41 protein-coding genes and 2 pseudogenes (2 of these 43 running past the window's edge) are annotated in these 57671 nt (G+C 58.6%); 15 read left to right on the top strand and 28 right to left on the bottom strand.

Annotation, left to right across the window (positions count from 1 at the left end):
* The 7 genes from QRN38_RS17860 to QRN38_RS17830 all read right to left on the bottom strand — a co-directional run.
* Nucleotides 1-495: the 5' end (the start) of a DUF1513 domain-containing protein gene (locus QRN38_RS17860; RefSeq protein WP_011104988.1), read on the bottom strand. It extends 603 nt beyond the left edge of the window; the window shows 495 of its 1098 coding nt (coding positions 1-495); the start codon lies at nucleotides 493-495; its stop codon lies off the left edge, out of view.
* Between the two features lie 16 nt (nucleotides 496-511).
* Nucleotides 512-1576: an imelysin family protein gene (locus QRN38_RS17855; RefSeq protein ID WP_057418245.1), complete on the bottom strand. Its 1065-nt coding sequence runs from the start codon at nucleotides 1574-1576 to the stop codon at nucleotides 512-514.
* 60 nt (nucleotides 1577-1636) lie between these two features.
* On the bottom strand, nucleotides 1637-3064 hold the full coding sequence (locus tag QRN38_RS17850) for a di-heme oxidoreductase family protein (RefSeq protein ID WP_057418246.1): 1428 nt from the start codon (nucleotides 3062-3064) through the stop codon (nucleotides 1637-1639).
* 296 nt (nucleotides 3065-3360) lie between these two features.
* On the bottom strand, nucleotides 3361-4719 hold the full coding sequence (locus tag QRN38_RS17845) for an imelysin family protein (RefSeq protein WP_005768605.1): 1359 nt from the start codon (nucleotides 4717-4719) through the stop codon (nucleotides 3361-3363).
* Nucleotides 4720-4894: 175 nt separating this feature from the next.
* The gene (locus QRN38_RS17840) at nucleotides 4895-6946 is read right to left on the bottom strand and encodes a putative bifunctional diguanylate cyclase/phosphodiesterase (protein ID WP_007246222.1); all 2052 of its coding nucleotides are present in this window, start codon (nucleotides 6944-6946) and stop codon (nucleotides 4895-4897) included.
* A gap of 386 nt (nucleotides 6947-7332) precedes the next feature.
* Entirely contained in the window at nucleotides 7333-7914 is a 582-nt protein-coding gene (sodB, locus tag QRN38_RS17835; RefSeq protein WP_003380941.1) for a superoxide dismutase [Fe], read from the bottom strand.
* A 192-nt stretch (nucleotides 7915-8106) separates the two neighbouring features.
* Nucleotides 8107-8709, bottom strand: a complete 603-nt coding sequence (locus tag QRN38_RS17830) for a LysE/ArgO family amino acid transporter (RefSeq protein ID WP_005768608.1) — start codon at nucleotides 8707-8709, stop codon at nucleotides 8107-8109.
* 95 nt (nucleotides 8710-8804) lie between these two features.
* Here QRN38_RS17830 and QRN38_RS17825 point away from each other — a divergent pair, with 95 nt between their 5' ends.
* The 3 genes from QRN38_RS17825 (at nucleotide 8805) to QRN38_RS17815 (ending at nucleotide 11703) form a co-directional block, all read left to right on the top strand.
* Complete coding sequence (locus QRN38_RS17825; protein WP_057418247.1) at nucleotides 8805-9704, top strand: LysR family transcriptional regulator ArgP; 900 nt, start codon at nucleotides 8805-8807, stop codon at nucleotides 9702-9704.
* Nucleotides 9705-9775: 71 nt separating this feature from the next.
* Entirely contained in the window at nucleotides 9776-10768 is a 993-nt protein-coding gene (locus QRN38_RS17820; RefSeq protein ID WP_003380938.1) for an NAD-dependent epimerase/dehydratase family protein, read from the top strand.
* A gap of 83 nt (nucleotides 10769-10851) precedes the next feature.
* Nucleotides 10852-11703 carry an ATPase gene (locus QRN38_RS17815; protein ID WP_007246220.1) on the top strand — a complete coding sequence of 284 codons (852 nt, stop codon included), beginning with the start codon at nucleotides 10852-10854 and terminating at the stop codon, nucleotides 11701-11703.
* Between the two features lie 90 nt (nucleotides 11704-11793).
* On the opposite strand, the gene QRN38_RS17810 is transcribed toward QRN38_RS17815, so the two are convergent.
* The 3 genes from QRN38_RS17810 to QRN38_RS17800 are packed head-to-tail and all read right to left on the bottom strand — an operon-like array spanning nucleotide 11794 to nucleotide 14378.
* On the bottom strand, nucleotides 11794-12843 hold the full coding sequence (locus QRN38_RS17810) for an alkene reductase (RefSeq protein WP_057418248.1): 1050 nt from the start codon (nucleotides 12841-12843) through the stop codon (nucleotides 11794-11796).
* A 21-nt stretch (nucleotides 12844-12864) separates the two neighbouring features.
* Nucleotides 12865-14031 (bottom strand): MFS transporter, encoded by a 1167-nt coding sequence (locus QRN38_RS17805; protein WP_010208225.1) that lies wholly within the window; start codon nucleotides 14029-14031, stop codon nucleotides 12865-12867.
* Nucleotides 14032-14063: 32 nt separating this feature from the next.
* Entirely contained in the window at nucleotides 14064-14378 is a 315-nt protein-coding gene (locus QRN38_RS17800; protein ID WP_003380932.1) for an ArsR/SmtB family transcription factor, read from the bottom strand.
* A gap of 164 nt (nucleotides 14379-14542) precedes the next feature.
* On the opposite strand from QRN38_RS17800, the gene QRN38_RS17795 reads away from it, so the two are divergent.
* Nucleotides 14543-15142, top strand: coding sequence for an acyl carrier protein phosphodiesterase (locus tag QRN38_RS17795; protein WP_005768620.1), 600 nt, complete (start codon nucleotides 14543-14545; stop codon nucleotides 15140-15142).
* Here QRN38_RS17795 and QRN38_RS17790 read toward each other — a convergent pair.
* Together QRN38_RS17790 and olsB are read right to left on the bottom strand one after the other, a co-directional pair.
* A complete protein-coding gene (locus QRN38_RS17790) occupies nucleotides 15100-15906 on the bottom strand; it encodes a lysophospholipid acyltransferase family protein (RefSeq protein WP_005768622.1) in 807 nt (268 codons plus the stop codon). The two genes, QRN38_RS17795 and QRN38_RS17790, sit on opposite strands and share 43 nt — an antisense overlap.
* Nucleotides 15906-16661 (bottom strand): L-ornithine N(alpha)-acyltransferase, encoded by a 756-nt coding sequence (olsB, locus tag QRN38_RS17785; protein ID WP_005768625.1) that lies wholly within the window; start codon nucleotides 16659-16661, stop codon nucleotides 15906-15908. Before olsB ends, QRN38_RS17790 begins: the two co-directional genes overlap by 1 nt.
* Nucleotides 16662-17434: 773 nt before the next feature.
* On the opposite strand from olsB, the gene QRN38_RS17780 reads away from it, so the two are divergent.
* The 5 genes from QRN38_RS17780 to QRN38_RS17760 all read left to right on the top strand — a co-directional run bounded on the left by QRN38_RS17780 (nucleotide 17435) and on the right by QRN38_RS17760 (nucleotide 21287).
* The gene (locus QRN38_RS17780) at nucleotides 17435-18541 is read left to right on the top strand and encodes a serine hydrolase domain-containing protein (RefSeq protein WP_057418249.1); all 1107 of its coding nucleotides are present in this window, start codon (nucleotides 17435-17437) and stop codon (nucleotides 18539-18541) included.
* Nucleotides 18538-18876 carry a hypothetical protein gene (locus QRN38_RS17775; protein ID WP_005620243.1) on the top strand — a complete coding sequence of 113 codons (339 nt, stop codon included), beginning with the start codon at nucleotides 18538-18540 and terminating at the stop codon, nucleotides 18874-18876. The genes QRN38_RS17780 and QRN38_RS17775 overlap by 4 nt, the downstream gene beginning before the upstream one ends.
* 80 nt (nucleotides 18877-18956) lie before the next feature.
* Nucleotides 18957-19538: a YceI family protein gene (locus tag QRN38_RS17770; RefSeq protein WP_005768627.1), complete on the top strand. Its 582-nt coding sequence runs from the start codon at nucleotides 18957-18959 to the stop codon at nucleotides 19536-19538.
* 1 nt (nucleotide 19539) lies between these two features.
* Nucleotides 19540-20697, top strand: coding sequence for a phospholipase D-like domain-containing protein (locus QRN38_RS17765; protein WP_007246215.1), 1158 nt, complete (start codon nucleotides 19540-19542; stop codon nucleotides 20695-20697).
* Nucleotides 20698-20801: 104 nt separating this feature from the next.
* Nucleotides 20802-21287: a hypothetical protein gene (locus QRN38_RS17760; protein WP_005768631.1), complete on the top strand. Its 486-nt coding sequence runs from the start codon at nucleotides 20802-20804 to the stop codon at nucleotides 21285-21287.
* A 131-nt stretch (nucleotides 21288-21418) separates the two neighbouring features.
* On the opposite strand, the gene QRN38_RS17755 is transcribed toward QRN38_RS17760, so the two are convergent.
* From QRN38_RS17755 to QRN38_RS17725, 7 genes and pseudogenes are all read right to left on the bottom strand, one after another.
* Nucleotides 21419-21853, bottom strand: a complete 435-nt coding sequence (locus tag QRN38_RS17755; RefSeq protein ID WP_057418250.1) for a type VI secretion system amidase immunity protein Tai4 — start codon at nucleotides 21851-21853, stop codon at nucleotides 21419-21421.
* A gap of 22 nt (nucleotides 21854-21875) precedes the next feature.
* A complete protein-coding gene (locus tag QRN38_RS17750) occupies nucleotides 21876-22316 on the bottom strand; it encodes a type VI secretion system amidase immunity protein Tai4 (RefSeq protein WP_032710803.1) in 441 nt (146 codons plus the stop codon).
* A 14-nt stretch (nucleotides 22317-22330) separates the two neighbouring features.
* Nucleotides 22331-22531, bottom strand: a pseudogene (locus QRN38_RS17745) (type VI secretion system tube protein Hcp); the annotation flags it as partial.
* A 265-nt stretch (nucleotides 22532-22796) separates the two neighbouring features.
* Nucleotides 22797-25457: an RHS repeat-associated core domain-containing protein gene (locus QRN38_RS17740; RefSeq protein WP_057418251.1), complete on the bottom strand. Its 2661-nt coding sequence runs from the start codon at nucleotides 25455-25457 to the stop codon at nucleotides 22797-22799.
* A complete protein-coding gene (locus tag QRN38_RS17735; protein WP_057418252.1) occupies nucleotides 25450-29784 on the bottom strand; it encodes a SpvB/TcaC N-terminal domain-containing protein in 4335 nt (1444 codons plus the stop codon). Before QRN38_RS17735 ends, QRN38_RS17740 begins: the two co-directional genes overlap by 8 nt.
* 19 nt (nucleotides 29785-29803) lie before the next feature.
* On the bottom strand, nucleotides 29804-34657 hold the full coding sequence (locus QRN38_RS17730) for a Tc toxin subunit A-related protein (protein WP_054090426.1): 4854 nt from the start codon (nucleotides 34655-34657) through the stop codon (nucleotides 29804-29806).
* A gap of 41 nt (nucleotides 34658-34698) precedes the next feature.
* Nucleotides 34699-37644: a Tc toxin subunit A gene (locus tag QRN38_RS17725; RefSeq protein WP_235814671.1), complete on the bottom strand. Its 2946-nt coding sequence runs from the start codon at nucleotides 37642-37644 to the stop codon at nucleotides 34699-34701.
* A gap of 237 nt (nucleotides 37645-37881) precedes the next feature.
* On the opposite strand from QRN38_RS17725, the pseudogene QRN38_RS17720 reads away from it, so the two are divergent.
* Together QRN38_RS17720 and QRN38_RS17715 are read left to right on the top strand one after the other, a co-directional pair.
* Nucleotides 37882-40698: pseudogene (locus QRN38_RS17720) on the top strand (RHS repeat domain-containing protein).
* 111 nt (nucleotides 40699-40809) lie between these two features.
* Nucleotides 40810-43614 carry an RHS repeat domain-containing protein gene (locus QRN38_RS17715; RefSeq protein ID WP_057419004.1) on the top strand — a complete coding sequence of 935 codons (2805 nt, stop codon included), beginning with the start codon at nucleotides 40810-40812 and terminating at the stop codon, nucleotides 43612-43614.
* An 88-nt stretch (nucleotides 43615-43702) separates the two neighbouring features.
* Here QRN38_RS17715 and QRN38_RS17710 read toward each other — a convergent pair whose 3' ends face one another.
* Entirely contained in the window at nucleotides 43703-45226 is a 1524-nt protein-coding gene (locus QRN38_RS17710) for a fumarate hydratase (protein ID WP_003395253.1), read from the bottom strand.
* A 179-nt stretch (nucleotides 45227-45405) separates the two neighbouring features.
* Between QRN38_RS17710 and QRN38_RS17705 the strand changes: the two genes are divergently transcribed.
* The gene (locus tag QRN38_RS17705) at nucleotides 45406-46344 is read left to right on the top strand and encodes an iron-sulfur-binding ferredoxin reductase (protein WP_007246206.1); all 939 of its coding nucleotides are present in this window, start codon (nucleotides 45406-45408) and stop codon (nucleotides 46342-46344) included.
* 81 nt (nucleotides 46345-46425) lie between these two features.
* On the opposite strand, the gene pyk is transcribed toward QRN38_RS17705, so the two are convergent.
* Complete coding sequence (pyk, locus tag QRN38_RS17700; RefSeq protein ID WP_003380907.1) at nucleotides 46426-47877, bottom strand: pyruvate kinase; 1452 nt, start codon at nucleotides 47875-47877, stop codon at nucleotides 46426-46428.
* Nucleotides 47878-48053: 176 nt separating this feature from the next.
* Here pyk and QRN38_RS17695 point away from each other — a divergent pair, with 176 nt between their 5' ends.
* Both QRN38_RS17695 and QRN38_RS17690 read left to right on the top strand, forming a co-directional pair.
* Nucleotides 48054-48455: a tetratricopeptide repeat protein gene (locus QRN38_RS17695; RefSeq protein WP_005620234.1), complete on the top strand. Its 402-nt coding sequence runs from the start codon at nucleotides 48054-48056 to the stop codon at nucleotides 48453-48455.
* A gap of 189 nt (nucleotides 48456-48644) precedes the next feature.
* Nucleotides 48645-49004 carry a PilZ domain-containing protein gene (locus QRN38_RS17690; RefSeq protein WP_005768657.1) on the top strand — a complete coding sequence of 120 codons (360 nt, stop codon included), beginning with the start codon at nucleotides 48645-48647 and terminating at the stop codon, nucleotides 49002-49004.
* A 40-nt stretch (nucleotides 49005-49044) separates the two neighbouring features.
* Here QRN38_RS17690 and QRN38_RS17685 read toward each other — a convergent pair whose 3' ends face one another.
* The 6 genes from QRN38_RS17685 to QRN38_RS17660 are packed head-to-tail and all read right to left on the bottom strand — an operon-like array spanning nucleotide 49045 to nucleotide 55887.
* Complete coding sequence (locus QRN38_RS17685; RefSeq protein WP_057419005.1) at nucleotides 49045-50388, bottom strand: DUF58 domain-containing protein; 1344 nt, start codon at nucleotides 50386-50388, stop codon at nucleotides 49045-49047.
* The gene (locus tag QRN38_RS17680; RefSeq protein ID WP_010219554.1) at nucleotides 50385-51434 is read right to left on the bottom strand and encodes an AAA family ATPase; all 1050 of its coding nucleotides are present in this window, start codon (nucleotides 51432-51434) and stop codon (nucleotides 50385-50387) included. The genes QRN38_RS17685 and QRN38_RS17680 overlap by 4 nt, the downstream gene beginning before the upstream one ends.
* Entirely contained in the window at nucleotides 51431-52651 is a 1221-nt protein-coding gene (locus tag QRN38_RS17675; RefSeq protein ID WP_024667645.1) for a DUF4350 domain-containing protein, read from the bottom strand. The genes QRN38_RS17680 and QRN38_RS17675 overlap by 4 nt, the downstream gene beginning before the upstream one ends.
* Nucleotides 52648-54240, bottom strand: coding sequence for a DUF4129 domain-containing protein (locus QRN38_RS17670; protein ID WP_057419006.1), 1593 nt, complete (start codon nucleotides 54238-54240; stop codon nucleotides 52648-52650). The genes QRN38_RS17675 and QRN38_RS17670 overlap by 4 nt, the downstream gene beginning before the upstream one ends.
* Nucleotides 54227-55207 (bottom strand): stage II sporulation protein M, encoded by a 981-nt coding sequence (locus QRN38_RS17665; RefSeq protein ID WP_057419007.1) that lies wholly within the window; start codon nucleotides 55205-55207, stop codon nucleotides 54227-54229. The genes QRN38_RS17670 and QRN38_RS17665 overlap by 14 nt, the downstream gene beginning before the upstream one ends.
* Nucleotides 55204-55887 carry an RDD family protein gene (locus QRN38_RS17660; protein ID WP_057419008.1) on the bottom strand — a complete coding sequence of 228 codons (684 nt, stop codon included), beginning with the start codon at nucleotides 55885-55887 and terminating at the stop codon, nucleotides 55204-55206. Before QRN38_RS17660 ends, QRN38_RS17665 begins: the two co-directional genes overlap by 4 nt.
* 230 nt (nucleotides 55888-56117) lie before the next feature.
* Here QRN38_RS17660 and sbcB point away from each other — a divergent pair, with 230 nt between their 5' ends.
* On the top strand, nucleotides 56118-57548 hold the full coding sequence (gene sbcB / locus QRN38_RS17655; protein WP_005768674.1) for an exodeoxyribonuclease I: 1431 nt from the start codon (nucleotides 56118-56120) through the stop codon (nucleotides 57546-57548).
* Between the two features lie 72 nt (nucleotides 57549-57620).
* Here the strand turns inward: sbcB and mvaT are convergent, their stop codons facing one another.
* Nucleotides 57621-57671, bottom strand: the 3' portion of a protein-coding gene (gene mvaT / locus QRN38_RS17650) for a histone-like nucleoid-structuring protein MvaT (RefSeq protein ID WP_002554971.1). It continues 330 nt past the right edge of the window; only the last 51 of its 381 coding nucleotides appear in the window; its start codon lies off the right edge, out of view; the stop codon is at nucleotides 57621-57623.

Below are 57671 nucleotides of genomic sequence, written 5' to 3'. Positions count from 1 at the left end.
GACCTGATGCGGACCGATGCCGTGCGTGGATACCTCTGCCGAGTGCACCAGCCGCTCATCGACGAACCGATAAACGCCCAGCAATCCTCGACCTGGGTCGCGGGTGTCGTTTTCGGTTGCATACAGCCACTCGCCATCACGATGAATCACCGCATGGCCGTAAAAGTGCCGGTCCGGCTGCGAAACAATGGTTTGTAGCAAGCTGCCGTCGCGCAGGTCGATCAGATAGCTCTCAGTGCCTGGACGACGTGCGATGAACACGGCAAGCGGCAGGCTGGGGTGATTGATGATGTCATGGCAGCGTTGGCCCACCTGAGTGGCAAACACCTGCGTCCCGTCGAGCCGGAAACCCACTGCATAGTGCTTGCCTTCGCCATCGTCGCGCGCAGATAGCAGCAGAGGGCCGGTGTCTTTCTGTCTGAACAGGGTCCATCCACCCAATGTGCAGGCACTGAGCAACAGACTGCCGAGGGCCATCGCTTGGCGTCGCAACATCGTTCGCACCTCTCGATCAATCACCGTCGTTGGCGTTGAAACCCAACTGAATGCCCAGTGCCTTGGCCAGCTCGCCTTCATGAAGGCGATGCACCGCATTCAGGCTGTCATAGAACGCATTGAGCTGCTCGCGTCCTGCGTCGGTGGCCAACAGGTCAACCAGAGGCGGTTTGAGTTCCGACAGCAGTTTGCGGCTGGTAGCGTAGGCCGCATCGATTTTGTCGGCCAGCGGTTTCTGTTCAGCGGGTAGCAAGCTGCGCAAGCCTTTGTTGTCGACACCGGTCCAGACCGTCTGGGCGCTGATCAGACTGGCTTCCAGGCTGCTGAGCGATGACTTGCTGCGCCATGCATCAGCCTGAAATGGCTGCGGCTGCCCTTTGCTTTGACGGCCCAGTGGCGTGCCCAGTTTTTTCTTCAGGCTGTCGAGCGCTGTCACTTGAACCCGCAGCAGTTCTGCGATGGCTTCGTGCGAGTCGGCGTAACGCTGGTTGGGGAATTTGCTCAGTTGCGCAAGCATGCCGTCGGTGCTGTTCCAACTGCTCAGAATTTCTTCGGCAAGCAACTTCTGCCGTTCGCCGATGGCCATCAGCAGCGGGCAGTAGCGCGCTTTCTGCTCAGCGTTGGCCATGTCGATTTCGGCGTCGAACAGAATGTATTCGTAGGCGGACAAGCCTTGAACCACGACGCTGGCCTTGGCCAGTTCCTGGGCATTGATCTGCGGCTGTGCCGTCACCAGTTGCTCGACCTGACGGCCGACCAGGTTCTTCTTGTCCGGCCAGAACTGCACTTGCCAGGCGCGATTGCCTTCAGCCAGCGGGCCGATCAACAGCGGTTGCAACTCTGCCCAGGTCTTTTGTGCCTTAAGGAAGTCGGCACGTGCAGTCGCCAGGTCGGTCTTGCTCTGGCAAAACGCAAGTGCGCTGGTTGCCAGTTGACGATCAGCATCGACCCAACGGCTGTAGGTCGGCAGGATCACCTGCTTGGCAATGGCCGCAGACGTGACCGCCTGAGGATCGGACGGTGAGCAGGCACCCAATGCAAGCGCCGCGAGGCTGGTCAGCAACAACTTGGGTCGGAACATGTCCGGCTCCTTATTTTTTGAAAAGATGGTTTTGAACGAGAAGACTTTGCAATGAGAGCATCATAACGAATTCAGAAACGCCAACAGCGCTTCACGCTGTTCGGCGTCAAATGCCAATACTCGTCGTTGTGCTGCCTGGGCTTCGCCACCGTGCCACAGTATCGCCTCAAGCATGTTGCGCGCGCGACCGTCATGCAGCAGTTGGGTATGCCCGCTTACCGTTTCGGTCAGGCCCAACCCCCACAGCGGCGGCGTGCGCCACTCGCGGCCGGTGGCCTGGAACTCGGTACGGTTATCGGCCAGCCCTTCGCCCATGTCGTGCAGCAACAGGTCGCTGTAGGGGCGAATGTCCTGGTTGGCCAGTTCGGGTTGCGCTGCGTCGCTCCGGGTTTTGAACGATGGCGTGTGGCACTGTTGGCAACCCGCCTCGAAAAACAGATTCTTGCCGGCCAGTACTTGCGGATCATCTACCTTTCGGCGAGCCGGAACGCCCAGGTTTCGGGTGTAAAACTCGACCAGACGCAGGATGTTGTCACTGACCTCTGGTTCGCCGTCCGGGCCATTGCCATTGGGCGCTGCCAGGCAATCGGTCTGCGCCGCTGTGCAGTCATCGAAGTGGCGCAGGCGGGTTGTCAGGCCCATGTCGCCAGAAAAGGCGTGCACGTTCTGTTGGTTGAGGTTGGGCTGTCCGGCTTTCCAGCCGAACCTGCCCATGACGACTTTTTGCTGCACATCGTCCCAGACCCAGTTGGGGCGGCCCGAGATGCCATCGGCGTTCTTGTCATCGGGATCGGCGTTGGCGAGGATGGCGTCATCCGCAATGGCTTCGAGCAACCCAAGACCGATCATTGGCGGGGCAATGCGCGCCGAGATATGTGTTTCGGGGTGCATCGGGCCGTAGCCCAATTGGGTGATCCTCAGCGTTGGCTGACGCAATTCGACGGCAGTGCCGTCGCGGAAATTGACCGTCAACGCGTCGTACTCGACCCGCACCTTGCCTTCCGGTGCAACGCCGGGATTCGACATGTCCTGCAACTGTCCGCCATAGGTCGGCTCGGGCAACACACCATTACGCTGGATCAGGTCTGCGTAGGCCGGGTCATCAGGAATCGACAGCCTGACCAGCATCGACACCGCATTGCTGTCGCCAGCCTCCGGCGGATGACCGCGACCGTCCTTGATGTGGCAGTTCTGACAGGCATTGGTGTTGAACAGCGGCCCGAGCCCATCGCGGGCCGTGGTGGTCGACGGCGCAATCACCCACGGGCTGCGAAAGAAACTGTTGCCGACACTGAAATCCAGCCGACGCACCGGCGACAGATTGGCCGAGGGCATTGAGAACGCGTTCTGATCGCTCTTCCTGACCGTCGCGCTGCCGCCAGACAAGGCTTCGCCCGGCTCGGGATGAGTGAAGCGCGGGGCGTCATCGCACGCGCTCAAGACCAGCGTCGTGAGCAGAGCAAGGGACAGGCGGAACCGCGTACTCATACACATCCTGCAACGAGGCGCAAATCGGGGCGTGCAAGCTTATCAGCCTCTTGCGGTTTGAATAAGAGGGATTATCGTTTGCTGTGCCTGAGGTAATGCGTTGTTACGAATTCACGGCCTCAGTGATCTGCATGATCTTTCTGTCGGGGCAAGAGGCGCGAAAGCGATTCTAGGAAATGCTCTACGCAGCTTGCTGACATATCGCAGGCCAAGCCTCAAATTCACAACGGTCAGGCATAAAAAATGCCGGTCAGCGAACTGACCGGCATTCATTGTTACAGCGCAAACAGGTTCTATCAGAACTCGTGATCAGCGTTGTCCGGGTTCAGGTCGGTGATGCCGAGCTTGCCAGCGGCCTGCTCGATAGCGCCGGTCTGTTTGACCAGTGCAGCGATGGCGTCACGTACCACTTGATTGCCGGCAGTGTTACCTGCGCCGATCAACTGGTCAAAGTGCTCACCCTTGTTGGCGTGATCGACAATGGCCTGCAACTTGGCCTGGGTGTCGTCCAGATCGGCGCGCAGTGTGGCGTCGGTGGCCGGGTCTACTTTGGCGACCAGGGACGAGAGGCTTGGGCCGCTGACTTTGCTGCCGTCAGTGCGGGTGTATTCGCCCAGGTAAACGTTGCGGATGCCTTTGCCGTTGTAGAAGTGCGAGTTGTGCGTGTTGTCGCTGAAGCAGTCGTGCTCGTCTTCGCTGGAGTTGGCTTCCAGTGCGACTTTCATGCGCTCGCCTGCCAGTTCACCCAGCGACAGGCTGCCCATGCCGAAGAGCATCTTGCGCAGGCCGCTTTCGCCGGACTCGGCTTCCAGGGTTGCACGGTAGTTATCGGCCACACCGGCTTTCCAGTTGCCGGCCATTTCTTCCAGATCGCTGACCAGCAGGTCCGTGACGGCCTTGAGGTAGGCGCGGCGGCGATCGTTATGGCCGCCGGTTGCGCCGGCACCTTCGAGGTAGTCGCTGGCCGGACGAGCGCCGGCGCCAGGGCCGGTGCCATTCAGGTCCTGGCCCCAGAGCAGGAATTCGATGGCGTGGTAGCCGGTGGCAACGTTGGCTTCCGAACCGCCCAGTTCGTTCAGGCTGGCGAGTTTCTCGGAGGTGATTTCCTTGACGTCGACCTTGTCTTCACCCACCTGAATCTCGGTGTTGGCGATGATGTTGGCGGTAGCGCCCGGATTGCCCAGCGCGTGCTGGTAGTCCTTGGCTACATAGTCGATCAGGCCTTCGTCCAGGGGCCAGGCGTTAACCTGTCCTTCCCAGTCGTCGATGATGGTGTTGCCGAAGCGGAAGACTTCGCTCTGCATGTAAGGCACGCGCGCAGCGACCCACGCATCACGAGCAGCTTTCAGGGTTTCGTCATTGGGCTTGGCCAGAAACGCGTCGACGGCAGTGCTCAGTTTTTTCGCAGCGCCTTGGGCATCGTCGAATACCGCCGACACCATGTTGGCGTAGTTGGCGACGACAGCCTTGGCAGCCGCGTCGTCGGTCTGGGCAGCAGCGGCCGGGGCCGGAGCGGGTGCCGCAGGCGCCGCAGCAGGAGCGGCCGGGGCAGCAGCAGGTGCTGGCGCGGCAGCCTTGTCCTTGCCTTCGCCGCAACCGGCGAGAGAGATAGCGATGGCCAACAGACTAGCGGTTGCCAGAGGCATACGAATCATGACGGAATCCTGCATCAATAAAGGTGATGGCGGTGTGCGCCCATAAAATCTGCGACATGATGCGAAAGATTTGCATTCGATGTAAAGGCAAAACGCCTTTGTCGTCGCGATCAGGCATCCAGCAGGTGTAACAGTCGGTTTCAAGACGGCTTGAAAGACGAGCCCCGCCGGGTGTTCAGAGACTCGCCGTGTTGCTTTGTCGGACTTGCTTCAGATACGTCAGCAGTTCCCGGCCCGGCAGCGGCTTGCTGTACAGATAGCCCTGGCCTTCATGGCAGCCCTCGGCCACAACGTAGGCTTCCTGCTCGACCGTTTCCACGCCCTCGGCAATGACTTGCATGCCCAGGCTTTTACCCAACTGGATGATTGCCCGCACAATGGTGGCGTCATCGTCGTCGTCAATCAGGTCCTGAACGAAGCTCTTGTCGATCTTGATCTTGTCCAGCGGCAGGCTTTTCAGGTAGCTCAGCGAGGAATAGCCGGTGCCGAAGTCATCGATGGCGATCAATGCGCCGGAGCGCCGCAGGCTCAGCAGGTGTTGGGCGGCGGTATTAATGTCTTCCATAAGGCCGGTTTCGGTCACTTCCAGTTCCAGGCTGCGGGGCGGCAGGCGATAGATCTGTAGCAGGTTGTTCACCACGCGCGGCAGTTCTGCATGGTGCAGTTGCACGGTCGACAGGTTGACCGCCATGCGCAAGTCGGTGAAGCCCTGATCGAGCCATTCCCGCAACTGGCGACAGGCCTGATCAAGCACCCATTCGCCGATGGCAATGATGCTGCCGTTTTGCTCGGCCAGCGGGATGAACACGTCTGGCGGCACCAGGCCATGCTCTGGATGCTGCCAGCGTATCAATGCCTCAACGCCCACCACGCGATGATCGCGGTAACTGATTTGCGGCTGATAGACCAGGTACAACTGATTGCGCGGCAGGGCTTCGCGCAGGTCTTTTTCAAGCTCACGGCGGCGGCGCATTTCGCTGTCGACGCTGGCGATGTAGAACTGATACCGGTTGCGCGAGCGGGCTTTGGCCAGCGTCATGGTCTGTTCGGCTTTCTGCAGCAGCTTTTCAGTGCTATCGCCGTCTTCGGGGAACAGGGTGATACCGATGGTCGCGCGCAGACGGATCTGCTGATCGCCCACAGAAAACGGGGCTTCCAGCTCGTCGAGGATTTTCTGCGCCAGTTCGGCCGCCTCATACGGCTGCTCGATGCTGGCCTGCACCAATGCAAACTGATCACCACCCAATCGCGCCAGGGCACCGAGGCGCCCGCTGTGAGCGCGCAGCCGGTCTGCCAGTGCAAGCAGCAGTTGGTCGCCAGCCTGGTAGCTGAACTGCTCGTTGATGCCCTTGAAGTCGTCCAGGCCCACGCAAAGAATCGCGACCCTGTGTTGCTGACGTCCGGCGTTCTCCAGAATCCTGTCCAGCCCGGTCTGCAATTGCAGCCGGTTGGGCAGGCCGGTCAGAAAGTCGTACTGCGCCATGCGCTGTAGATTATTTTCGGCTTCGTGGCGCAGGTATGTGTGGCGTTCGATAGAGGCCAGCAGCTGATTGGCGGTGTTGACCCAGATGCCCAGTTCGTTTTTCTCATGGCCCTTGAGCAGCGGCAACTGGTGTTCGCTGGGGCGGTCCGGATTGATCGCAATAAGGTGTTCGATGATTTTTGACAGCGGCTTGGTCAACAGCCAGTGATAGACCAGGTACAGCACCAGCCCCATCGCCAGTGCGCGCAGCACGCCGGCAATGAAAATGATGCCGGCGTTGACCAGAAAACCTTCGCCGTAGTTGGCGGTGTCCAGCGTGATGCGCAGGTCGCCGTAATACTCGCTGTAAGGGCTGCGGCCCACCAGTTGAGTGGTGAAGCTGCGCTCCTGGCCAAGGATGAGATCGGTCAGCCAGCGGCTGGAAGAGGCCTTCAGCGGGCGGTCTTTTTCGGCAAGCAGGGTTTCATTGGGGTGCCCGATCGAGGCCATGCGCACCGCATCGTCCTGAAACAGACCTTCGATGACCTGCATGCCCATCTCGCGGTCCAGGCTGTAGACGGCCTGGGTCGAAGGGTCACGGAACATGCCGAGAATGCGTTCGGCATCGGTTTCCACGGCATGACGGGTCTTGTACGCGTCGAAGACGATTTGCGCACAGCTCAGCACAACGCCTACCAGAAGCGCTGATAGCAGTACGACGCGCAGCAACTTTACCGACAGGCTGTTCTTGAGTTCCAGCTTCAATGGCCGTTCCTTAGTTCGTGTCGCAGGGCGTATAGCCTCATGACCCTGGAAAAACCGGATGCGCCTTTCATGACCGAGTCAGAACTGGCACACCAGGCTGATCTTTGCGTTCCTTGCACCCACCGGGCCGAGCCACTCAGGCATGTCGGGTGGCTATGCACGTAACTTGAGCAGAACACTGTAAAGAATTTACATCGTTATATGAGCCAGCTAGCGTTTTCTGACAATACACAATGTACGAGCGGCAGGCGAAAACATTTGTCATTCGCGTGGTTGGCCACTCGATGTTCGTCGCTGTTCAGGGTTCGGAAAGTGCCCGGCGGCGTGCTTGAAAGGCAGGCATAAAAAAACCCGGCGCAAGGCCGGGTTTTTCAGTGATGCTCGACTCAGGCCGCGTATTGCTTGGCCACGAAGTCCCAGTTCACCAGGTTCCAGAACGCTTCTACGTACTTCGGACGCAGGTTGCGGTAGTCGATGTAGTAGGCGTGTTCCCAGACATCGCAGGTCAGCAACGGCGTGTCGCCGCTGGTCAGCGGGTTGCCGGCACCAATGGTGCTGGCCAGTGCCAGGGAGCCGTCGGCTTTCTTCACCAGCCAGCCCCAGCCGGAGCCGAAGGTGCCGATGGAGGTCTTGCTGAACTCTTCCTTGAACTTGTCGAAGGAACCGAATGCAGTGTTGATCGCCTCGGCCAGAGCGCCGGTAGGCTCGCCGCCAGCGTTAGGCGCCAGGCAGTTCCAGTAGAACGTGTGGTTCCAGACCTGAGCGGCGTTGTTGAAGATACCGCCCGAAGAAGTTTTGATGATCTCTTCCAGGGTCTTGCCTTCGAACTCGGTGCCGGGCACCAGGTTGTTCAGGTTCACGACGTAGGTGTTGTGGTGCTTGTCGTGGTGATATTCCAGAGTCTCCGCAGAAATGTGCGGCACCAGAGCGTCTTTGGCGTAGGGCAGTGGTGGCAATTCAAAAGCCATGGTTTATCTCCTTTCAGGTCAATTGCGGTAATCGCACGGCCGATCACGGGCGGCCAGATACAGCATGCACCGGGAGTTTTACTCTTTTGCGGCGCAGACCCCGGATCATAGCACCGGGTCTGCGCCTTAACCACGCAACAACTGTGTGGGATAGAGGTTCCAGCGCAATTGCCCCGACGGTCATGAAACCTTTCAGGCTGAACGGATCAACTGGAACGCTACGCTGAACATCATTACAGCGATCATTACGTCAAGCATGCGCCATGTAGCGGGGCGTGCCAGCCAGGGGGCGAGCCATGCCGCGCCGATGGCGAGGGCCGAGAACCATAACAGCGAAGCGCTGGCGGCACCTGCGACATAGGCACCCGGCACGCTCTGTTGCGCCCCGAGCGAGCCGATCAGCAGCACGGTGTCCAGATAGACATGCGGGTTGAGCAGGGTAACGGCCAGCGCACTGAGCAGCACGGTACGGCGTGACCGTGTGCCCGCCGCTGCGCTGTGCTCCAGACTTTGCCGCGAGCAGGCGCGCCGCAATGCCTGCAGGCCGTACCAGGTCAGGAAAATCACGCCGCCCCAGCGCGCCACCGCCAGCAAGGTGGGGTTGTGTGCCAGCACATTGGCCAGGCCGAAAACACCAGCCGCCACCAGAATGGCGTCGCAGACAACGCATAGCATCGCGACGGGCACGTGATGTTCACGGCGCAGCCCCTGAGCCAGCACGAAAGCATTTTGAGTACCGATAGCCATGATCAGGCCTGCCGCGATCAGCAGGCCGTTGAAGTAGCTTTGCCACATAAAGACGTTTCCATTGAGCAGATTCAGGTGGCGATTTTCCTGCGTTGAGCGCTATAAGGAAAACCAATAATCATCATCGCTCATTAGGAAAACTGATGTTCGACTACAAATTGTTATCGGCACTGGCGGCCGTGATCGAGCAGGCCGGGTTCGAGCGCGCGGCTCAGGTGCTCGGGCTGTCCCAGTCAGCCATCTCGCAGCGCGTCAAATTGCTCGAGGCCCGCATTGGTCAGCCGGTACTGGTGCGCGCTACGCCGCCTGTTCCGACCGACATCGGCAGGCGTCTGCTCAACCATGTGCAGCAGGTGCGTTTGCTGGAGCGTGACCTGCAAAGTCAGGTGCCGGCGCTTGATGAAGAGGGGCTGCCCGAGCGTCTGCGTATCGCCTTGAATGCCGACAGCCTGGCAACCTGGTGGGCACCGGCCATCGGCGACTTCTGTACCCGGCACCGTCTGCTGCTGGATCTGGTGGTCGAAGATCAGGACGTCGGGCTCAAGCGCATGCGTGCCGGGGAAGTGGCGGCCTGCCTGTGTGGCAGCGAGCGGCCGGTGGCCGGGGCGCGTAGCCAGTTGCTGGGCGCCATGCGCTATCGTGCGGTGGCCAGTCCGGCATTTATCGAGCGGCATTTTCCGGGCGGCGTGAGCCCCGAGAAACTGGTCAGGTGCGCGGCGCTGGTGTACGGGCCGGACGATTTTCTCCAGCATCGCTATCTGGCGTCGCTTGGGGTTCAGGAGGGTTTCGAGCATCATCTGTGCCCGTCGTCCGAAGGTTTCATCCGTATGATCGAAGCCGGAATGGGCTGGGGGCTGGTGCCCGAGCTGCAAGTGCGCGGGCAACTGGGCAGCGGCGCCCTGCGCGAACTGCTGGCCGATCGCTGCATCGATGTGCCGCTCTACTGGCATCATTGGCGCAACGGCGGCCAATTGCTGACGCAGCTGACCGAACAGCTCGCGCAACACTCGGCCCGCTGGCTGGTGCCGTTGAGTGAAGAGTGATCGTCAACGATCATATGTAATCAATGCGGCAGGTTTTTCTCCTGTCAGCAGACGCGTTAACGGAGCGGTAAATGAAGATTCTGGTCACCGGCGCAAGCGGCTTCATCGGCGGACGCTTTGCGCGTTTCGCCCTGGAGCAGGGCATGAGCGTGCGGATCAATGGCCGTCGTGCCGAGGGTGTCGAGCATCTGGTCAGGCGCGGTGCCGAATTCATTCAGGGCGACCTCGCAGACCCTTATCTGGTTCGGGCGTTATGCGATGACGTGGAGGCCGTGGTGCATTGCGCAGGCTCGGTCGGGGTGTGGGGGCGTCGCCAGGATTTCATGCAGGGCAACGTGCAGCTCACGGAAAACATCGTCGAGGGCTGCCTGAAACAAAGAGTACGCAGGCTGGTCCATCTTTCGTCACCCTCGATCTATTTTGATGGCCGCTCGCACCTGGGCATCAAGGAAGAGCAGGTGCCCAAGCGCTTTCATAATCACTATGCGGCCACCAAGTACCTGGCCGAACAGAAGGTGTTCGGTGCCGAGGAGTTCGGGCTTGAGGTGATTGCCCTGCGGCCGCGTTTCGTGACCGGGGCAGGTGATAACAGTATTTTCCCGCGGCTGTTGCACATGCAGCGCAAAAAGCGCCTGTCCATCGTCGGCAACGGCCTGAATGTGGTGGATTTCACCAGCATGCAGAATCTCAACGAAGCACTGTTGAGCAGTTTGCTGGCAACCGGTTCGGCCTTGGGCAAGGCCTACAACATCAGCAACGGCACGCCGGTCCCGCTGTGGGACGCCATCAATTATGTGATGCGGCAGATGCACTTGCCGCAGGTCACCCGTTATCGTTCCTACGGGCTGGCCTACAGCGCGGCGGCGATCAACGAAGGTGCCTGTATGCTGTGGCCGGGCCGACCTGAACCTACCCTGTCACGATTGGGCATGCAGGTCATGAACAAGGACTTCACGCTTGATATCAGCCGTGCCAGGCATTATCTGGATTATCAGCCGCAGGTCAGCCTGTGGACGGCGCTGGATGAGTTCTGTGGCTGGTGGCAGGCACAGCACGCAATCTGAATACGGTAGTGGCACAGTGAGATTGATCAGGCGCTGTTGTTATACTGCCCACTTTGGTCTTACAGCTTCCAGAAGGGTTATTCATGCGTAACGATCCGTACGATGACGTCGATGACGTCCCAAGCCTGAGTGCCAAGGACGACGATGACGACTTCGCGCCGAGCAATGGTGCACGTGAGCGCACTACTGTCTATTCGCGCACCACACCTGTGGTCAAGGTCAAGGGGCCGAGTACCGGGCCGTTGTGGGCGTTGGTTGGCGCATTGTTTATTGCCTTCTGCGGTCTGGGCTGGTGGAGCTTTCAGCAGGTCTCGCTGATGGAGCAGCAACTGGTCGCCACGCAGGAGAGCTTTGCGCGCATCAGTGAAGAAGCGGCGGGGCGCTTGCAGGATATCTCCGGCAAGGTGGTCGCCAACGAGTCCCTGTCCAGTGATGGCGAGGCGCTCAAGCAACGTATAAAGCTGCTCGAAGCGCAACTGGAAGACCAGGATAAACAACGCGAAGGCTTTGAAGGCCAGCAGGGCAGCCTCGACAAGCGCCTGGAGCAAATGGCCGCGCAGACCGCCCAGCAACAGAGTGAAAATGCGCAATTGCAGGAGCAGCTCAAAAGCGTCGTCGCTGACCTGGCCACGCTGAAAGCCGCATTGCCCGATGTGAAAAGCGCACAGGCCGATCAGGGCAAACTGGATGCGCAGATCAAAAGCGTGGCAGCCGATGTCGCGACGCTGAAAAAGCAGGGTAACCCGTCGGCCGCCGTCGAGCGCCTGGAGCAGGATTTGATGGTGCTCAAAAGCGAGCAGGAAAACCGTCCTGCGCCGTCGGCAGGTGGCAACACCGCCGAGTTCGATGCGTTTCGTGCTCAGGTAACGCGCAACATCAATACCCTCACCAGCCAGATTCAGAACCTGTCGCAGCAGCTCAACGCACGCCGTTAAAGCTGGCCGCCGCGCCCGTGGCGGTACTACAGCGGACAGAAAAAAACCCTGATGCTCGCGCGTCAGGGTTTTTTTCGTTGCAGCGGCGTATTACAAACGTGGGTAGTCGATGTAGCCGACCGGCCCTTTGCCATAGAACGTTTCCGGGTGCGCTTCGTTGAGCGGCGCATCGCTGGCCAGACGCTCAGGCAGGTCCGGGTTGGCGATGTACGGCACACCAAACGCGAACGCATCGGCCTTGCCTTCAGCCAGCCAGGCGTTGGCGCTGTCCTTGGTGAATTTCTCGTTGGCGATGTAGACGCCGCCGAAATCCTTCTTCAACTGTGGGCCGAGGCTGTCTTCAGCATCACGCTCACGGGCGCAGATGAACGCGATACCGCGCTTGCCGAGTTCTTTGGCAACGTAGCTGAAGGTTTCAGCGCGGTTTTCATCACTCATGTCGTGCATGTCGAAACGAGGGGAGAGGTGCACGCCTACACGGCCAGCGCCCCAGACATCAATCACAGCGTCGGTCACTTCCAGCAGCAGGCGAGCACGATTTTCCAACGACCCACCGTACTGGTCTGTGCGCTGGTTGGAGCCGGTCAGCAGGAACTGTTCAAGCAGGTAGCCGTTTGCGCCGTGCACTTCCACGCCGTCAAAGCCTGCTGCCTTGGCGTTTTCTGCACCGACTCGATAGGCCTCGACGATGTCACCGATTTCAGCCAGTTCCAGCGCACGTGGCGTTGGCAACGGGGTGATCGGACGCATCAGGCTGACATGGCCTTGGGCAGCAATGGCACTCGGCGCGACCGGCGTCTCGCCGTTCAGGTATGAAGGGTGGGAAATACGGCCCACGTGCCACAACTGCAGCACGATGCGCCCCCCAGCGTTATGCACGGCCTGGGTGATATTGCTCCAGCCACGCACCTGATCATTGGACCAGATGCCGGGCGTGTCCGGGTAACCCACACCCATCGGCGTGACCGACGTGGCTTCAGTCAGGATCAGGCCTGCAGAAGCACGCTGCACGTAATACTCGGACATCAATGCATTGGGCACGCGGCCTTCGTCTGCGCGGCAACGGGTCAGCGGGGCCGGGATAATGCGGTTGGGCAGTTGCAGATCGCCAAGGGTGATCGGGTCAAAGATAGTCGTCATGTGTCGAATCCTCGTGATTGATCAGTGTGTAGCCGGTGCCAGATCGGGGTTGCCGGTCTGGCGAAAAGTAATCAGCGTGATCAGCAGCGCCAGCACGGCCAGCACGGCGGCGGCCAATGGCACGCTGGTCAGGCCAAGGCCGTGGGCGATAACGCTGCCACCGACCCACGCGCCCAGTGCATTGCCGACGTTGAAGGCGCCGATGTTCAAGGTTGAAACCAGATTGGGTGCGGCCTTGCCGAAGGTCACCACGTTGATCTGCAATGCCGGGACCGCAGCGAAGGCTGCGACGGCCCAGAGGAACAGGGTGATTTCAGTCGGGATCAGCGCGGCGCTGGTCCAGCTCAGCGCGGTCGAGATAACCGCCATCGACACAAACACGGCAATCAGCGTCGTCGACACACGGCGGTCAGCCATCTTGCCGCCAATCATGTTACCGGCTGTCAGGCCCAGGCCGATCAGCAGCAGGGTCCAGGTCACGCCTTGGGGCGATACGCCGGTCACCTCGCCGAGCAGCGGGGCGATGTAGGTAAACAGAGTGAACATGGAGGCTGAAAACAGCGCGGTCATGGTTAGCGACAGCCAGATACCGGCACCTTTGAGTGCAGCCAGTTCGGCGCGCATGTCGAGCTTTTCTTCGTTGCGGTTGGTCGGCAGGTAGCGAATCAGGCCGATCAGCGCGATCACGCCGATGACGGTGACCGCCCAGAAGGTCGAGCGCCAGCCTGCGTATTGACCCAGCGCGGTACCCAATGGCACGCCCAGCACGTTGGCCAGGGTCAGGCCGGTGAACATCAAGGCCACCGCCGATGCGCGACGGTTGGCAGGCACCAGTCCTGCCGCCACGACCGAACCGATGCCGAAGAATGCGCCGTGGCACAGTGCAGTCACTACACGGGCGAACATCAGCACGTTGTAGTCACTGGCCAGCGCGCAGAGTAGATTGCCGATGATGAAAATTCCCATCAGCGTGACCAGCGCGGCTTTGCGCGGCAGTTTGGCGGTGGCCATGGCCATGAACGGTGCGCCAACCGCCACGCCGAGTGCGTAGCCGGTCACCAGCCAGCCAGCGCCGGGGATGGAAACGCCCAGGTCGGCGGCAACGTCAGGCAACAGGCCCATGATGACGAATTCAGTGGTGCCGATGGCGAAGGCGCTCAGGGCCAGAATGAGTAGCGAAAGGGGCACGGGGCATCTCCGGGAAAGCAAAAGGTGAAAAATCAGGTCGGGTTGTTCAGCTCTTTGATCAGCGCCTGCACGAACGCTTCGATGACTTCTTCGTTGCGTCTGAAGAAGTGCCATTGGCCAACTTTCTTGCTGCTGATCAGGCCGGCGCGTTGCAGCGTCGCCAAGTGGGCCGACACGGTGGATTGGGACAATCCTGCGCGCTGATCGATCTGGCCGGCGCAGACGCCGTGTTCGATCGAGTGTTCCTGCGCAGGAAAAGTCGTGCGCGGGTCCTTCAGCCAAGTCAGGATTTCTCGGCGGACCGGGTGGGCCAGGGCTTTTATTATGTCGTCGAGGTCGATCTGCATGTCGTTCTCACAGGCGGTGTAGCGATATATCGCGATAGGACGAACCTTATATCTGTATTTCGCGATATACAAATATGATTTTGTGCTTAGAAGCAGACAAATCGGTATATCGGGTTATATCGATATATGGACCGGCACCCCGAAAGCGGCGTAGGCTTGGCACCATGAACTATCTGGCGCATCTTCATCTAGGCGGGCATCGGCCCGCGCAACTGCTCGGCAGCCTGTATGGCGACTTCGTCAAAGGTCCATTGCCGGGGCGTTTTCCTGCGGAGCTTGAAGCCGCCATTCGCCTGCATCGGCGCATTGATGCCTTCACCGACAATCATCCGCTGATCAAGGCATCGATTGCTCGTTTCCCGGCCCAGCGGCGTCGGTACGCAGGCATCATGCTCGATGTGTTTTTCGACCATTGCCTGGCGCGTGACTGGCACCGTTACGCGGACATGCCGCTTGATGCGTTCACCCGCAAGGTCTATGGCACGCTGGCTACCGAACCGCAATTGCCCGAGCGCTTGGCGCTGATCGCACCGCGTATGGCAGCTCAGGACTGGCTGGGTTCGTATCGGGATTTTGCGGTGCTTGAGCAGGTGCTGAACGGGATATCCCGACGTCTGTCACGACCCGAAGGGCTGGCGGGCGGCATGCAGGAATTGCAGGCGCTGTACCAGCCCTTGAGTGCCGATTTCGCCGAGTTCTATCCGCAACTGGAGGCGTTCGCTCAGGCCGCTCTGGCCGGGCGCGAGACCACTTCAGCCGGTTGAACCGGTTTGCCGATCACGGGTTCACCAAACAATGCCATCTGCACGGCCTGCTGGGCCTTGAAGGCCAGGGCGGCGCGTTCCTGATCCGCCGTCGGGATCGGCGTCAGTAAATGAATGTGCACGTCGCTTTGCTCGTTGGCGAACAGCCGACGCAGGTGCGACAGCAGATCATCGTCACCAATGAACGGAGCAATCGGGTCCGGCTTGCCATCACGCGAATAGCCGATGGCGACCGGCTGGATCGGCACACCCGCTTCGATGGCGCTGGACAGCAGGCGACCGTGGAAGGTGCGCAGGCTTTTGCCGTCGGTGGTGGTGCCTTCCGGGAAGATCAGCAGTGCGTTGCCTTGTTGCAGGTGATTGCACATCTGCTTCTGAATCAGGCGGCTGTCGCCCGACCCACGACGAATGAACAGCGTTCCGGCTTTCAAGGCCAGCCAGCCGGCCACCGGCCATGTCCGCACCTCGGCTTTGGACAGAAACGACAGCGGTGCGAGCATGCCCAGCAAGGCGATGTCGGTCCAGGACACATGGTTGCTGACCCACAGCATCGGCTGGCTGGGCAGTTCGCCAGTCACGGTCACGCGAAACGGCAGGGCATTGGTCAAGCGCGCCATGAACCAGCGGCTCCAGCGCTGCCTGCGTTCCATCGAGCCGCCGATTCTGGTGCGTTCCAGAATCGCGAACGTCCCGGCTATCGTCAGCCCGAGCGCCACCACCAGCAGCACACGGATCACGCGGGCATAACCGCGTAACCGGCTCATTACACTGCCGCCTTGAAGTGGCGGGCGTAGCGCGGGCACAAGTCGTCGCGCTTGAGCAGAATGAACACGTCGGCGACCTGAAAATCTTCGTCCCAGCACGGCTCGCCGCAAATCCTGGCACCCAGGCGCATGTAGGCCTTAAGCAGCGGGGGCATCTCGCAGATCACGTTGCTCGGGATGTCGAGCGTTGGCAGCGGGTTCTTCGGCTCGGCGCGCAGGTGTTCGTTGCACAGGTAGCGTTCGCGCAGGCGTTGCATGATCGCGTGGGCCTGAATGCCGCCGTCCTGCATCGGGATGCTCGCGCAGCCCATCAGGTAGCTGTAGCCGCCTTCGTTGAGCACTTCGGCCAGTTCGCTCCACAACACCGCGATGGTGCCGCCGTTGCGGTAGGCCGGATCAACACAGGTGCGCCCCAGTTCCAGAATCGGGCCTTGCAGATGCGCCAGGCCATGCAGGCTGAACTCTTCTTCGCTGTAAAAGCTGCCAAGCGTGTTGGCTGCCTTATGGTCGAGCAATCGCGTGGTGGCCACTAGACGCCCGGTGTTCAGATCGCGAACCCCGATGTGCGAGCAGTGGATATCGTAGTCGTCGATATCCAGGCCTTGTTCAGCACCCTTGAGGCGGGCGTTGAACTCTTCGCTGAACACACTGAAACGCAAGGCCTGTGCTTCCTGCAAGGCGCGCGCTCCAATCAGGCGTTCGGCCTGAAGACGACGTTCAGAAGTGTTGTCACGAATGCGGGCGATCTGGGTCATACGAATCTCCATGAGCCAGCCTGCAGGTGTGGCTGGTTGACTGATTTGTCCAGGCGCTTTGCCGTAGTTGCAGGCTAGGGAGATGGCGTGTCATGGCTGTGAAGCTTTGGTGATGGTTATGTGACGAGAAACGCTGCGGCCATTTCCTCTGCTTCAGGTCTTGAAGGCTGCAGGGCGGCGCAGATTTGTGACGCAGAGCGTCATGCGAATGTGTTCCCACGCTGGAGCGTAAGGAACGAGTGGCTTACGAAAGATCACCATCGATGACTATCGTGCCCATGCTCCGCGTGGGAACGCAGTTCGTGACGCTCTGCGTCACACGGCGGTTTTTCTTTTTCAGGTGGATTGGGGTTCGACTCAGATCACCTTTTCGCCCCTCGGCGACCTACTTTGATGGGGCCAAAGTAGGCAAAACCCGCAGCTCCGTTTCCGGCCCGACTTCGTCGGGTTCCTTCGCCCTGTCACTGATCCGGGGGCCGCCGCAACGCGCCATCCATGGCGCGGTGCGGCTAGCCTGGCGTCCTGCCAGGCTACCCCCGGATCAGTGACAGGACTCAGCCGTCACTTACGTCGCACTCTGCGTCGTCTGTGCCATCTTGCTCGAAAGCGCTTTAGAGCAATCTGGCTAAAGGCACGGCTTGTGAGCTGATGACCATCGTCCCCACGCTCGCGTGGGCATGCCGTTCTGGACGCTCTGCGTCTGCTCTAGGGTTGATAGCTGACTGTCATGAAACGCTGGTACGGTATGCGGATTATTCTGTAGAGGCCCTGTCATGCTGCGTAGATTTGTCCGCCTGTGTCTGGTTCTGATCTTGGGCTTCAATGCCCAAGGCGTCGTTGCTCAAAAATGGCCGACAGAGCAATGGTCCTCTCAGCCTGTGCCGCGATCGGCGGCAATCGAAGAACTCGAGGCCTATGCCTTCCCGCCCCGTGACGAGGCCACGCGCGAAGGCATCCGCACCGATGCGCTGCTGGTCGTCCGCGATGGCGAAGTGGTCTACGAGCGCTATGCTGGCGTTACCACCGTCCAGACCCCGCACCTGACCTGGTCAATCAGCAAAAGCATCATGGCCACTGTGCTTGGCGTGGCCTTCACAGAAGGCCGCTTTCAACTGAGTGATCCGGTCGCGAAGTTCTATGCGCCATTCCAGAGCCATCCCGATATCACCCTCACGGATCTGATGCACTGGGCCTCAGGTCTCGACTGGCAGGAAGATTACGAATACGCACCGCTCAACTCCTCTGTCGTCGCCATGCTCTATACCCGAGGGCGTGAAGACATGGCGCGCTTTACCGCCGAGCATGCCGCAGCCAGACCACCGGGCAAGGCGTACCTGTACTCCAGCGGCGACAGCACGGTGCTGGCTGCTGCGTTGAGAAACATGGTCGGGCCTCAGGCATACCCGGATTATCCGTGGACCGCGCTGTTCGACCCGCTCGGCATTCACAGTGCGGTGTGGGAAACCGACGCCAGCGGCACATTTGTCGGTTCGTCCTATGCCTACATGACCGCGCGCGATCTGGCACGCATTGGCCTGTTGATGCAGCGTGGCGGGGAATGGCAGGGGCGGCAATTACTCAACAAGGAATGGATCGATTTTGTGCTCAGGCCCTTCGCAGGCGAGCAAGTGGACGCGGGCGTTGAAGTGCCCGGCGGCCAATGGTGGCTTAATCGTAGTGCCGATGGCGGCAAAGGGCCGTGGCCGGATGCGCCCTCCGATACGTTTGCCGCATTGGGGCATTGGGGGCAGGCGCTGTATGTCATTCCCAGCCAGAAACTGGTGATCGTGCGCTACGCCGATGACCGTGACGGCACCTACAACCACGACCAAATGCTCAAGCTGACACACGCTGCATTCGGCAAGGAGGCTGGCCAATGAACAGCCGTCGACTCTTCATTCTGCGTCGCCCGTTTAGCAGCCTGCTATTGCTGATTGTTGCTGCCCTCGCTGTGCTTGCCTGGCAGTACCGCGTGAACCTGCAGGCGTTTCCGACCATCATCAGTGCTTACACCGCCAAGGAGTATTGCTCGTGCCGGTACGTGATGAACAACCCCGAAGCGTATTGCCGCAGCTACGCCAAACAGTACGTGCCCAGTACCCTGACGGACGACGCCGCGCAGAAAAAAGTCGTGGCCAGTGGGCTTGGGCGGACCAGCAGCGCGTCGTGGCAAGGTGAGCGGCAGGGCTGCCGCCTGTTGCCGTCAACGCCGTAAAAAAATCAGGCCGAACATAGCGGTTTGCCGGAGGTCTGACAGGCGGTAAGGTAGCCGCCAATCGCACGTCTGGAGTTTGCATGAACAACCTGAATCGCCTGCTGCTGGTCATGCTGGCCGCAGTAGCGTTACCTGCCCATGCGAGCTGGTACCTGGATAACGAGTCGTCTCGACTCTCGTTCACTTCGACCAAAAACGCCGATATTGCCGAAGTACATCGCTTTCTGGTGTTGCACGGCAAGGTCACCAGCAAAGGGCTGGCTGAAGTGGAGGTCGAGACCGAGTCGGTCAGCACTGGCATCCCCCTGCGTGATGAGCGCCTTCGCGAGCAAGTGTTTCAGGTGGGCAGGTTCCCGGCCGCACAGATCAGCGCTCAACTCGACATGCGCCCCATCAATGCCCTGGCGCCCGGCGCGCAGCTGGAATTGCGCTTGCCGCTGACCGTCAGCCTGCGCGGCAAGAGCCACAGCTATAACGCTGAACTGCTCGCCACGCGCCTTGATGAGCGTCGCTTTCAAGTGGTCACCCTGGAGCCGCTGGTGCTGCATGCTCAGGACTTCGATATGGTCCCGGACTTCAATGCCCTGCGCAGTGCAGCAGGGCTGTCGGCCGTCAGCCTGTCGGTCCCGGTCGGGGCTGTCCTGATCTTCTCGGCGCGCTGATATGAACGGTGCGATTTTCCCGTGGCGTGAAGACAGCCGCTTTCAATTGCTGATTGATGGCCCGGCTTTTTTCCCGCGCATGATTGCAGCCATCGATCGCGCAGAGCAGCAGGTCGATCTGGAGCTGTACCTGGTCGAAGCCGGGGCCTGCGCCGATGCGGTGGTGCGGGCGCTGGTCGAGGCGGGCAGGCGCGGTGTGATCGTGCGCTGCCTGTTTGACGACTTCGGCTCGAAAGCGTTTGATGCCGGGCTGCGCAAACAGCTGACTGACGCAGGCGTCATCCTGCGCTTTTACAACCCGATCCACTGGCGGCGCGGCGTGCGCAATTTCTACCGCGACCATCGCAAGATACTGGTGGTGGACAAGGCCCTTGCCGTGGTCGGCGGCACCGGTGTAACCGACGAATTCTGGGAGCCCGACAAGGATGTCAGCCAGTGGCACGAGGTCATGGTGGAAATCGCCGGGCCGCTGGTGCTCGACTGGCAAGCGCTGTTCGACCGTCAGTTTCACGCCAACGCCCGACGCTTTGCCTGGCGCCCGAAACAAAACTTTGGTCTCGATCACCTGCCCAAAGCGCCTGTCACTGGCGAGGGGCTGGGGCGGGTAGCGTATGCCGACTCCCGCCAGCACCGGGACATTCTGCAATCGCTGGTGCGCACCCTGCACAGCGGCCAGAAACGCATCTGGCTGGCGACACCGTATTTTCTGCCCACCTGGAAAGTCCGCCGCGCATTGCGCAGCGCGGCGGCGCGTGGTGTCGATGTACGTTTGCTGCTGACCGGGCCGCGCACCGATCACCCGTCCGTGCGCTACGCCGGTCACCGCTACTACCCGCGCCTGCTCCGCGCCGGGGTCAAAGTCTTTGAATACCAGCCGTGCTTTCTGCACCTGAAAATGGTCCTGATCGACGACTGGGTAAGCATCGGCTCGTGCAACTTCGATCACTGGAACCTGCACTTCAACCTGGAAGCCAACCTCGAAGCCCACGATCCAGGCCTGACCCGGGACGTAGCCGCCAGCTTCGAAAAAGACTTCGCCCTGAGCACCGAAATCACCCTGGAAGACTGGAAAGCCCGGCCCCTGTGGCGACGCGTCAAACAGCGCCTGTGGGGCTGGATTGACCGGCTGGTGGTTAACTTGTTGGATCAGCGTAATTGAGGGGGTGAGCGGGGCTGGCTTTGGCCCCGCATTGGCATCTCCTTTTTATCGACATCGAAACGCGCCCCCCGGATTGAGCGCGTTTGCAGGGAAAAGGACGGAAAGTGGGTAACGAAAGGAACGACGGGCCAAAGCAGGAAAGCCTTAATCTTAAATTCAACTATAAGTTTTTCTTCTGGTTGCTGTTCTCGATTGTGGTCTTAAAGCTGACTCTGTTCGACTATCTGGACAGTAGGTCGGGCGCTGACGAAGTGGTGATGAAGCGTGAGCTGCCGCAGGGTGACTGGCTTTACATCACACGCTACCTTGCACCCGCGACAGATCTGAATACATTGCGGTTTTACATCAGTAAACGCCTTGAAGGCAGCGATTCGGAAGTGTTGAAGGCATTGAACGAAGACAGTCTCTTCCTGCTGACGGACAGCGAACTGAGCGACGTAAAGATTTCTGACACACCCAACGGTGTGGGCGTAGAGGTAACGGGCGTTGTTTATCAGTATTTCAGCAAGCAGTACATTAGCGAGGACGAAACGTTGAAGAGCTATCGGATTACATTGAATCAGCATGATGTGTCCCCGCCCTATCGATAATGTGCGGGACAGCATGCCTCTAACTAAAATAGCCTGTGCAGCGTTTGCTGGACAGGCCTGAGGTGTGAAGAGAGTGTTAAGGTTGTTTGATGTTCTTCATGTAAGTATGATTCTCCCTGTGAGGACTGACGTCATTTATAGTCTTGCATATAGGTATGGTTCGGATCTACGACAGTCTTTTTTGTCAAGGCATCCAGTTCCTTGCTGTGGTACAGATCCAGGCACTTCAAGAGATCAAATTTCACGCCTTTGATCTGTGACTCAGTCAACGGGTTTGTGTAGTCTCTGGCAAGGTATTTTTTGACCAGCGCCTGGATTTCGTCAGGACCCACCTCCCAATCGTAGTTTGCCCAGTCTTCCATCGCGCTGACGCTGCTACCCGCGTCAATTCCGATCTTCACATCGTAGGCGTAGGCATTCGCTATACAGTTGGCAAGAACCAGGTCCTTGTAGTTCTGCGCATAGCTTCTGTGCATGCCTTCGGGTGAAGAGGTTGGGGTGTATGCAAAACCGTTGGAAGTTACGGCTGTGAAAACTACGGTTGTGATTGCAAGAGATAGCCTCATTATACGTAACTCCATTTGCTGTCTACGGTTGCTTGTAGTCTTGCACGTCGGTATGTGTGGGATTGATTACTGCTTTTTTTGTCTGAGTATCCAGCTCTTTGCTGTGGTAAAGATCAAGGCATTTGAGCAGCTCAAATCTTACGCCTTTTATCTCGGGCTCAACAAGCGGGTTTGTATAGTCTCTTGCGAGATAGTTGTCTATTAGCTCTCTAGGTTTTTCAGGGCTTATTTCCCAATCATAGTTAGCCCACTCGCGTAACGCAGTGACGCTACTGCCAGCGTCAGTCCCGACGTTGTCACTATGTTTGTACGCGCTCGCAATGCAGGTGGCAAGAACCATGTCTTTATAGTTTTGCGCGTGGGTTCTATACATTCCTTCTGGCGATGCTGGCTGAGCAGGTGCGGGGATATTAAAAGCGGTAAGTGTGAGGCAGATTAGTGTGCTCTTAGAAGGTGATTTCATTAAGTAAGGCTCAAGGAGTTTTCTGAGAGCTTGGTGAACGTGAAATCACTCAAGGACGTCCGACCCGACGAGGCACCTCCTGAAGAACTCGCCGTGGCTGAGGTGCTTTGGTGCATGCCGAAACCATACCCAGTGATCTCGATGCAGTCCTTGTAGCGGTCATCCAGCGCTTCGCCTGGAATGCCTTCGATTTTGATGTACGCATCAACTGCCATGTTTCAAATCTCCAAGTTCGATCGGTCTTACGTTGCATACAGGTTTCCATATGTTTCAGTAGCGTAATCTTTATTTTTATCGAACGTGGTGGTCAGCAACCTTTGGTGTTGACTGAAATATCTCTACTTTTTGTCAGAATGGTCGTACAGACTCTTTCGACCTCTGTGCATTGTCAGGGGGCTACCTTGTAAATGAGAGCGGGCTTGCTTTGAGTTGTGGTTGCAAGTACCGAGTGTTGTTAATGTTGGGGGCGGTGGCGCGAGTCTACAATTTAAAATGATTGATGGGTTTCACTCCGAGCGTAAAATGGCTGATCGGATCCAGTACGGGGTCTATTTGGCGCTGCACCCACATTGCCTCCATTTGAAACTCGGTCAGTGAAATACTTGTCCCTTTACCGATCGGCGTTTCATTGAGGTAGAGGTCTAACAGGTGAGGAGTGCTGGATTCAAGCCCAGAGGTGATGCTGAGGGTTTTTGTGTTCATAACGTATTGGTTTTCTACAAGGGAAGGTAACACTCCAAAGAAACCCAATGATTTTGACACGGTCTCATATTGATATCGAATAACATCGCTCGCATGGTAGTCATTCGATTTGCTGGCTTTAAAATTGGATTGAATCATCCACTTTTCGGGTGTGTAAGTGTTCGTGAATTCATCAACGTTATTCCAGTGTCTGGATGTTATTTCGTAGGGTTTTTTGACAGTGTCATGATCATGGTTGAATAGTGTTGTAACGATGCCGTGGCTCATCCATGAGCGCTCATTCAACAAGTCTATACGCTGCTGCAGGTTGGCATTGTAGTACCAGGCAGGTGCGTATGCGTACCCTGCTCCCAGGAACCTGGGAGGGTCATTCCACAGCGCTCCGGCTCTGGCGTCCGCAGTCACTTGATCGTTAGAGGCTTCGGATAAGTAGGTGTCTTTAAAGTATGAAGGAAGGGCGGGTTCGTTTGGTGCGTATGCTGCGGCGATTCGCTCGCCTACTCTCCCATCTTTGTCTATTAACATGACGGGGTTGTTCGATACGAAATTATAGGCGTTCAACCCATCCACATCCCCCGCCGGATCCGGATTTATCCACCGCTGTAGCCACGGCGCGTAATACCTGAACCCGTAATAATAAAGCCCGCTCGCATCGCGCTCCTTACCCGAGTAACGCACTGTCTTGTACTTCGCTTCAACCGCACTGCGCGCCGCCCACCAGGCCGTGCCACCAAAGGGGTAATAATTTTCCTGGCTGATCAGACCGCCTTGCTGATCAAGCTCCAGCGTGCTTGAGCCCAGATGATCACCCAGGCTGTAACGCACCTGATCGTTCGCAATAGAATCCGGTTTTCCAGCCTCCCAGTGCAACACCCGCACACTGTTGCGACCCGCCTGAGTTGTAACGACATGAAGGATTTCGCCATCGGCCGTAGTACGAATTTCCAGCCCCGGCAGGTAGCGCACTTCATTGATCAGTGTGCGACCTGATGCCTGAGCAGTACTGATCAGGCGACAACGTTGACCCTGGCCGTCATAGACATAGCGTTCGTCATCGTTCGACCCGTCTTTACGTTGCACAGTGGTGATGTGCTGCAACTGATTACGCGCATCCCAGCCCATAACCTGACCACGTACAAGTTGCAGCAGATTGCCATTGGCATCAAAACTCGTGGCGAAATCCACGTCTCCGTCATCGTCGGGCAGGCTGCGATTGCTGTCCGGGGCAACGTGCATGTTGCGGGTGAAGTTGTGCGCGCCTTCGTGGCGCATTTGCAGCAGATTGCCCGCTGCGTCGTAGCTGTAATTCTGTCTGTAGTTGCTGACCTGGCAAGGATCGAGCGTCGGCAGAGGTTGCAGACCGGGCAGCGCCGGACCTTGGCTGGCGCCGTTCCTGACCTCACGACCCGTGGCTTCGATCAACTTATACACAGTGTCGTAACGGTAACGGCTGATCGGTTCGATAAGCTGGTTGTCGCAATACCGGTCTGGTTGAGACGTATCGTTGACGAGCAGGATATTGCCCACCGGGTCATAGCTGTAATTGAGCTTCTGCAGCAGCGTGCCGTCCGCAGAGATCGCGCTCAGCCCGGTCAGCCTGCCGTCCTGCTGATCATAGGCGTAAAGGCTGACTACGCCATTGCCCGCTGTTTCCTGTTCGACCTGATTGAAGGCGTTATAGCGAATCGCGCTGACCAGCGTCTGCGTATGCATGCTGTCGTTCAATATCAGGTCTGTGCTGTGCAGCTGACCGGCCAGATTATGGGTTGAAAGCTGGCTATTACCACTGGCATCAGTCTGCGTCAGCACTTCACCTTGTGCGTTGAAAACGCGACAGGTCTGAAGGCCGGCCGGCTCCAGCAGCTCATTACGATCAGGGTCGGCTGATGGCCAGTCCGCTGCTTCTGCGGCGAGCATGAAATGTCGAGTTTCGCTGAGTACCGAGCCATGCAGGCTGTAATCCTGCAGCAAGCGTGTGCCCGCCGTATCGTCATGGCGAACCAGTTGATTGCACTGGTTGTGTCCTGCCGCATCTGTTTGACCATAGGTGAACAGCTCTGCGCAGCGATTCTGTTCGATGATCCTTGTCGGGCGCAGCAGCAGGTCGTACTCGAGCTGTCTCTCGGTGCCGCGGCCATCCCAGCAGTGCAAGACCTGGCCCGCCTCGCCGAATAACACCCGTTGCCAGCCGGCATCGACACTCTCGGTGGCCAACGTTTTGCCGCCAAGGCCGTAGACAGTGCTCCGGTTGGCGCTGGCCAGACGTGGATCAGTGGCGGCGATCATTCTGCCTGCCAGGTCGAAACGCCGCTTGGTAACCCGCATTGCGGCGGCTTCTGCGACTTCGGTTCGATGTAAGAGGACCTGGCGCACGACCAGCCCACGAACCTCGGAAACGAGCAGTTCCGGCGTATGGGAATGTACCGCGCTATTAACCACGCTCGGCTGCCTTTCTCGCGGCCAGCACTTCCTCCGCTGTATCGTTTTCGTCCTCACTGATGGTGTACCAGACCCGATAGGTCTGCCGGAGCATCCAGCCTTTGGCGGTGATTGTGATGGTCGGACGCCCCAGCGGGTCGTAGAACTGTTTGTCGACAATGTTTTGTGAGCGTATCGATGCGTCGTTCACATACAGATGACTGTTGGCGAAATACGGTCGGTAAACGCGCACCGCCAGGCCTTTATTGTTGTATTCCACACGTTCACTGATACGCCAGCGCGGTGATGCGTGGACAATTTTCGGCTTACCGTCGACCAGTTCCAGATTGCCCCATTCATCGACTGAATAGGCGTCGCCGTCCTCCACCTTTTGACGGGTTTGCAGCGTGCGACCGAAGCCGTCTATCGACGCCATGCTGATGCGGATCTGCTTGTCCAGGTCTTCCGGGTAGCGGTCTGCAACCAGGACAGCGGTTGCCAGCGGGATGTGGACCAGCCCCAGAGCCGTGTTGCCGTCGTAATAGAGCGCGCTGGCTTGCTTGCCCAGAGCGTATTCGGGTTGCAGCGCTACCTCGCCGGCAGAAGCCCAATAATGCCCGGCGCGATTGAGTGGAGGAAAACCGACTGCCTCACCCAGTTCCGTGCCGTAAAAGCTGGTTGCCCATACTCTGCCGAAGGCGTCGTAATCAGCTTCCTGACGGTTCTGATTGGGGTCGATGATTCGTTTTGGTTGCAGCACACGATAATCGTATTCAGCGGTAGTGACGCAGCCTGCCGGGTCGGTGATGCGAGTCGCGAACAGATGGTAGGCGTCGTATTCGACGAGACTCCAGCCGTGACTGCGCGTGGGCCTGAACTGAGTAGGATGAAAGAAGTGCTCCTGACCGGCGTAAGTGGCGAAGCCGCGTTTTACCGACCATAGATTCAGGCTGTCTGCTGGCAGAAAGCTTGGCATCTGCTGATAACCGATCTCGACGAGTTTTTCGGCCAGAGTGACGCTGTCCATGACCCGCTCGTAGGCGCTCAGTGCATGATCATCCAGTTCAGCCGTTTCAACGGCGTCGGCCAGCGCCTGAAAGGACGCCTCGCCATCGCCGCAACCGATGTAGCGTTGCACCGACAGACTGGTGAGCGTACGTGGCAAGGTTGCGAAGGGCCCGGACGGATCGGCGAACTGTTCGTAGCTGATCTGCGCAGGCGTCAAGGCGCTTGCCGGAATGAGCATGGCGTCGCCGCGTGTGCGGTAAGGCAGCCCCAGACGCCAGCTCTGCGGGCTGTCCAGGTGAATTGCTTCGGCGTGCATTTCATTCAGGTAGAACTGTTGCTGGGCGTCGTCGTGTGACGCCTCCCACCATTGTTGCTGGTGAGGGTCCGCAAAGGGTGGCGCGTCACCCGGTTTCTTGCGCCGGGCATAGTTGACGCTGACTGAGTGGAGCGTCGAGCCGTAGCGGTCCCACGCCAGGTTCAGGCTGTGTTCGCACATCGGGTCCTCCAGTTCCTCGGCCTCGTAACGATAGGTGATGACTTCCAGGCTCAGCGGCAGCATCGACGCGTAGGGTCGATGTGCGCTCAATGCTTGCAGTTGGCGAACCAGATAACGGCAGGACCGGGTCGAATACAGCACTGTGGGACGTTGACTGGCGTCGAGTCCAAAGACTTCGCTGCGCAGTACCGAGCCGCTCAGCGCTCGCGCCATTTCCTGCAAGGTCGCGTCATCCGCGTCCGTTATTGGCTGCTCTGTCTGGGTTGCGGCGTCGAGGCGGGACAACACATGCTCGCCGGGCAAGCGTGCCAGGAGATCGCTGCGGTCATGGTCGGTGCAGGATCTGGCAGGATAGCGTCCGGTGTGGAACCAGGTCTTGTTCAATACCGGAGCGGTAAAGTCTTCCTGATCCTGCGACGACGTTTCGGTGTCGGTCTGCAGGAGCAGGCCGAAGCCTCGAAACTCCCGTTCGCGAGGGTCATAGAAACCCTGCCGATAGCGGAACAACTGAGTCAGCGTATTGCCAGTGACCTTGTCCTGCATGGTTTGCCTGACGACCACATGAACCGGGAACGGTAATTCCGAGACAGCAACGCTGCCTGCGGTCCGCAGCTCGTTTTTTTCGTCCAGCCATTCCTGCGCCGAACTGCGATAGCTGACTTCTCCGGCAGCACCGAGATTGTTGTCCGAGGCCTTCAGCAAATAAGGTTTGCGCACCGAGCCTGCCCGGTCCGCCGCGTAATAAAGGCTCCAGTGCCGTGGCGCCATGTGCGGTACGGTCAGTACCAGGCTGGAGAAACCGAGGCCCAGCAGATCGACCGCACTGAACTGACAGAACCGGTCATAACGCACGCCCTCCGGCCAGCGCTGATCGAAGGGCGCGGCCAGACCGTTGCCGCCCCGGTTCATGAAGACCTGAAAGCCATCGGCTTGCAGGTACAGCACGTCACTGGCACCTGAACCGTCCAGGTCGGCCAGCCGCACCTGGCTCGAATCAAAGGCTTCATACGTGTAGGGCAGGGTGGCAAACAACTGGCCCTTGCCGAACCGGCCTCGGCCCAGATTTGGCCAGACGCGGATCTCGTTGTGCCGGATCCGGATCAGGTGTTGTTGCCCCGTACCCAGAAGGTCGCTAAACGCCACGAGTTCAGTGGAACTGTCGCTGAGCAATGGCAGGCGATCCTCGTCGTGAGGGATGTCCACTGCTGCGGCGAATCCATCGGCTCGACGGTTGGCATACAGGCGAACGCTACGTGGGCCAATCAAGGCCAGATCTGACAGCCCGTCGCCGACCAGATCCGCCATCTGGCCTTGCGGGTGGAAAAACTCTGCAGGAAAAGCCGAGAACGTGGCGTAGTTCGACCAGCTTCGATCAGGGTTGAGGGTAAAGAATCCGGCCATTCCCGGTTGGGCGACTACCCAGTCCAGCCGTCCGTCGCCGGTCAGATCTGTGAGGGTCTGACGTACCGGTGTGGCTGAATCAGCCGTGGGGATGCGGGGTAGCGGTTGACAGGCTCCGTAGGCAACGGCGTCCGCTCCGCCAGCGGTATCACGGACTGGTTCTCGATAGAGCCAGGCCTTGTCGTCTCGGTACAGAATGCCGGGCAAGCCGTCGCCATACAGATCGACCAACTGGTATTGCTGGCCGTCATTCAGGCCGGCCATGGGCTCCAGTGGCGTGTAGATGCCCGACTCAAGACTGAAATCGGTGTATTGAAATTGCACAGGAGGTTGCTGATCGACGCGCCGCCAGTCCGTGCCATCCCATGCCTGCGAATGCGCCGCGCTCAGCAAGTTGTAGCCGAGCGTTGTCTGAAGGTGCTCCAGCAGCAGTCGCCGGGTCAGCAGCGGGGCTTCTCCGAGTTCATTCGGGAAGTGATGGAACATCAAAACCTGCCGGCACATTCGCAGATTACCCAGCTCAAATCCATAGGCGAAACTTGAATGCGGATCACTGCGCACCGGCCAGGTAAATTGCTCGTCGTATTCGGGGGGCGGCTCACTGCGGGTGTCGCGCTGGTCATAGTCGAATATCAGGTCGAAATGCCACAGCAAACCGTCCAGCGAATCTTCCTGCCACAGGTAAAGTACGGAGTGCGCCTTGGCATTGCCGTAGCGAACCCGGCTCAGGTAGCGTTGGGCGCGGAAGTTTCTCGGGTGATCCTCCGCCAGGCCCTGATGGTCTTCGGGCTTGTATTCATAGAGGATGTGTTCGCCGATGGCATTCATGCTTTCATCCAGCAACCATTCGGCAACCCGATTCATGTCTGCCGGGTCGGCAATGCGCGACGAGGTCCTCCTGCCATAAAGGTTCAGGCTGCCGTCGGCACCGTGAATCAGCCAGAAGCCGGGATCTGCAATGTCTACGCGCCAATGCTCGATGCGCGCAAAGGCCCCTTCGACTCGGCTGAAGTAACGCACCACCTGATAAGTCGCATTCAAATCATGACCGTTGTAGCGGCTGACCTGAGTCGAAACCAGCGCGCCGCTGTCGTCGCGTTCGGGCAGGCAGACATCGCCTCCGGGGCCGAAAATGAGGTCGTCGTCGGTGTAGTTTGGTACGCCCTTGCTGGCACGACGCGCCACTTTGCTGGTGTTCATGTTCCAGCCAAGTCCGAATACGCCGTTGCCGGAAGTGCTCTGATAACTCAGCGACAGGGCGGGCGCGTAACCGCGGCCCTGGCTGATCGGCAGGGCGATTTCCAGTGACGCCGCGCCGCTGGTGCCAACGGCTCCCCAGCCCTTGCCGATGCTTTGAATCGCGCCACCGCCTTTGGGTAATGACGGAGTGGCTACAGCCGGTTGCAGGGACGGCGGCGATTGATTTTGCGATTGAGCTTCCATGGAGCTTGCTCCCAGTCGGTTAACGGCTTTTCGCCGTGTAGCGCATGTGCACGATAATGTCGGTGATCGAGTTGATCATGTCGCGCTGCGCCGCCGGGTTGGAAAAGCTCAGGGTCCAGCGAGAGATTGCGCCAGTGCCCTCGAACGGCAGATAGCGCTCATCGTCGAAGTTGAAAACGAACAAGCCGTCATCGTCCACGCCGGTAGACAAGGCGATCTGCTGGCTGGCACGCATGTTTTCCTTGAGCGGCCCGTCAGGCTGGGCGTCCATCTGCACCGCGCTGTACGACTGGGTCAGGGTGGCGCGGATGTCCTGATAAGGCCCGACCGTGGCTGGCAACGACACACTGATGCGCTTGATGCGCCGCAGGTAGTGGCTCGGGTAATCCTCGTCAAGCATGGCTCGGGTGATTTCGAACTCGGCAATCCCGTCTTGCGCCAGGCGCTCGACCACGGCATCCCAGCCGTGATTAATCCCGGCACCATCTCCCTCGGTTATTGGCAACTGGCGCACCGATACCGTCTTGACGATCTCCATTTTGCGCTCGTTGCGTGCCATATAGGCCGCGTCCATGCGCAGCAGATTCAGTTTCAGGGCCTCGCCAGCAGTCAGACCGCGCCAGGCATCCTTCCAGGCCGCGGGCTGGATGAAGGAGGCCGAGTAGTCGGCAATTTCATACTGCCAGCTGGCTTGCGTCGCCAGGCACAGTGAGAACGTGGCGTCATAGGCCTGGTAGTAGAAGGTCGAGAACTGCCCATTGAGCCATTGATAGAGCTGGCTGTTGGTGAAGCGCTTGTTGAGAAATGCATAGACAGTCTCGGCCTGTTTTTTGGCTTCCTGAGCCTGACGAAGTTGCAAGGCGGTAACGCGGGTCTGGGCGTCGTGGACAGTCAGTTGCAAGGTGATCTGTTCGGACTCGAGCAAGGCCTGATCGCGCGCGTGTTCCCATTCCTGGAGGCGCCGACGGAAGGATTCCGCGCGTTCCAGTGCCTGGCCGATAGACGTATGCTGAGCGGCGGAGGCATGAAATGCGACGGCGACCATTTCCAGCACGCCTTCCAGGCGGAAGCCCCCGACAGCACCTCCTGCCGCAGCGCCGACAGCCATGCCGCCTGTCGCACCGGCATGAAAGCCCGCATGATTAGGAGCCACTTTCAAGGCTGAAGCCGCAACGTTTGATGTGTTGGCATTCCCTTCAGCAATCCGTGCAGCGAGTAGCTCGCGGCCTACTGCGACTTCCCCTGCACTGACATTTTCAGCCGCCAGTAGGCCGTAAAAACTGGCTCGGGCATCAATCACGGCCTTGCTGGCCTCCAATGCCTTGCGTGCCTGAACTTCGACTTTTTGCGCCTCAAGCTGCAGGTCAATGGCGTACTGGGCGAACTCCCAGACCTGCTGCTGTTGCAACTCCATCAGTTGGCCCTGCTCCTTGCGCTCGATGATCGACAGCAAGGTGAAGCCAAACTGGATCAGGGTCTCCACCGCCGCGCTGGCCCTGGCGAACATGACCGGGTAACGATAGTGGGGCGTTTCCTGAGCCAATCGGCTGCCTGCACCGCTGTCGGTCGCGCCATTGGCGTAGGCTGCGAGCAGCGCCCGTGGGTCCAGCGGTGCGGCGAACAGCGGCAGCGACAGTGGCTTGCCGTCCAGGGTGAGGTTGTGGCGCAGGTTGTACAGGCGCGACTCAAGCATGTCCCAGTATTTGACCAGCTCCGAATTCATCGGGAGGATGAAGTGATCGCTGTCTTCCTCGTTCAATGTCGGGTCGCTGCCGAAGGTGCTCAAGCGCAGGGACGGTTGGCTGAAACTGACAGTGGCTTTGCCATCGTTGACGGCGGCGCTGGCACGTACCTGTTGTTCCTGCTCGACAAGCTGCTGCTCGAAAGCCCGCAGTCCCGGACTGGTGGATGCTGCCAGATCGCCCAGTGCCATCGGCGTCCATTGGCTGGTCAGTTTCACATCCGGGCGCGGCCCGAGCAGATCGAGAATACGCACGTACCACAGCTTGGCTTCGCCCAGACTGTCGGGCGTCAATTGCCGATAGGCCATGTCGCCGCGGTCGATAAGGTTTTTGATGTAATGGAAATACACCGCTTTCTGATAGCGCACCGGGTCGCTTGCCGCGATGCCGTCCGGGTCGATAGGGGCGCGCAGAAAGTAATCCGGGTCCGGTATCTCCACCAGAGGTCGAACGTTCCAGTAAGCCGGTGCGTCGCCTGTTTTTTTACGGCCAGGGTCGAAGATGAACCCGAGCCAGCGTTCGGCATCGGTGAAGCGTTGTTCCAGGTTGAGGCGATGGGAAATCATGAACGGCAGATGCAGAAACAGCTCCCAGAAGTACAGGCCGTTGGCACCTTCGAAGTCCATCAGGTCAGCGATGGCGTCATCATCGATGGGCGGTTCCTGTAGCTGCTGGGTGTCCCAGGACAACAAGGCTTCGAGCGCAATGTTGGCCTTGTTGATCAACTCGCGGGCGAACAGCGTGTTCATGCGGATCGGGTCGCGGGTATCGATGGTGGAGTTGTCGCTGAACCGAATGCTGGAGGCGGAGAAATCGATGTATTCGGCGATCCCCAGAATGGCGTTGATGCGTTTGCTGATTTTGGGCGCGATAGGGTCGCCCCCATCAGCGGTTGTCCACTCCAGCTCTATTTCGGTGGATTTGAGGGCGTTACCGATCCAGGCAGGGGGAACTAGCGTGTTTACGGCAAAGCCGTGGGTGATGTAAAACTTTTTCGATCCGCTGATGAATTGGGTTTGCGGAAGATTTGGCAGAAGCGTGGATTTATCGAATGTAATGATTGTTTCGTAACGGCTCGGTGCTGTAATGCTGCTGGTCGGAGGTCGTGCGGTCAGCTGCTTTTGCGAGTTGTTGTGGGGGACGTTCATATCCAATGGGTAACTGAACGATTGGGCGAAAGAAAGCGTGTCAGTGTAGTGAGGCCCTACGTGTGCAGAGGGATACAGATTATATGAAGTTTCGCCTTGTATAAGTGCTATGAGTGCCCAGGATATGACCTCCGGGTCGGTTGCCGCCAAAGACATTAGCTCGACAGCGCCCACCTTCAGTTTGCCGCCTCTAAGGTTCCAGTCGGTGGTATATCGTTCTATACGGTAAAAACTATTGTATGGGTTGCGAAGGAAAGTGGTACTTGAGGGGGGAGCGGCTACAGCGCTATATAGGTCCAGCGCCAGGTCGCCCCAATAGCCTCCGGTTGATTCGATTTTTAAGTTTGAGCCGTTCTGTAATATAAAGTTTTCATGGTAGATGTCGAGATCGTCGGGTGTCGTTATGAACTCAAACGTCCACTGGCTGGCTGGCTCAGTCAATACGAGTGTGGTTTTAGTAGTACCATTAATGAGGATGTCCTTGTTTATTGCAGTGCTTAATTTTATTGTGGAGTTTTCAAGGTCCAGGCGGGGTGCATAGACACCGGTCATCTGGGCTATTGCTTCCTGATGGTCTTGGTAGTCCCACCAGGTGTCGCCATCGTTTGGAGATGTTGTCAGGGATGGTTTTAGCCTGATATACAAGCTCCACGTAAACTGAAAATTCCCCTTGTTCTTTAAAGCAAATGCCCAGCAGGTCTTGCGCACGCGAGGTTGCTCCAGACCCAGGTCTGCCTTGTCGGAAACGGCGTCTACGTAGTTCGCAACTGGAAAAGCTGGCGTTTTGTTGAAATTCTTGTCGATAAAGGCCGTGTGTAGAAAAGCATAGGTCGATGTTGATCCATCGGTGTCACCAGGCGCCAGCGCTTCACCCGCATACATGGCGATAAACAGCGATTCCGGGGAGGCCGACACATCGAAGATGGCAATACTGTTCAGGTCGTTTTCAAGGTTGACTGCCTTGCCTGCCCGGGTGAAGACATTGGGTGTGGTCACGTCCATGTAGATTTGTGGCGCACTCCAGGAGTCGTCATATTTTTTATAGGAAATATTGAATACCAGACGCACATTGGGTGTGATCACCGTCAAGGGCGCGATGTCAGCCGGTGGGGTGATGGGGATACTGCCATCGGCGCCTGGCTTAACCGTGCCTTCGGGCAGCGTAACCGCTACCTGTTCGGTCACGTGAACCAGGTCCACCCACGTCACAAACAACCGATTGTTGAAATACACCGGGCGAATGGTTCTTTCCAGTGTATTGGCATTGATGCCGATCTCGGCGCGCTTCCAGTCGGACCAGGCACCGGGTGTCGGATTGTCGAACTTCGCCCCTTCAGTGCCTTCCTGGTAGGCACGCTCATTCATGTCCACCGTGCGCCAGTAATAAATGTTCTCGGCGCGCGACTTGCCGATAAAGTAGTACTTGCCTTCTGCGAATCGGTCGCTGTCGATGTAGCCGTTGATGATCGTCAGGTTGGCGACTTCTTCAAAACTGGCCAGGTAGGCTTTTACCGCATCTTGCGCCGTGTCGATATTGATCCTGTTCTGATTGATATCGTTTTCCAGTTGCGTGAAGTAGCCGGACTTCTTCAAGCGCAATGCCGGAGAAATATAGATTTCCGGATACAGTGCCAATTGCATATTGGCCGCCCAGATCGGGTATTGACTGCTGCGTTCACGCCACTCGACAAAGCGCGCTTCGGTCGGCAGCAGCGTTTCATAGCCCGGCTCCATGCCCAGTAACGTGCCATTGATGAGCTGCTGCAGGCTGCTCATTGCCGACGCGACATAACTGGTCTGGACTTCATTGCTGACCTGATTGTCGAGCAGAAAAAACTCATACAGGTCATTGGCGGTTTTCAAGCGCTGGTCCAGGCCCAGGCGCTTCAGCATAGGGTCGTTGGGTACGACCTCACTCAGATAGTAAGCTACCAGCGCATCGCGAAAGGATTCGTTGAGCCGGCTTTCAAGGGTATCGGACATGATCAGGCCTCCATGGCATTGAACAGGTTAATGCTCACGGCTTAACGGTTGGCGGCTATCACGGCTTCGCCTACGGACTTCCAGTGCGAGGCCGTGCTGGTCGCTGTCAGGTCGGTAGCCGACAGTAATTGTCTTGCCGAAAGGCCGGTGACATCACTGGCGCTGTGCATCCGGCTTAACCAGTCCACTTCGTGCATGCTGGAAGCGATACGATCTGACCCGGTCAGCAATGCGTTTGCGGCCAGCACTTCAGATGACGTCCAGCCTGTCAGTGACGCCAGCCGCGCAGCACATTGTGTAGCGTCTCGCTGCGGGTCATTGGCTTGCTTGAAATACTCAAGCAGCGCTTCCTCCGGGTAACCGCAGTTGTCGCGCCAGTTGCTGTAACGGTCGAGCAAATACAGACTGTTCGGTGAGAGATAAAACTGGCCTTCTGAGCCTGCGTACAGCCAGCGTGGATTGATCAAAAAAGTGCGCAGTGCCCGGGCGCTCAGCCCCAGTTGCTGGCTGACTTCTGAATAGCGAATCAGCGTCGAGAGTGTCTGAATGACGCCATTATCCCAAAGTAACGCAGCGAGAAACTTGCTTACGTCGCTGCCTGCCCAGCGTATCACCGGCTCGCAACGGTCCGGCGGCAAACCGGTGAGGGTCAGCAACAGCTCTTCCACCAGCCGATGCTGATTCCGATAGCCGTTCAATACGAACGTTGCAAGTCTGGCTTCGACTTCGCTTGCAAGGGGTTCCGCGATGGCTATGGCGGACAAGCGTTCATGCAGGGTGCGGCGGATGCTGACCGCGGGTTCCTCGTGCAGCGGCTGAGTCCTGACCAGCCCTGATTCGTCGATCAGGTAAGAGAGGATTAACCACCAATTGATGGTGTTGTTTTGGTCATCCTTGCTTGGCAAATCAAGGGATGCCAGCTGGTCGCTGTTCACTACAGCCAGGCGCGCATCATTGGTTAATTGCTCAAGCTGAACAGTCAGTTCCTGCGTGACTATTGTTTCGGTCATGTCCCAGCCTGCCTGACGTCGCAGTGTGGTGACGTCTCGATCAGACGCTTCGAGCCATGTGACTGCCCAGTCCAGTTGCATCAGGATATCGAGCACGTCCGGTTCGGTGTCGTCGAGTTGACCTGAGACCACCTTTTTCCGAAAAGACAGAGAGCCTAGCAGGTCGATCAATGCCCGGCATTGCGCAGTGGTCAGACCGAACATCGAAGCAATGCGGGCTTGGCGGTACAGCGAAGAGATCATGCTGACGTTGAGTCTGAAGTCAGTGGGCGCGTTGCCAATCAGTTCGCGAACATCGATGGCCAGTTGCCTCAGGCCCTCATGAGTGCTGGACAAATGCAAGGCTCGGCTCAATTGAGCGCGAGCTTTGACGTGCTCGCTACTGTCCTGATCGAGGTCGAGAATCGACCCATCCAGCACCAGCGGGGTATCGAACAATGCAGGGTTGTTGAATACCCGGTCGAACATCGGCAAGCGTCCGTCGTTTGCCTCGCCGGGCATCTGGTGAACAAAGGCTGCAAACTCACCAGGCGCGAGGCCGTAACGTTTGTTCAGATACCGATAGGTTCCCAGTGCGCGCAGCGTATTTACCGTCAGCACCATCTGAGGGTTCACGGCGCCTTCGGAGCGAATGACGGCCATGACCAACGTGTCCAGCGCTGTGAAAGAAATGCCTGTCCAGCGCTGCAGACGGATCATGCGTTGCAGGCGGTCGAAACGGTCCACGCTGGTGTTGGTCAGGTATACGACACCATCAATGTCCTTGCGAAGCCCCATCGCTGGATCGGCGGCTGTGCCATTGACGTATCCAGCCCCAAAGCGACTCACGATTGCAGCAGCGCCTTCATCATGTGACGGCTTCCCCCCGGCAATTTGTCCAGCCGATTGGATATTGGGCGAGGGGTAAGGCGTATGACCGCCCATGGCAAGAAGTGCTTCCACGGCATCGCTGTCGAGCTCGGTCTTGGCCATGAAGGTATCAAGGCTATTGAGCGGATTGCTGGCGTCGTCTGAGTAAGCGATGTTGTATTTGGTTTTGAAGAACGGAATGATGACTTCCGGCTGAGTCGTCAGTGCAGGTTCAAGCACGATTGCCTGTTGTTCAGGACTTAAACCGCTCATCAGCGCCTGTGCGATGGCGCTGGATTGCTGCACTTTTCCAAACTCGTCAGTCGGCGTCGAGGTCGCCGGAACTTCAAGGCTGACGTGATAACTCAGCTCACCGAGCATCGGCTTTTTGCCTGCCAGCCCCAGCGTTATCTGTTGAAAGTGAAAGTTGTAAGGAAACTGAAACGGGTGTTGTTTCTCGGCCACCAATTGGTAAATAGTCTTGCCCTTGTCTTCAGGCACCGTGTCCACGTAGGCGTTGATGGCTTTACTTAACACCTGATTGACGATATGCAGCGTAGGCACTGGCGTGAAGGTGCTTTGTTGATCGATCAACAGATCCTTGAGGTCAGGCCGTCGTTCATCGAGTTTGATTCGGCTCGGTTCCGCCACGCTGCCTTCCAGCTGTTCCATAGCAAAACGATACAAGGACGTCAGGTACGCCACTGGCGAATCCTTGGCCTCGATTGCACCCACCTTGCAAAACAGATCCCAGTTCTCCTTGAACAGATTAGGGAAGCCAGGCCCGATGTCTACCAGCGAACGCACGCCGGTGCGCCGCGTCAGCTGTTGGGTTCGGCCTGAGGACAGCAGTTGATTGCGATACAGGCGCACGATCTGGGTGGCGTAACAGCGAGCGTTTTCATAGGCGAGCGCTGCATCAGCATCACTGATACGTGAGAGTTCGTGAACAAAAGCGCTTTTGGAGCGCCGTACGATATCGAACACTGAATGGATGTTCAGTTTTTCCATCGCGTTGATGAACGATAACGTGTCATCGCCATGTTCGTGCGTGTCGTTCCCGGTTCGGGCCAGGTTGCGTAGAAGGGAGAAGGGTTGCTCGGTCATGTCCGGCGCTCCAGTGGTCATGACACAGCCTTGTTTAGCATGGCGCTCGCGTCTAGCTGACAAAAGTGTCAGTCAACCATCAACAACACTAAGAATTTCCCGGCAAAACAAAGCATTAGCGCCCGACGCTGGAGGTATATTCATTGGCGATTGACTGCCCAAAGGTTATGCCTATTGGTTCTTGACCAAACAGCGTGCGTCCATTTGTCTGCTGTTATGGTTGAAGGGCGTCACTAACGGCGGATAGAGGTTTCAAGGATGAACTCGATCATGCACACCAACACGCCGCAATTGGCGGTCAGCGATTCACGGGGCCTGCCGGTACGCAGTGTGCAGTTCTATCGTGGCGCTGATGGTCAGCCTGTTGAAGCCAGGGTGACGCAGCACTATTTCGACAAGGCCGGGCGACTGATCGCCAGTCGCGATCCACGTTTTTCCAGTCGTTTGAAATACAGTGTCTGTGCGCCTGTGAACCTGATGCAAATCGTCAGCTTGTCCGGGGCTTTGCTGCTATCGAACAGTGTCGACTCAGGTTGGCGGGTGAGCCTGAACGGCGAAGCGGGGCAGTTAGTCGACAGCTGTGACGGACGTGACAACCCGCGCCAGATCGAATACGACAGGCTGTTGCGCCCTTTGGCGATCAACGAATCAGGCCGAATGACCGAGCGCTTCACTTATGGCGGGCCTGCCACTGCTGAGCATAACCAGTGCAATCAACTGATTCGCCATGACGATACGGCAGGCTCGCGTTTGCTGCTGGACTATGGACTGTCGGGTAGGGCGTTGAGCGAAAAAAGGTACTTCCTGCAGTCGCCCGACAGCCCGGACTGGCCACTTGCCGAGCCTGATGGTGATGCACTGCTCGAGCCGGTCGGCCTGCAGACGCGCTGGGCTTTCAACGCGCAGGGCGAGGACCTGGCGCAGACTGACGCAAACGGTAATGTCCAGCGTTTCAGTCACGGTGTGGCTGGGCAACTGCACGCTGTTGAACTGACCCTGGCCAATACGGCACAGCGGCAAACGCTGGTCAGTGCAATTCACTACGACGCGTTCAATCAGGCCGAGCAGTAGACGGCAGGAAATGGCGTGGTCAGTCGCTATTTGTATGACCAACAGGACGGTCGGCTGACTGAGCTCAGTGCGCTATCTGCCGACGGCTCGGTGTTGCAAAAACTGAACTACAGCTATGACCCGGCAGGTAACGTTCTACTCATCAACGATGCCTCGCAACCAGACCGGTATTGCGGCAATCAGCGTATCGAGCCGATAAACCGTTACTGTTACGACACGTTGTATCAGTTGATCGAAGCCACGGGGCGGGAGATCAGACACGGGGCCAGCCATGGTCCGGCGCTGCCGGGCCTGCAATCTCTGCCGACGCTCGATCCTTGCCAGGTCAGCAACTACACACAGCGTTACAGCTACGACGCTGCGAGTAACCTGCTGCAAATGCGCCACGAAGGCGCACACAACTTCACCCGCAACATGCACGTTGCACCGGACAGCAATCGCAGCCTGCCGGACGATGACGGGGATGTGGATTTCGCTACGAGTTTTGATGCCAATGGCAATCTGCTGCAACTGGTTCGCGGGCAGGTTATGGGCTGGGATGCGCGTAACCAGTTGCAGCACATCACCACTGTGCAGCGTAAAGACGCACCGAACGATGACGAACGCTATGTCTATGACGGCCAGGGTCAACGTTGTCGCAAGATCAGTACTGCTCAGGCATCAGGTCGCACACTGACCGATGAAGTTCGCTACCTGCCGGGGCTGGAAATTCGTACTACGGCCGATGGAGAAACTCTCCACGTCGTTACGGCTCAGGCGGGTCGCAACAGAGTACGGGTGTTGCACTGGGAAGCAGGAAAACCAGGCGCTATCGCGAACGATCAGGTGCGTTACAGCCTGGGTGATCATCTGGGCTCGAGCACGCTGGAGCTTGATCAGCAAGGCGGCCTGATCAGCCAGGAAAGTTATTACCCCTTTGGCGGCACGGCCTGGTGGGCGGCGCGCAGTGCAGTGGAGGCCAAGTACAAAACAGTGCGTTATTCGGGTAAAGAGCGCGATGCCAGCGGGCTTTATTATTACGGGTTCAGGTATTACGCGCCGTGGTTGCAGCGGTGGATCAATCCGGACCCGGCGGGGGATGTGGATGGGTTGAATTTTTATGCAATGGTTGGGAATAGTCCGGCAGCTTGCGTGGACCCCTCTGGGCTCGCCGGCGACTATCGTGGACGGCGAGACAGTGTCGAGCGTGACGTGTTACTTGATACCCGCATTCTTGCACGTGGTAGAAGCGAAATATCAAGGCTTCCAAACACTGAAAGTAATTATATGGACAAGGCTTTTAAGCTCGCTCACCTTGCCTTTGATGAAAGCTCAACAATTCTCGCCGCTCCGGCGTTGGCGGACATGCCTGAAATGCTGGTGAGTTATGTGTTGGGGGACAGCGTCAAGGAGAGGCTTGGCGAGGTGGTTGAAACATACACTGCAACGGCGGCCATGCTGAAAGAATATGATGAAGGAGGGGAGCAGTACAATCAGATTGCTGTGATGAAAAGCTATCCGGGGACGGATGCATTTATTGACCTCGAAGATCAGCATAAACGCATATTCATAGTAGAAGACTTTTTAAAGCATCATGTGGCGGGCACATCAATCACACTGGGGCATGAAGTGTCCCACATCGTCCGCGACAACGAAATTCTTGATTTCGGGTACCTGGCTCCCGGCTTACGGGATGAAAAGGAAGCCGCTATAAGTGAGGAGCGCTACCTGACGCACCTTGAGGGCGGGCTTCAGTCGGCGATGGAATATTCTTATGGTCAAAAAAATCCGCACATGTTTCGAAGCGTCGAGCGCATGATGCAAAAGAATGTGCTAGGTGCCGAGAGAGCCATGGAACTTTTCAAGGTCAAGAGCATGCAGGACCTGAAAGTCGAGCGTTTGAGCGATCCCGGAGTACGAACCAATCTATTGATGAACAATGCAGACAGCTTGGCAATGTTAAGTTTCATGCTTGCGGAGTCGGCTGTGAAAGGCCGTCTGAGAAGCTGGGGTGCATTGGTATAATGCCGGCAGTGGGCTATCCATGCCATCCGGCATGGGCAAGGCTGACAGTTTTTATTGCTGCACGCCCATCGCCGGGAATAAGGTCATATCAAACTTTCATGGATGAAGGTCATGAGTTCGATTGTGCACAGCAATACGCCGATACTGGTGGTCATTGAACCACGTGCGCTGGCCGTGCGTAGCGTGCAGTTCTGTCGAACTGTGGCCGGGCAGCCTCTTTGCGCGCAGGTGACCCATCAGCGCTATGACTGGGCAGGGCGTCCGGTTGTCGGTCGTGATCCGCGTCTGTTCAGTCGCTCGGAAACCGAAGCGCAGACCCCGGCAAATCGGGTGGTCAGGTTCAGTCTGTCCGGAGCGGCCTTGCTGAGCGAAAGCGTCGACTCGGGTTGGCGACTGAACCTGATGGGCGAGGCAGGGCAGTTGCTTGAAAGCCGGGACGGGCGAGGCACTCAGCGCTTGATGGAATACGACAGTTCGCTGCGCCCGGTCTCTGTGACAGAGCAGGGGCTTGTCGTCGAACGCCTGGCCTATGGTGGCGCCGACGCCGTTGAGCATAACCAGTGCAATCAACTGATTCGCCATGACGATACGGCAGGCTCGCGTTTGCCGCATGATTACGGCCTGCTTGGCGATGCGCTGGGTGAGAAACGGCATTTTTTGCAAGCGCCTGAAAGTCCGGACTGGCCGCTGGCCGAAGCAGAGCGCGATGCGCTGCTTGAGCTTGTCGGGCTGCAAACCCGCTGGGGTTTCAATGCGCTGGGCGAAGTGCTCGTGCAGACCGATGCCATGGGCAACACGCAGGCCTTTGGCATGACCGTCGCTGGGCAGCTGAAAACTGCTGAACTGACATTGGCCGGTGCCGCACAGACGCAGACGCTGGTCAGTGAAATACGTTACAACGCGCTTGACCAAGTCGAGCAGGAAACGGCGGGCAATGGTGTTGTCAGTCATTTCCAATATGATCCGCAGGACAGTCGGCTCGGTGCGCTCAACGCGATGGCGGCGGATGGCGCGCTGTTGCAAAAGCTGATTTACAGCTATGACCCGGTCGGTAATGTTCTGGTGGTCAACGATGCGTCCCAGCCAGACCGCTATTGTGACAACCAGCTTATCGAACCGATCAGTCGCTTCGAGTACGACACGCTGTATCAACTGATCGAAGCCAGCGGCCGTGAAGTCAGCAACGGTGCCAGCCATGGCCCGGCGTTGCCGGGCCTGCAATCTCTGCCGACGGATGATCCGTGTCAGGTCAGCAACTACACACAGCGTTACAGCTACGACGCTGCGGGTAACCTGCTGCAAATGCGCCACGAGGGCGCGCACGACTTCACCCGCAACATGCACGTTGATCCCGACAGCAATCGCAGCCTGCCCGACGCTGAAGGAGAAGTGGATTTCGCCACAAGTTTCGACGCCAACGGCAACCTGTTGCAGCTCGTGCGTGGGCAGACCATGAGCTGGGATGCGCGTAATCAGTTGCAGCACATCACCACCGTGCAACGTGAAGACGAGCCGAACGATGACGAACGCTATGTCTATGACGGCCAGGGTCAACGTTGTCGCAAGATCAGCACCTCGCAGGCATCAGGTCGCACACTGACCAACGAAGTTCGCTACCTGCCGGGGCTGGAAATCCGGACCACGGCCGATGGCGAAATCCTTCATGTCGTTACGGCTCAGGCGGGTCGCAACAGTGTGCGGGTGTTGCACTGGGAGGCTGGAAAACCGGATTCCATTGTGAACGATCAGGTGCGTTACAGCCTGGGTGATCATCTGGGCTCGAGCACGCTGGAGCTTGATCAGCAAGGCGGTCTGATCAGCCAGGAAAGTTATTACCCCTTTGGCGGCACGGCCTGGTGGGCGGCGCGTAGTGCAGTGGAAGCCAAGTACAAGACCGTGCGTTATTCGGGTAAAGAGCGCGATGCCAGCGGGCTTTATTATTACGGGTTCAGGTATTACGCGCCGTGGTTGCAGCGGTGGATCAATCCGGACCCGGCGGGGGATGTGGATGGGTTGAATCTGTACCGTTTTGTTGGCAATGCGCCGGTACTCATGGTCGACAACACCGGCTTGTTTGGTGAGCGAAGCAACGCTGCGAAGCAGGCTGCCGAAGCGAGCAAGCTGCACTTTGATACGTATCTTCAACCCAGAATAATGGAGCGGAGGGAAAGGGATAAGGAAAGCGCCATCGAATCATTGAAAAAGCGCACGGGGGCGACGTCTTCAGGAAGTGTGGGAGAACTCCTGGAGGCGGTGAGCGGGGTTCTTGAGACAGCTCCGATGACCTTTAATATACAGCCAGAAAAGCTTGGACGGTTGAAGGGCGAGGGAATGATTAATAGGTGGCATACACTAACGCATGAGGACAGCTGGACGCGCAGGAGAGATAAATTCGAAAATCTGATGTTTAAGTATGGCGATTCGTCGTCTGAGCTTGTTCGTAGAGCAGCCCTGACTGGAGCGCAAGAAAACAAGGGAACTCGACGTCCTCTTTACGGTGCTCTTCAGGTCGACAGGCATAGCGGTGCAGGCGGTGCACCTAGCCACGGTAGTGCGGCTTTTCACCTGTCAGACCAGGCGAGGTCCTATATGACGTTTACAGGAGCCGACAGCCTATGCTCAAAAGTCTCCCTGGATGTCCTGGCTTCGTCTGGAAATGTGTTTCCCTTGGTAACCAGCATGCTTCCTTGTACTTGGGAAGCGCTCACTCAGGGCTTGGGTAAAAACGATAACGCCGAACCCGGATCTGGATCCTCCAGCTATATAGAATGGCAGTCGCATGCCCCCGTAAAATGGCGAGATATGAAGTTTTTGAAGTTCGAGAAGTTCTCTGATCTGGACACGGCAAGGTCTGATCCTTCAACCGTAGCTTTTTTCAAAAAACATGCCGTTCCAGTGCGTCTGTATTCGATGTAGTGGCGAATGACTGCGTGGGGCAAGGCGCGGCACTCAGAAGCTAATGCAGCAAGCCCGGCTTGTTGGCCGGGCTTGCTGACATTGCTGCTTACTGCACTTCCACCGCCAGACTGTCGCTGATCTTCTTCTGCCAGATCTGCGGGCCGGTGATGTGAACGGATTCACCGGTGCTGTCGACGGCAACGGTCACCGGCATGTCCTTAACCTCGAACTCGTAGATCGCTTCCATGCCCAGCTCGGCGAAGGCCACGACGCGGGATTTCTTGATCGCCTGAGCCACCAGATAGGCAGCACCACCAACGGCCATCAGGTACACGGCCTTGTGGTCACGGATCGCTTCTATGGCGGTCGGGCCGCGTTCGGACTTGCCGATCATGCCCAGCAACCCGGTCTGATCGAGGATCTGCCGGGTGAACTTGTCCATCCGGGTGGCCGTGGTCGGGCCGGCCGGGCCGACGACTTCTTCGCGTACCGGATCAACCGGGCCGACGTAGTAGATGAAGCGACCCTTGAGGTCTACCGGCAGGGTTTCACCCCTGTTGAGCATTTCGACCATGCGCTTGTGCGCTGCGTCGCGGCCGGTGAGCATCTTGCCATTGAGCAAAACGGTTTCGCCCGGTTTCCAGCTTTGTACTTCTTCCGGGGTCAGAGTATCGAGGTTGACGCGGCGGGCCGATGGGCCGGCTTCCCAGACGATTTCCGGATAGGCGTCCAGCGATGGAGCCTCCAGCGAGGCAGGGCCGCTGCCGTCGAGCACGAAGTGCGCGTGGCGGGTGGCGGCGCAGTTGGGGATCATGCACACCGGCAGCGACGCGGCGTGGGTCGGGTAATCCATGATCTTGACGTCGAGCACGGTGGTCAGGCCGCCCAGGCCCTGAGCGCCAATGCCCAGCTGGTTGACCTTCTCGAACAGCTCCAGACGCATCTCTTCGATACGGCTTTGCGGGCCGCGGGCTTTCAGTTCGTGAATGTCGATGGACTCCATCAACACTTCCTTGGCCATGACCGCGGCCTTTTCTGCGGTGCCGCCGATGCCGATGCCGAGCATGCCCGGGGGGCACCAGCCTGCGCCCATGGTCGGAACGGTTTTCAGAACCCAGTCGACGATCGAGTCGGACGGGTTGAGCATCGCCATCTTCGATTTGTTTTCTGAACCGCCGCCTTTTGCCGCGACGTCCACTTCCACGGTGTTACCCGGGACGATGGAGTAGTGGATAACGGCCGGGGTGTTGTCCTTGGTGTTTTTGCGAGCGCCTGCCGGGTCGGCAAGGATCGAGGCACGCAAGACGTTTTCAGGCAGGTTGTAAGCGCGACGCACGCCTTCGTTGATCATGTCGTCCAGGCCCATGGTGGCGCCGTCCCAGCGAACATCCATACCCACGCGCACAAAAACCGTGACGATGCCGGTGTCCTGGCAGATCGGGCGATGACCGGTCGCGCACATGCGCGAGTTGATCAGGATCTGGGCGATGGAGTCGCGGGCGGCAGGCGATTCTTCACGCAGATACGCCTCGTGCATGGCCTGGATGAAGTCCACGGGGTGGTAATAGGAAATGAACTGCAGTGCATCTGCAACGCTCTGAATCAGGTCGTCTTGCTTGATCACGGTCATGCGGCGCGCTCCTCTGTAAGGACGGGAACATTCAATTACGCTATCGGCGGCAGTCTGGAACTGCGGCTTGAACCAGAGCTGTCAGGGTAGCCGTAGCGGGCGCAAAAAGGCGCGGCAGTATAACCCGCCCGACAAGCCAGTCTGTACAATCGCTGTTATTTTCTGCGCAGGGCGTCTGAATGCCTCAATTGCATGTGGGTGAGCGTAGCTGGTCGGTGCCATCGGCCGGCAACCTGCTCGACGCCCTGAACCATGCCGGTGTGCCGGTTCCGTACAGTTGCCGTGCCGGCAGTTGTCATGCGTGCCTGGTGCGCTGCGTAAAGGGTGAGCCTGAGGACGCATTGCCCGAGGCCTTGCCCGCTGAAAAGCGCCAGCAGGGTTGGCGGCTTGCCTGCCAGTGCCGAGTGGTGGGGGATCTGACCGTCGAGGTGTTCGACCCTCGGCGCGATGGCTTGCCGGCGAAGGTCGTGGGCTGCGACTGGCTTGGCCCTACGGTGCTGCGCTTGCGCCTGGAACCGTTGCGCCCTTTGCGCTACAGCGCTGGGCAGCATCAGGTGTTGTGGACCGCAAGCGGTATTGCTCGACCTTACTCGCTGGCCAGTCTTCCGGGCGAGGATGCGTTTCTGGAATTTCATATCGATTGCGGTTTGCCCGGTGCATTCCGTGATGCCGCCCGCCAGTTGCAGATTGGCGACGACATGCGGCTTGGCGAACTGCGCGGCGGGGCGCTGCGTTATGACCCTGACTGGCAGGACAAGCCGTTGCTGCTGCTGGCGGCAGGCACCGGTCTCGGGCCTTTATGGGGCGTGCTGCGCGAGGCGTTGCGTCAGGAGCATCAAGGCACCCTGCGTCTGATTCATCTGGCCCGCGACAGCCAGGCACATTACCTGGCCGATGAGTTACAGGCCTTGGCTGAACGTCATCCACAGGTGCTGGTTCAACTGATCACCGCGCAGACACTTCAGACAACCCTGGCCGAACTGCGCCTGTTGTCGCGGCATGCGATGGCGCTGTTGTGTGGCAGTGCCGACAGCGTGGAGCTGTTTGCCAAGCGGCTGTATCTGGCAGGGCTGCCGCGTAATCAGTTGCTGGCGGATGTGTTTGTGGCGCGGGAGTGAATCGGCACGTTGATAAAAAAGGCCCCGGCTCTTGCGAGACGGGGCCTTGGCTTGCAGCGCCGAGCTATAAGACCAGTGCTATCAGACCAATGGGTCGCCAACGTGCAGGATCTTCATGCCGTTGGTGCCACCGATGGTGTGGTAGCTGTCGCCCTTGGTCAGGATGACCCAGTCACCTTGCTCGACCAGGCCACGCTTGAGCAGTTCGTCGACGGCGGCCTGGCTGACCTGACCTGGCGGCAGGGCTCCCGGGTCGAACGGCACGGTGTAGACACCACGGAACATCGCAGCGCGCGCTTGAGTGCCACGGTGCGGAGAGAACGCGTAGATCGGCACCGAGGAGCGGATGCGCGACATGATCAGCGGGGTGTAGCCGCTTTCGGTCAGTGCGATGATCGCCTTCACGCCAGGGAAGTGGTTGGCGGTGTACATGGCGGCCAGCGCGATGCTTTCGTCGCAACGCGTGAACGAGTGACCGATACGGTGGCTGGACGTCTTGCCGGTCGGGTGCTTTTCAGCGCCTACGCAGATACGTGCCATGGCCTGTACGGCTTCGACCGGGTAGGAACCTGCCGCACTTTCTGCCGAGAGCATGACGGCGTCGGTGTAATCGAGCACGGCGTTGGCCACATCGGACACTTCGGCGCGGGTCGGCATGGGGCTTGAGATCATCGACTCCATCATCTGCGTGGCGACGATCACCGCCTTGTTGTGGCGACGTGCGTGCAGAATGATGCGTTTTTGAACACCGACCAGTTCGGCGTCGCCGATTTCAACGCCCAGGTCGCCACGGGCAACCATCACAGCGTCACTGGCACGGATCAGTGCATCGAGCACTTCGTCGTTGGCGACCGCTTCAGCGCGTTCGATCTTGGCAACCAGCCAGGCAGTGCCACCGGATTCGTCACGCAGCTGGCGAGCATATTCCATGTCGGCGGCATCGCGCGGGAAGGAAACGGCCAGGTAATCCAGGTCCATTTCGGCAGCGAGCTTGATGTCCTGCTTGTCTTTTTCGGTCAACGCCGGAGCGGTAAGGCCACCACCACGACGGTTGATGCCTTTGTGGTCGGACAGCGGACCGCCGATCAGCACGGTGCAGTGCAGTTCGTGTGCGGTCTGGGTGTCGACGCGCATGACCACGCGACCGTCGTCGAGCAACAGCTCGTCGCCTACGCCGCAATCCTTGACCAGATCCGGGTAGTCGATACCCACGATCTGCTGGTTGCCACTGGTCAGCGGGTGAGCCGTCGAGAAGGTGAACTTATCACCGACCTTCAGCTCGATTCGCTTGTCGGTGAACTTTGCGATACGGATTTTAGGACCCTGCAGGTCGCCCAGCAGAGCGACGAAGCGCCCGTGTCTGGCGGCGATTTCGCGGATGAGTTTGGCGCGTGCCTTGTGCTCATCCGGAGTACCGTGAGAGAAGTTCAGACGAGCAACGTCCAGACCCGAGAGGATCAGTTGTTCGATGACTTCCGGCGAGTTGCTGGCAGGGCCAAGTGTGGCGACGATTTTGGTGCGGCGAACGGTCATGCACAAACTCCTTAATTGAAGCGCAGCGAGAGGCTACTCCTGTCCGGGGCTTTAGTCATTGTTCCTTTGCACTATGGTGCTGCCGTCGTGGCGGGCAATCGGCTGACAGTCGGCGCTCGATTTGCTTGAAGAAACGGGCTGTCAGGCCGATACAGCGCAGAGAACAGGAGACTCCCATGCGTATTGTAACGATTGTTGTATTACTGACTGCGCTCAGCGGTTGCACCCGCTGGGCAATGAACTCCAACCTGGATCACGCCTACCGGGCCTATCAGGAGGGCGATTGTGACCGGGTGATGCTCGATCTTTCCAAGGTCGATCGTCAGAGTCGCGAGCGGCGCTATGTGCAGCCGGAAGTGTCGATGCTGCGCGGTCAGTGCCTTGAGCGGCAAAAACTGTACGTCGATGCTGCGCAGACCTATCAGTTCCTGATGAACCAGTACCCTGGCAGCGAATATGCGTATCGTGCGCGCGCTAGGCTCGACACGCTGGCTCAACTGGGCCACTACCCCCAGGCTCAGCCCGCCAGGCCTGTACCCGCACCGGCACCTGTGCGAAACGTATCCGTTTCAAAGTAGTTACCCTCGTTTGGATGGCAGGTGTCGTATTCGGGTGGATTTAAAAAAAATCTGATCTAGGCTGTGTTTACCAACGTACTAACTGTAACGAGCTGCTTCAAAAGCGTTCCCGGAGCGTTTGCAATCGAAGTCCTCGGCAAGAAAACGGTGTTAGGTGAACGCAACATTGGCCTTGGAAGGCAGCCTGCCATGCATAAAGAGCGAAAAATCGAACGGCACCAATTGCAGGACTATCTGCAGGTTTTCAATCGCCATACCGGCAAGCCGGTGGGGTGCCTGGGTAATGTGTCCGGGGAAGGACTGATGCTTATCAGCGATCTGCCGGTGCTGGTGGGGGCTAAATTCGATTTATGCCTGAAACTGCCGGGTAACACTGTCGGACAGACGCTTGAGGTCAGCGCCAAGTGCCTTTGGTGTCACGAAGACGAGACACCAGGCAGTTACGATTCTGGCTTCGAGCTGTCTCAGGTCTCGGCGGAGTATCTGGACTTCATCCGGCTGTTACAGCGGTATTTCTGTTTTTACCCTTCTTATGAAGCGTCAGCCTGATTCTGCCGGCTGGCAGATTCGACGTCGTGCACGTCGAGCGTCATAGGGTGCCCGCCTTCTTCCAGTTCAGGTATCGAGCAATCAGTTGTGGCCCCAGCTCCTTAGGCCTTGCGTCCATTATTGCCATGCCTTGTGCACGCAAGCGGTCGTGCAGGGATGTGCGCGCATTCAGAAAACTGATGGCCCCGCAGTATTCCAGCGCCTCATCAGCGGTTTGCACCGGCGACTGACGCAGGCTGTCGAGTACCTCCTCTCTGAGGCTGGCAATCAGTACTCTATGGTGCTTGCCGAGTTGCCTGACGGCCGCCAGCAGTTCCTCGTCGTCTTCATCACGCAGGTTGGTGATTAACACCACCAGTGAGCGTTTTTTATGACGCACCATCAATTGCCGAACGGCGGAGCTGTAGTCAGCGGGTTTTCGGGTGGTTTGCAGGTCGTAGACCGAGTTGAGCAACAGGTTGAGCTGACCCGCGCCCTTGACCGGCGCCAGATAACGGTCCTGCTCACCGGCAAACGTCGCAAGGCCCACCGAGTCGCCTTGACGCAGCGCTACATAACTTAGCAGCAGGCAGGCATTGAGTGCGTGATCGAAGTGCGACAGGTCGCCGTCCTGACTGCGCATGCGACGTCCGCAATCGAGCATGAACACGATCTGCTGATCGCGCTCGTCCTGATACTCGCGGGCGATGGGGGTTCGCTGGCGCGCAGTGGCCTTCCAGTCGATCTGGCGCAAGCTGTCGCCCTCACGAAACTCTCGCAGCTGATTGAATTCCATCCCCAACCCGCGACGTTGCAACTGGCGCACGCCCAGCTGGCTAAGCCAGTTATCCACAGCCAGTAGCTGGCCGCCGTAGAGTCGGGCGAAGTCAGGGTAGACGCGGGTCGTACTCTGCACTGCCACATGGCGACGTGCCGTCCATAACCGCAACGGCCCCGGCAGACTGATTTCGCAGTGTTCAAACGTGAAATGACCGCGGCTTGACGGGCGCAGCCGGTAGCCGATGCTACCCTTGCCGCGAGCAGGCAGGGTGATGGTTTGCGGCAGGTCTTCATGCTCCAGGCCCTGCGGCAGGTGGTCGAACACCCTTAACGTGAGCGGTTTGGCACCGTCGTGCTGCAGATCAAGTCGAGCTTCGTTCCAGCGATCCAGTGCCAGGCTGCCCGCAAGCTCGCGCTGGATACGCGGCGAGGGACGTCTGAGCAGCCAGCATGCATCAAGCAGGCTAAGGCCCGCCAAGGCCAGCAATGCGCCCCAGTACAGGCTGTCTATTTTTGCCGGGTAGTCGATCCCCAGCGCGTGCAACGTACCGAGCAGCAATGCAAGGCACGCCAGCCCGCTGAGCCAGTACAGCATCGCAACAGCCGGTCTGAGGACCTGTTTCACAGGCGCGGTGCCGAAACCTGATCGAGGATCTGTCCGAGCACCTGATCCACCGACAGGCCCTCGATGTCCAGTTCCGGCGAGAGCTTGACCCTGTGTCGCAACACGGCCAGGGCGCAGCCCTTGATGTCGTCCGGCGTTACAAACTCGCCGCCGCGCAACAGCGCACGGGCTCGTCCGCCACGTACCAGGGCGATCGACGCGCGCGGCCCTGCGCCCTGATTCAGACCGGGCCAGGTCCGCGTACTGCGAGCCAGTCGCACGGCGTAGTCCAGCACGTGCTCATCAATGGGCAGCTCGCTGGCAATGCGTTGCAGGACCTGAACCTCCCGGGCCTGCATGATGACCCTGAGCGGGCGCACATCGAGCATGTCGGCACGGCTTGAGCGTGTGACCTGGCGCACCATGTCCAGCTCTTCCTGCGCCTCGGGATAATCCATGCGCAGCTTGAGCATGAAACGGTCCAGTTCGGCTTCCGGCAGCGGGTACGTGCCTTCCTGTTCGATAGGGTTCTGGGTTGCCAGCACCATGAACGGTTGCGGGATAGGCAGGGCGCGGCCCTCAAGCGTCACTTGCCGCTCCTGCATGGCCTCGAGCAGCGCAGCCTGAGTCTTGGCCGGCGCCCTGTTGATCTCGTCCGCCAGCAGCAGGTTGGTGAACAGCGGCCCCTTGCGCAGCTTGAACTGCTCGGTCTGCAGGTCGTACACGGCATGCCCGGTGACATCGCTGGGCATCAGATCCGGCGTGAACTGAATACGCGCAAACTCGCAGCTGATACAACTGGCAAGTGCCCGCACCAGCAACGTCTTGCCCAGCCCCGGCACACCTTCAAGCAGTACATGACCGCCGCCGATCAGCGCGGTCAGAACATCTTCGATAACTGCGTTTTGTCCAATCACGGCTTTTTGCAGTTCATTGCGCAATGCCTGGGCGAGCTGGCTGGCGCGCTGGCGTTGCTGCGTGTGGGTGCTTGCTGTGTTGGTTGCCTCTACCGCAGTCTCGGTAAGGGGGTCGTTGCTGCCTGATGGGGCTGGCGTTTGATCGCTCATAGGGCATTCCTGAGGGTTTGCAATTGTGCCACCTGACGGGTGAATTCACTATGGGAAAGGCGCTGAGGCGGGCGAGGGCGCAGGGCGTCGCTGATGGCGCTGGTGGGCAAGCGGGTGAGACGCGAAAGCACCTGCCATTGTTCGGCGATCACCAGCCGCTCGAAACCCGGATGCAACTGGCGGGCGCGGCGCAGGATGTCCTGCTGCAGGCTCTTGAGCAGTGTTTGCTGGCCGCTGCGCCTGCGCAGGAATTCGGCGCTGGCCCGCAGGTGCTCGGTCAGTTGGCGGCGTGCGAGTGACGCTGGCTTGCGTAGCGGGCCTTCGCGCAGGGCGACATGCCACAGGCCCAGGCCAATCAGTAAGGCCAGTGCCAGCAGCGCCTGAGGGAAATTGCGCAGTAGCAGGGTCAGCAAGGTGTCGTGATCGGTTTCCAGCACCATGGTCACTTTGCTGTCCTGAGTCAGATACCAGAGCAGCCAGGCATTGTCATGTTCGCCAATGGAGTGGGTTTTCCACAGGTCGGCGTCAGTCACAACCGTGATCAGCCCTTTGCCACGGCTGATCTGCAACAAGTGCGTGGCGTCGGCGCTGTTGGCCCAGGACTGCGCGTGATCCTGCGGGTCTTCCAGGTGAAACGCCGGGTCGAAACTCATGTAGGCCGGGGCGCGTTCGTTTTCAAGGTACAGACGGGTCAATTCCGGCCAGGGCGTCTTTTTGCGTTTGGGCACGGGCGTCATCAGCGGGATGGGCAGCATGGGCTGTGCGTCGCTCAGCTGTTGATCCTGTGCATTGATGTCTTTGCTGAGGTATTGACGAATCTGCAGCCTGTCGAGCAGAAGATCGCCACTGCGGCCCTTTTGCTCGTCCCAGAGTTGTTCGGCGACAAACAGCAGGTGCCCGCCTGATGTGACCCAGTTCAGCAGTTGCTCGGTTTGCGCGGGCGTCATGCCTGCCCGGTCGTTGAACAGCAGCAGGGTCTGTGTTCGCTGATTAGGATCGGGCAGTTGTGCCAGTGTGTCAGTGGTAGTCACCTCCACCGAACGGCCGCGCAGGAAGTGTTCAGCCGCCAGCCAGGGCTTGGCTCTCGCCTCTGGAGAAGGACCCTCGTCGACCGTCTTCTCATAACGCTCCAGATTTCGGCCCAGATAAAGCCCCGCGCCGGTCAGCAACGACAGGGCCAGCAGTAGCCAGACCATTAGTGCGAGACGCTGGCTCATGCCTTCACCGCCGCATTGAACAGGCGACGCCAGCCGTCACACAGTTCCTGCCGGGCCTGCGGCGGCGGGGGGCGATGACCATAGGCGAGGTTTTGCCAGTGAGCGGTCAGGTTCTGGCTGAACTCACTCAGCAGAGGCTGATTGAGCGAAGCGATACGTAGAAGGACCTGACCTTCGGTGTCGGCATTTTTCAGCGGCAGCCGATAGTCGCTTAGCAGGCGGCTCAGCAAAGCGCGGTACAACAATCCCAATGCTTCGCGAGGCTGACTGCTCCACAGTTGCTCTGCCTGGCCTGCAACATCGTCAGGCAGACTTTCTGCACTCACTTGCAGGCCGAAAAGCTGTTCTGGTGCCGCGCGGGCGGTTTTGGTCTTTTTACGGGGCGCGCGACTTACAAACGTCTTGAGCCAGTCTCTGTAGTACCAGAGCACCAGGCCTGCCAAGCCGATGACGAACCCCCACAACAACACTTCGATCAGGCTGGCGAGGCTGCTCGCTGCCTGCGCGATCCTATCGAGCCAGGTGATCAGCCAGCCCTGTTTGTCGTGATCGCGAGCTGCCTGCCGAGTTTTGTCCTTTTCGGGAAAACGCCACGCTGTTTGCGTCTTGATGTTCTTGAAGGGAGGGTGCTGCAGCACGCTCTGTATCTCGCTTTGGGCGGCTTCGCTGGTCAGCGTCTGATGGGTAAGACGCGGGGCGTCTGGTGCAGCCAGGGACGGATCGGGTTCTGTCTGGTTGGTTTCAGGCAGAGGGCAGCTGTAGCTCTGCTGATCGGCCAGGACCGGGGCGGGTGCTGTCGAGAGCGCCAGTCCGACACCGATCAGCAACACGTAAGCGCTGCCGATCAGGCGCTGGCGCAGGCGTCTGAAAACCAGTTCGATATCCCACGCTTCGAGGACCGTGCGGCGATTCAGGTAAAGGGTAAAGCCGCACGCCACATAAACGGGCTCCCAGAGCACCAGCGCCAAGGCATAAAACAAGTTGGTCAGGTGATCGATCCAGATCCACTGGTTTTCAACATCCACAAGGTCGATCCAGTGCCAGGCGGTCTGGATTTGCTGCGGGATCATGGCATAGAGCAGGAACAGCAGCCCGATCCACAGCGCGTACTCCAGGTGTGCGCCGACAATGGTCAGCAGTCGTGCCGCGCGCAGGTCTTTCTGGCTAAGCAGGTTTATGCGCAGGGCGCGCTCTGTGCCTGCCAGATGCTCAAGTTGCTGCACGGGCAGTTGAAAACTGCGACTCAGGCTGAGCCTTCGCCATAGCAGGCTGGGCAACAGCTGGTCTTTCAGGGTTGCAGGCCAGGCCTTTAGCGCTTGCCTGAGTGTCGGCGTGGCGCCGAACAGTGATTGCGACAGGATGAGCAGTGGCAGGCGCTCGAACGCAGGCTTGAACCACCAGAACAACAGAATGGCGGCCGAGGGGTAATCCCAGAACAGAACGCTGAGCAGGCAGAAAAACGGCAGCGTGACGAGAGCCCAACTGCCCATCAGCAAGGCGCGATGCCGACCGGCAAGCAGTACGCCCAGATCGATGGCCTCCCAAGGAGAACGAGGGCGTATGGCGACGTTCGACTCAGTCAGGCGCATGAAAGGTACGCCCTGCCAGAATCAGATACGCGGCCACCAGCAGCCACAGGGCAGTGCCCACCAGATATTTGATAAGCGCTCCGGGCCAGGTCAGTGATGACCAGTACGCCTCTATGAATGCAGCGATCAGCAGGAACAGGATGACCCCGCCAATCAGTTGCACGCTGGTTCTGGCTGCCGCACGCAGCGCTGCACTTCGGGTCAGCCTGCCGGGGGCCAGCAAGGCCCACCCCAATTTCAGGCCCGCCGCCCCGGCCAGAGCGATAGCGGTCAGCTCGAAGGCGCCGTGGCCGATGACGAATGTCCAGAAGGTCTGACCGTAACCGATGCCAGTCAGGTGGCCGGCAACCGCGCCGATCATCAATCCGTTGAAAAACAGGAAAAACAGGCTGCCCAGCCCGAACAGCAAACCGCTGGCGTAGGTTTGAAAGGCAATACCGATGTTGTTCATGATGTAGTAGCCGAACATCATCCAGTCGGCGTCCGAGGCCCTGTCGATGGACTGGCCTATCCGGCTGGCTGAAGGGTCATACATGCTCTGCATGTCAGCGACCTGTTCCGGGCTGACGACGCTGTAGATCAGTTGTGGAAAAGCGTACACCAGCAACCCCATGCCGATCAGGCTGCCGAAGAACAGCAGGCTGGCAACCAGCACGAAACGCCACTCGGCTCGAACCAGTCGTGGGAAGCCGGCCAGAACGAAGCCAAGCAGCCTGGCACCGACGGCGCTGCGGTGACGGTAAAGCTGCTGGTGGCCGCGCATGGCCAGTTGATGCAAGGGATCGACCAGATAACTGCTGTAGCCCCTCTCCTGGGCCAGCGCCAGGTGGTGGCAGATGCGTCGGTAGTCGCCGGGAAACGTTTCGCTGGCGGTGGCGTCCGCCTTGCCACTCTCCAGCGCGTCAAGAGAATGCCCGAAGCGTTGCCACTCATCCCCATGACGGGTTTCAAACAGGCTCTGCTTCATCGTGGCCCCAACAGGTTGCGGGCGATGCCGTTCACCTGCGCGACGGCTTTGCCTGCGGGTATGCGCAGTGGTTCGGCAAGAATGGCGGCCAGCTCCTGAATGCGTGCGCTGGACAGATCTCCATGGCGCTCCGCCAGGCCGAGCACAGCACGCTGTTCATCCAGATGCAGGGCAAACGGCGCGACAATCGGCTGCGCCTCCGGCAGGACGGGGCGCGTTAACGGCCGGTCGATGTAGACCACCAGTGTCCCGGCCGCTAGATCTCCCAGGCGCTTGAACCGAGGGTGGCTCAGGCAGGTGACCGCTCCCAATCCATAGCCCAGAGGCAGCATGTCGACGAAGCGCAACAGGTTGCGTATGAGCGATGAAGACCAGTCTATGGGCGTGCCGTCGTCGTGAACGACGCGCAACCCCAGGGCTCGCTTGCCCGGTGTGCGACCTTGGCTCAGCACCTCGAACAGCACCATGTACCACCAGTTCACCAGAAAAAACACAATGGCGCCCAGACCAATGCCGAGCTTGTCGAAGAACTGCAGAAACAGATAGAACACGCCAATCAGGGCGCCACGAATGGCAAGGTCGATGCCGAACGCCAACGCACGGGACACAAGGCCTGCGGGGCGAAGAACCATATCGATGCCTTCTGGCGTCTCGATCTCGATGCGCGTGTCCAGTTGCATGTTCAGCGCTGCATTCCTTGGCAAAAAAAGGGAAGGGGTGACATGTCTGGATTGGTGAGGGTGCTCCTTCAAACCAGAGCCGATGCTAGCTACCGCCGCGGAGCTAAGCAACAGACCATTTGATACGCGAGCTGTAAGAAAACGTTTCCTGAAGCGCAGGACCTTACCCAATTAGCCAATGACACCCATCACGCCCTACACTTCGCGGGTCTTCTGTTCAGGATCAGCCCGTGACTTCCAGCATTTTCTGGTACGACTACGAAACCACCGGTATCAACCCGCGCAACGATCGAGCGCTACAGATGGCGGGAATTCGCACCGATGCCGAGCTCAATGAAATAGCGCCTCCGGTCAATCTTTACTGCCAGCCCAGCGACGACATTCTGCCCCATCCCGCAGCCTGTGTGATCACCGGCATAACCCCCGCCACGCTGGCAGAAAAAGGCTTGTGCGAGGCGGACTTCATGACTCGCGTGCACGCCGAGCTTGCTGCGCCCGGTACATGCGGTGCCGGCTACAACACGTTGCGTTTCGACGACGAAGTCACCCGCTACAGTTTTTATCGCAACTTTTTCGATCCTTATGCGCGCGAGTGGCAGGGCGGCAACAGTCGCTGGGATTTGATTGATGTAGTGCGCGCAGCCTATGCATTACGTCCCGAGGGCATTGTCTGGCCCGAACAGGACGGGCGAGTCACGCTCAAACTGGAACGCCTGACCGCTGCCAACGGTATTGATCACGGGCAGGCCCATGATGCGTTATCCGATGTGCGTGCAACTATCGCTCTGGCGCGTCTGATTCGCGAAAAACAGCCCAGGCTTTATGACTACCTGTTCACGCTGCGCACCAAACAGAAAGTCCAGGAGCACATTCACCTGATGAAACCTCTGGTGCATATTTCTGGACGGTTTTCCGCGGCACGCAGTTATCTGGGCGTGGTACTGCCGCTGGCGTGGCATCCGCATAATCGCAATGCGCTGATCGTTTGTGATCTGCACCTGGATCATTCCCCGTTGTTGCAGTGCGACGCTGAAACGCTCAAGCAGCGCTTATATACCCGGCTTGATGCACTGAAGGAAGGCGAATTGCCGGTACCGCTCAAACTATTGCATATAAACCGGTGCCCGGTGATCGCGCCCTTGGGCGTACTGCGCAGCGAAGATCAGCAGCGGCTGAAACTGGACATGGCAGGCTATCAGGCGCGCGCAGCGCAGTTGAGTGAAAGCCTCGAAGTTTGGCAGGATAAATTGCAGGTTCTGTACGGCAAGGATGACTTCGTTGCAAGTGAAGATCCCGAGCAACAATTATATGATGGCTTTATCGGTGACCGTGATCGCCGGTTGTGTGAGCAAGTTCGACAGGCCGAGCCAGAACAGTTGGCCCGTGACGCATGGCCGTTTGATGACGCTCGCTTGCCCGATTTGTTATTCAGGTACCGCGCTCGCAACTTTCCCGAGACCTTGAGCGCCGACGAGCAACATCGTTGGCAGGATTTCTGTCGGAAGCGCCTGAGCAGCCCGGAATGGGGGGCGCCCACTACCTTGCAGGATTTTACCAGCGCGCTGAATGAATGCTCGCTTAGTGCCACTCCAGAGCAGTTGGAGGTGTTGCGGCAATGGCAGGATCATGCCCTTCAACTGAGTAAACGCCTGGGTGTATAAAAAGGCCGGGCAATAAAAAACGCCAGCAAGCTGGCGTTTTTTCAATCGCAATGTATAGCGACCTTGTGACGCTTAGCCCAGCAGAGTGGCCCAGCTTTCAACGTCGTCACTGCCCCACTTGGC

The sequence above is a fragment of the Pseudomonas sp. CFBP2511 genome, from assembly GCF_030209255.1.
Classification (GTDB): Bacteria; Pseudomonadota; Gammaproteobacteria; order Pseudomonadales; family Pseudomonadaceae; genus Aquipseudomonas; species Aquipseudomonas avellanae.
The sequence above is the reverse complement of the archived record's forward strand: the minus strand, read 5'-3'. Positions and strand labels throughout refer to the sequence as shown.

What these genes read in the sequence shown, in the direction of transcription:
- QRN38_RS17855 (WP_057418245.1), bottom strand. Translation starts at nt 1,576, where the DNA reads ATGTTCCGACCCAAGTTGTTGCTGACCAGCCTCGCGGCGCTTGCATTG.
- QRN38_RS17850 (WP_057418246.1), bottom strand. Translation starts at nt 3,064, where the DNA reads ATGAGTACGCGGTTCCGCCTGTCCCTTGCTCTGCTCACGACGCTGGTC.
- QRN38_RS17845 (WP_005768605.1), bottom strand. Translation starts at nt 4,719, where the DNA reads ATGATTCGTATGCCTCTGGCAACCGCTAGTCTGTTGGCCATCGCTATC.
- sodB (WP_003380941.1), bottom strand. Translation starts at nt 7,914, where the DNA reads ATGGCTTTTGAATTGCCACCACTGCCCTACGCCAAAGACGCTCTGGTG.
- QRN38_RS17830 (WP_005768608.1), bottom strand. Translation starts at nt 8,709, where the DNA reads ATGTGGCAAAGCTACTTCAACGGCCTGCTGATCGCGGCAGGCCTGATC.
- QRN38_RS17825 (WP_057418247.1), top strand. Translation starts at nt 8,805, where the DNA reads ATGTTCGACTACAAATTGTTATCGGCACTGGCGGCCGTGATCGAGCAG.
- QRN38_RS17820 (WP_003380938.1), top strand. Translation starts at nt 9,776, where the DNA reads ATGAAGATTCTGGTCACCGGCGCAAGCGGCTTCATCGGCGGACGCTTT.
- QRN38_RS17815 (WP_007246220.1), top strand. Translation starts at nt 10,852, where the DNA reads ATGCGTAACGATCCGTACGATGACGTCGATGACGTCCCAAGCCTGAGT.
- QRN38_RS17810 (WP_057418248.1), bottom strand. Translation starts at nt 12,843, where the DNA reads ATGACGACTATCTTTGACCCGATCACCCTTGGCGATCTGCAACTGCCC.
- QRN38_RS17800 (WP_003380932.1), bottom strand. Translation starts at nt 14,378, where the DNA reads ATGCAGATCGACCTCGACGACATAATAAAAGCCCTGGCCCACCCGGTC.
- QRN38_RS17795 (WP_005768620.1), top strand. Translation starts at nt 14,543, where the DNA reads ATGAACTATCTGGCGCATCTTCATCTAGGCGGGCATCGGCCCGCGCAA.
- QRN38_RS17790 (WP_005768622.1), bottom strand. Translation starts at nt 15,906, where the DNA reads ATGAGCCGGTTACGCGGTTATGCCCGCGTGATCCGTGTGCTGCTGGTG.
- olsB (WP_005768625.1), bottom strand. Translation starts at nt 16,661, where the DNA reads ATGACCCAGATCGCCCGCATTCGTGACAACACTTCTGAACGTCGTCTT.
- QRN38_RS17780 (WP_057418249.1), top strand. Translation starts at nt 17,435, where the DNA reads ATGCTGCGTAGATTTGTCCGCCTGTGTCTGGTTCTGATCTTGGGCTTC.
- QRN38_RS17775 (WP_005620243.1), top strand. Translation starts at nt 18,538, where the DNA reads ATGAACAGCCGTCGACTCTTCATTCTGCGTCGCCCGTTTAGCAGCCTG.
- QRN38_RS17770 (WP_005768627.1), top strand. Translation starts at nt 18,957, where the DNA reads ATGAACAACCTGAATCGCCTGCTGCTGGTCATGCTGGCCGCAGTAGCG.
- QRN38_RS17765 (WP_007246215.1), top strand. Translation starts at nt 19,540, where the DNA reads ATGAACGGTGCGATTTTCCCGTGGCGTGAAGACAGCCGCTTTCAATTG.
- QRN38_RS17755 (WP_057418250.1), bottom strand. Translation starts at nt 21,853, where the DNA reads ATGAGGCTATCTCTTGCAATCACAACCGTAGTTTTCACAGCCGTAACT.
- QRN38_RS17750 (WP_032710803.1), bottom strand. Translation starts at nt 22,316, where the DNA reads ATGAAATCACCTTCTAAGAGCACACTAATCTGCCTCACACTTACCGCT.
- QRN38_RS17735 (WP_057418252.1), bottom strand. Translation starts at nt 29,784, where the DNA reads ATGGAAGCTCAATCGCAAAATCAATCGCCGCCGTCCCTGCAACCGGCT.
- QRN38_RS17730 (WP_054090426.1), bottom strand. Translation starts at nt 34,657, where the DNA reads ATGTCCGATACCCTTGAAAGCCGGCTCAACGAATCCTTTCGCGATGCG.
- QRN38_RS17725 (WP_235814671.1), bottom strand. Translation starts at nt 37,644, where the DNA reads ATGACCACTGGAGCGCCGGACATGACCGAGCAACCCTTCTCCCTTCTA.
- QRN38_RS17715 (WP_057419004.1), top strand. Translation starts at nt 40,810, where the DNA reads ATGAGTTCGATTGTGCACAGCAATACGCCGATACTGGTGGTCATTGAA.
- QRN38_RS17710 (WP_003395253.1), bottom strand. Translation starts at nt 45,226, where the DNA reads ATGACCGTGATCAAGCAAGACGACCTGATTCAGAGCGTTGCAGATGCA.
- QRN38_RS17705 (WP_007246206.1), top strand. Translation starts at nt 45,406, where the DNA reads ATGCCTCAATTGCATGTGGGTGAGCGTAGCTGGTCGGTGCCATCGGCC.
- pyk (WP_003380907.1), bottom strand. Translation starts at nt 47,877, where the DNA reads ATGACCGTTCGCCGCACCAAAATCGTCGCCACACTTGGCCCTGCCAGC.
- QRN38_RS17695 (WP_005620234.1), top strand. Translation starts at nt 48,054, where the DNA reads ATGCGTATTGTAACGATTGTTGTATTACTGACTGCGCTCAGCGGTTGC.
- QRN38_RS17690 (WP_005768657.1), top strand. Translation starts at nt 48,645, where the DNA reads ATGCATAAAGAGCGAAAAATCGAACGGCACCAATTGCAGGACTATCTG.
- QRN38_RS17680 (WP_010219554.1), bottom strand. Translation starts at nt 51,434, where the DNA reads ATGAGCGATCAAACGCCAGCCCCATCAGGCAGCAACGACCCCCTTACC.
- QRN38_RS17675 (WP_024667645.1), bottom strand. Translation starts at nt 52,651, where the DNA reads ATGAGCCAGCGTCTCGCACTAATGGTCTGGCTACTGCTGGCCCTGTCG.
- QRN38_RS17670 (WP_057419006.1), bottom strand. Translation starts at nt 54,240, where the DNA reads ATGCGCCTGACTGAGTCGAACGTCGCCATACGCCCTCGTTCTCCTTGG.
- QRN38_RS17665 (WP_057419007.1), bottom strand. Translation starts at nt 55,207, where the DNA reads ATGAAGCAGAGCCTGTTTGAAACCCGTCATGGGGATGAGTGGCAACGC.
- QRN38_RS17660 (WP_057419008.1), bottom strand. Translation starts at nt 55,887, where the DNA reads ATGCAACTGGACACGCGCATCGAGATCGAGACGCCAGAAGGCATCGAT.